This window comes from Gilliamella sp. Pas-s25 (assembly GCF_009795885.1).
Lineage (GTDB): Bacteria > Pseudomonadota > Gammaproteobacteria > Enterobacterales > Orbaceae > Gilliamella.
Window position 1 is genome coordinate 1 of the sequence record NZ_WTEV01000003.1, and the last position, 57671, is coordinate 57671.

The window sequence follows — 57671 nt, forward strand, 5'->3', positions numbered from 1 at the left end:
CGAACTCAGAAGTGAAACGCCGTAGTGCCGATGGTAGTGTGGGTATTACCCATGTGAGAGTAGGGTGCCGCCAGACTTTTAAATTTTTATATATACACACCAAATTCGGTGGAGCGGTAGTTCAGTTGGTTAGAATACCTGCCTGTCACGCAGGGGGTCGCGGGTTCGAGCCCCGTCCGTTCCGCCACCTTTATTTAGGGGCGTAGTTCAATTGGTAGAGCACCGGTCTCCAAAACCGGGTGTTGGGAGTTCGAGACTCTCCGCCCCTGCCAAAAAATAATAACTTGTTCTAATTTTAGTCACTTGATCATTTCCATCTATATAAATAAAAAAATTTTGTTTACAGATTAACTTAGTTAATTATAATTCTCGCCCAAACACTTTTACAATCTAGAGGATAGAACATGGCTGAGAGTTTTGTAAGTCAACAACGCTTTTTTGATAATAAAAATTATCCAAGAGGATTTTCCCGACACGGGGATTTTACTATTAAAGAAGCTTTGATTTTAGAAAAGCATGGTTGTGCTTTTAAAGATCTTGATGCAGAAACCAGAAATCCTACTACTGCGGAAGAAAGATCATTTGTAGCTGTTTGCAAAGGTAAAAAAGAACCATCTACAGATTTTGAAAAAACGTGGCTGAAATATCTTTCTCGTATAAATAAACCAAAAAGGTTTCATACATTATCTGGTGGAAAACCGCAAGTTGATGTGAGTGATGATTTTGTAGATAGTGATGACTAATTCTTTTAACCAATATTTTTGTGTAATTGAATTAGTAATCGATCCATAGAACGATAACTCAATGCTTCTGAAATGTGTTTTCGTTCTATATTTTCTGACAAATCTAAATCAGCAATTGTGCGTGATACTTTCAATATTCGATGCCATGCCCGAGCAGAGAGTCCCAATTTTATCAGTGCCTGCTCTAAATATTCATTATTTTCATTTGATAGCTGACAATAGCATTGAATTTCATTTGTACTTAACTGACTATTTAATTTATTGTTTCTTTTAAACTGAATATTTCTTGCCTGTAAAACTCGTTGTTTTATTGTTTCAGTTGATTCTGAGGGAGTAGTTATTTTACTCAGTGTACCTTTCGGTAGTAAAGGCACCTCAATAGAAATATCAAACCTATCAAGAAAAGGTCCTGAAAGTCGATTTAAATAGCGTATAGTTTGTTGTGGTGTCGTTCTATTATGTGTTCCTTGATAATGCCCTGTTGGACTTGGATTCATAGCTGCTATTAATTGAAACTTAGCAGGAAATTTTATTTTTGCGTTTGCTCTCGAAATGATAATTTCACCCGATTCAATCGGTTCTCTTAAAGCGTCTAATACCTTTCGATTAAATTCAGGTAATTCATCTAAAAATAATACTCCATTATGTGCTAGTGAAATTTCTCCTGGTTTGGGAATTGTTCCACCGCCAACTAGTGCTGCGGTTGATGCACTATGGTGAGGTGATCTAAAAGGTCTTTTCCGCCAGTTTTTAATTGAGCCATTTGGGCTAACTAAACTGGTAATTGCTGCACTTTCAAGTGCCTCGTCATCTGACAGTTGAGGTAATAAGGATGTTAAACGAGTTGCTAACATCGTTTTCCCTGTGCCTGGAGGTCCAATTAATAATAAATTGTGACCTCCTGCTGCCGCAATTTCTAATGCTCTTTTGGCATGTTCCTGTCCTATTACGTCTTGTAGACTAGCTGAGTTATTATCAACATCATGATATTCACGATATTGTACTGTCGGTAAATCAATTTCTTTGTATAAATACTGACATAACTCTAATAAATTATTAGTAATTAATGTATTGTTTTGATGAATCAAAGATATCTCAGATTGGTTTTCAGCAGAAATTATTAAGGTACGATTCTTCTTTTGGGAAGAAATAGCAGCAGGAATCGCCCCTTTTACTGCTCTAATATTTCCTGATAATGCTAATTCACCTAGAAATTCATAATGTAATAAATTTTCTGTTGGAATTTGTTCTGTTGCGGCAAGAATGGCAATCGCTATTGGTAAATCAAAGCGGCTTCCTTCTTTGGGTAGATCTGCTGGAGATAAATTTACCGTTATTTTTTTAGCTGGAAAGGTAAAACCGCTATTAATAATGGCACTTCTAACTCGATCTTTGGCCTCTTTAACTGTTGCTTCAGGTAGACCAACTAAGACAAAGCCTGGCAAGCCATTACTAATGTGAACTTCTACGTTTATTAAGGGGGCTTGTATTCCAATAGATGCTCGCGTATAAATAATTGCTAGTGACATAGTTTCTAATTATTAATATGGTGAATTTGTATTGTAATAATATTAGAAAATATCAAGCAACTCATTAAAGCCATTTTATTAATGGGATGTGACACGCAATAAATAATACGGTTTTGCAATGATTTCAATTCTTTTTATTTAAAATGATTTTTGAAATAAATAATGATATAAAAAATAGACAAGTGTTACTTAATACTATTGAGGGACCTGTTGGCGTGTCGTAAATAAATGAAAACATCAACCCAGTAATAACTGATAACATACCGATTATTATTGCAACTAATGCCATTGTTTCGGGGGTTCTTGAATAATATTTGGCTGTTGCGGCAGGAATAATAAGCAAAGAAGTTATAATCAGGGCTCCGACAAATTTCATCGATAGACCTATTGTTAACGCTAATAATAGCGTCAAAAGTAATTTTGTGATCTGTACATTAATTCCATGGCTAAAAGCTAATTCTTCACTCACAGTAATGAATAAAATGTTATTCCATTGCCAAAATAATAAAGCACCAATAAATGCTACACAAATAATAATTTGATAAAGATCTGAATATGTTACTGATAACAGATCACCAAATAAGTATCCCATTAAATCAATACGAATATTGCTCATTAAACTAATTACTACCAAGCCAAGCGATAATGCACTATGAGCTAAAATACCAAGTAAAGTATCAATGGGAAGTTGTTTTTGAGCTTCTAACCAAATTAATCCTAAGGCGAGTAAAAGAGTTATAAAAATGACAGCATAAAATAAATTGATATTCAGTAAAAATCCAAATGCGATACCAAGTAAAGCAGCATGTGATAACGTATCACCAAAATAGGACATCCTACGCCAAACAACGAAAGTACCTAACGGTCCTGTTATACTAGTTAAGCATAATCCAGCTAATAAAGATGGTAATAGTAACTCAATCATTATTTTTCCTTTCATGGCTAGGTAAAACAATTACCTTATTTTGTTTAATAGGGGATTTGCAACAATCATGTTGGTGATTGTGATGGTGTTTATAGACAGCGATTTGTGATGCCCCATGTTGACCAAAAAGAGAAATAAATTCTGGGTCATTAGAAACAATTGCTGGCGTACCAGAGCAACAGATATGATGATTTAAACAGATTACTTCATCTGTTTTTGCCATCACTAAATGAAGATCATGAGAAACCATTAAGACACCGCAATTAAACTGATTTTTAGCATCTGCGATTAAATCATATAATAGTACCTGACCATTGACATCTACGCCTTGAGTTGGTTCATCAAGAATCAATAATTGAGGTTTCTTTGCTAAGGCTTGAGCTAGTAAAACACGCTGTAATTCACCACCCGATAATTGATGCATCGATGTGTTGATTAAATATTCAGCTTTAACCATAGATAATATGTTAAAAATATCTCCGTTATTTAAATGTTTATTTAAGCTTATAAAACGTTTAACAGTAATAGGTAGAGTTGAATTTAAGTTGATTGATTGTGGCACATAGCCAATTGTTAAATTGGGTGAACGCTTGATTGTTCCTGAAGTGTTCGGAATTAATCCCAAAATGACTTTTACTAAGGTCGATTTACCTGCACCATTAGGACCTAATAATGTAATAATTTGATTCAGATGTATTTTTAATGAAACGTCATATAATATTTTTCGATGCTCAATTTCCACCGAAACATTATCAAGCGAAATTAGTGGTGTCATATTGTCAAAAGCCTTGCCCATAAATATGTTATGTTATATTATAACAATAATTAGTTCTATTCTATCATACTTTATAAATATAGGATAATGGTGTGAAAAAATATATTTTATTAAATTGTAAACGATTAGTCTCTTTTTTAAAAATACTTGTTTCATTAGTATTTATCCAAAGCATTACTAATTATGCTAACGCGAAAATTGTTTCATCTGTAAAACCGATAGGGTTTATCGCGCAAGCCATTGCTTCAGGAGTGACCGATACTGATATTTTACTTCCTGATGGCGCCTCTCCCCATACCTATAATTTAAAGCCATCTGATTTGGCTAAACTAAAGTCAGCTGAACTTGTGATTTGGGTTGGTGAAGATATGGAAGTTTTTATGCCTACAATCCTAAAAAGTATTGATAATCAAAATCAAATTGAATTAATGACAATACCCGAGATTAAAGTGTTACTACGAACTAGTCATGATGATCATGAGCATGAAGAACATCATTCTGCTGATATTACAGCTCAAGATCACCATGGTGAATATGATGAGCATATTTGGCTTTCACCTAACATTGCTAAGATTATTGCGCAGTCAATCCATGATAGGCTTATTACCCTATATCCAGATAAAAGTGTATTGGTTGATGAAAATTTGCGCGAATTCAACATTAAGCTCGCAGAAATAGAACAAAACATTGCAAAAAAACTCATTACCGTACAAAATAGAGGGTATTTTGTGTTTCATGATGCATATGGGTATTTTGAGGCACGGTTTGGATTAAAAAAACTAGGTAGTTTTACTATAAATCCAGCAGTTCAACCCGGTGTTCAAAAGGTTTATGCTATTCAACAAGAGCTCAAAGAACACAAAGCAGTATGCGTATTTCGTGAGCCACAGTTTAGCCCTGCAGTTATTGAAAAATTAGTGGATGGAACAGATGTTCGAATTGGAGAATTAAATCCATTAGGAACAGGTATTGCTCTTTCCAAAGATGCATATTCACAATTTTTATTAAAATTAACACAGCAACTGTTGGATTGTTTAGATAGAAACTAATTTTAATAATAAATAGTTAAGGTTAATTTTGGCAAGACAAATAAAATCTCCTGATATTGAAAAAAATAATTTTAAAACTCCCTATTTTTCAATATTAGGTGTTCTTTTTATTGTTATTTTATTTACTGCTTTGTGGCGTCCACTCAATTTGGATCGAACGGTTTATGTTCCTTTAACTCCTCAAGTTGAAATTACTGTAAATAATAATTCCCACTCTCTTGCTGATGATGGCAGAGTTGAGATGGTAAATGGAAAAACGGCTACAGTTGCTGAATCATCAGATGTTCCTGAAGATGAGATCGTTAAAGATGAATTAGATGATATCGTTGATGATAAAGATAACTCAGTGCAATATACTATTGTGCGCGGCGATACTCTACATGATATTTTAATTCGCTATAATGTTAATCGAAATGATATTTATCAGTTAACGACTAAATTTAAACAACTCGCAAATTTAAGAATAGGCCAACAAATTAGCTGGACGACTGATGATAACCATAATTTGCAAACTTTTAGTTGGACAATATCAAGTAATAATATTCGAATCTATGAAAAATCGGGCGATAAATTTGTAGAAAGTTCTGAAACAGCTGAAGTAGTACCACAAGATATTGTTATAAAAGGTGATATTAAAACTAATTTTGTTGCTGATGCTCGCAAAAGTGGTCTAACCAGTAATGAAATTGGTATTATTACCCGCGCTTTACAATGGCGTTTAGATTTTCGACGATTACAAGTTGGTGACAAATTTTCAGTTGTTTTAACACGAGAAATGCATGGCAAAACTTTATCCAATAGCCAGTTGCTAGGTGTCCGTGTTAAAAATGGAACAAAAGACTATTATGCTATTTTAGCTGATGATGGTAAATATTATGACATCAACGGTAGCAGTTTATCCCAAAGCTTTTTCCGTTATCCTTTAGCAAAAAAAGCGCGTGTTTCATCTGGATTTAATCCGCGTCGTTTGCATCCAGTTACGGGACAAATAGCCCCTCATAATGGTGTTGATTTTGCGGTATCGCGTGGCACACCTGTATTATCCGTTGGTAATGGTGAAGTCGTCATTGCAAAGTATAGCGGTTCAGCAGGTAACTATATTGCTATCCGGCATGGTCGTCAGTATATGACTACTTATATGCACTTGGATAAAATTTTAGTCAAACCAGGGCAACAAGTTAAGCAAGGCGATAAAATTGGACTATCAGGAAACACAGGACGTTCCACGGGGCCTCATTTGCACTTTGAATTACATATTAATAATAAGCCTGTTAATCCGTTAACTGCAAGCTTACCTATTTCGGAAGGATTAACAGGTAAGTCGAAAAAGGCGTTTCTGGCAAAAGTTAAAAGTGTTGGATCCCAGCTCAATTTTTAAATTTATGCATTTGTTTTATACTTAAACACCTACTTACCTGAAACTTTTTTACAAAAAGAAGAGCGAGGTATCCTTAAAAAATTATGTTATCATAAGTTAATTTTATTGAATAATAAATGTTAGGTGCAGTTTGAACACATCAACTAAAACAGCAAAAAAACGATCTTCTAAAAAGCCTAAAAAAAATACAAAGCCTACACTTTGGCGACGATTCTTAACATTATTATTTAAGTTATTTCTTGTATTTGCTGCTGTGGCTATTATTTATGGTGTCTATCTCGATCAACAAATCAAAGAGCGGATTGATGGGAATGTGTGGGAATTGCCCGCTGCCGTTTATGGGCAAATTATTGATCTTGAGCCTGATAGTGAATATAGCTTAAATGATGTGATTACTATGTTAGTTGGTGCACAATATCGTCAGCAAGAGACGAAAGCTACCCGCCCAGGTGAATTTATTGTAAGACATGAGGCGATCGAAGTTTATCGTCGGCCTTTTACTTTTCCTGATGGTGAAGAGCAAGCGTTTAGAGTAAGAATCACTTTTTATGAAAATCGTATCGAACGTATTACTAATCTAGATACAGGACGTGATTTTGGATTGCTTAAGATTGATCCTAAATTAATTACCATGATGCATTCTCCAAATGGCGAACAGCGGTTATTTGTGCCATTAAAAGAATTCCCTGATTCATTGTTACAAACATTGGTAGCAACAGAAGATAAACGTTTTTACCATCATCATGGTGTAAGTTTATATTCTATTGGTCGCGCTATTTTTGTTAATTTAACAACAGGTCGTACTGAAGGTGGCAGTACACTAACTCAGCAAACGGTCAAAAATCTTTTTCTAACTAATGAACGTAGTTTAAGCCGAAAAATACGTGAGGCATATATGGCGTTGATTTTGGATGGTCGTTATAGCAAGGAGCGTATTTTAGAACTTTATTTAAATGAAGTATATTTTGGACAAGCGGGTAGTGAAGAGATCCATGGTTTTCCATTAGCTAGTCTTTACTATTTTGGTCGTCCAGTTAATGAACTTACATTGGATCAGCAAGCAGTGCTGGTTGGTATGGTAAAAGGAGCTTCGCTATATAATCCTTGGACACAGCCAAAGCAAGTTATCGAACGTCGTAATGTGGTTTTAAAACTCGCTCAGCAGCAAGGTATTATTGATGATGAGCTATATACTTTATTAAGTCAGCGCCCACTAACAGTTCTACCTAAAGGTGGTGTGATTTCACCACAACCAGCATTTATGCAAGTTGTGCGCAGCGAACTTCGAAAACAATTAGGTGATAAAGCAGATCATTTGTCTGGTATGAAGATTTTTACTACCTTTGATCCTGTGGCTCAATCCGCTGCAGAGCAAGCGGTCACTAACGAAATTGAGAAACTGCGTACATCAACCAATAAAGAATTACAAACAGCAATGGTGATTGTCAGTCGCGAGACTGGGGAAATTCGCGCAATTATTGGTAGCGCAGAGCCGCGTTATCCGGGTTATAATCGTGCTTGGTTAACTCAGCGAGCAATTGGTTCATTAGCTAAACCGTCAACTTATCTAACTGCACTTGGGCAACCCGAGCATTACCAACTTAATACTTGGCTTAACGATAATCCTTTATCGATTAAGCTTGATGGCGGGGGATATTGGGAACCGAAAAACTATGATCGTAAATTCCGCGATCGTGTTATGTTGGTCGACGCCCTAGCGCTTTCACTCAATGTACCTACTGTTAATTTAGGTATGGCATTGGGGCTTGATGCAACAAAGAATACTTTACAAGCGTTGGGCATACCCGCAGAGCGTATACCTAATTTACCATCAAGGTTACTTGGTGCTTTAGAATTAACACCATTAGAAACTGCACAGATGTTTCAAACGATAGCTAATAATGGTCAACGTTCTCCACTTTCTATTTTAAGATATGTATTGACGGATAAAGGTGAGCTTGTTTATCAACGCTATCCACAACAGCTTCAGGCCGTATCTCAACAATCGGCTTATTTAACTACTTATGCTATGCAACAAGTGGTTAATTCTGGGACATCTCGTTCATTAAAAGCTAAATACGGTTCGTTTAATTTAGCCGCTAAGACAGGTACAAGTAATGATTCTCGTGATAGCTGGTTTACAGGGATTGACGGTAAAAATGTTGCTGTTATTTGGATTGGTTTAGATGATCATTCTCCAATGAAATTGACCGGTGCAACGGGTGCTTTAAAAATTTATAGTGAATATTTACAAAATAATCCACCAAAGAAATTAGTATTACAACAACCTCAAAATATTTTTATGGTACCTATTGATAGCGATGGGCGGTGGCAATGTAATGGAAGTGGCATTCGATCTTTACCTGTATGGACGATTAATCCTCAGAGCTTATGCTCTGGCAATAACCAGTCAGTGCCTGCTCAGCAAGCGCCAACTTGGGTTACAGACCTATTGAATAATTAGGAGAGAAGAATATGCCTGAATTACCGGAAGTTGAAACAAGTCGCCGAGGCATCTTACCGTATTTAAAGGGACAAACTATAGATAAAATTATTGTTCGACAATCTAAATTACGCTGGCCAGTTGATAGGGCTATAAGTAATGCTCATGGACAAGTGATTTTAGATATAAAACGGCGTGCAAAATATTTATTATTACAGTTATCTAATAATTGGATCGTGATTCATCTAGGCATGTCAGGTAGCTTACGTATTTTACAAAATCGCCAAAAAGCAGAAAAACACGATCATATCGATCTTGTCTTAAGTAATGGTGTCATATTACGTTATACCGATCCTAGGCGTTTTGGGTCTTGGCTTTGGGCAAATTCATTAGACGAAATATCTCAATTACAACATTTAGGACCAGAGCCTTTAAGTAATGAATTTTCAGCGGAATATCTATTCGAAAAAGCCCGAAATCGACAAGTTGCCATTAAAAGCTGGATTATGGATAACCATATTGTGGTTGGAGTCGGTAATATTTACGCTTCTGAATCGTTATTTATGGCAAAAATCAATCCCAATCGTAAAGTAAAAGATTTACAATTAAATGAATTTGAAAGGTTGGTTGCTTCCATTAAACAGGTTCTTACCAAATCAATTGAACAAGGCGGAACAACACTAAAGGATTTCCTTCAGTCTGATGGCAAACCTGGATATTTTGCACAAGAGCTACAAGTTTATGGGCGCAAAGATGAACCGTGCATAATTTGTGGAATAGAAATAAAATCACAAAAAATAGGACAGCGTAATACTTTTTATTGTGAAAATTGCCAAAAATAATGGCATCTTTTTAAGCAAAATTATCGCTTTCTTATGGGCACCACCAAAATTGTATATCTTTTGATATATTCGTTCTTTTTCATGTATAAAAATATCTTTTCAAACTCTTTAAACCTTATTTAAATAGGATTAGTATAGACACTTGAAATAGAATAATTTTTTATTATTACTTTGAGTATTTTATATAGTAAAGGCATTATTATTACACAAATCTTTTTATTTTAAAGACTATGGACTTGTTACTTGATATCGGCTATCTTTCTCGCTATAAAATTGTTTATGTTTTGTAAAGTTTAGTATGTGGAGCTAGTTAACGGCAATACATTAATTTTCAAAAAATTTTTCTGTTTTTCGGTTTATGTTTAATTTAACTCAATGTTTCTTGCTTTTATTAAGGAATTTAAGATGATCAAATTCGCTTCTCGCTTTTTGACAACTTGCTTTATTTTATTTTTTACCACGATGGCTAATTCTGAGGTCAGAATTATCATTACCGATGGAGTGAGTTCTGCTAAACCAATCGCTGTTGCTCCATTTAAATGGACTGGTGGTGGAGAGCCGCCACAAATTATTGAAGATATTATTGCTTCTGATTTGCGTAACAGCGGTAAGTTCAATCCTATTGACGTTAATCAAATGCCTCAAAAACCAACCACTGCTTCAGAGGTTACTCCTGCGGTATGGAACAATCTTGGTGTTTCAGCTGTTGTAGTTGGTTCGATTCAACCTGATGCATCTGGAAAATACCTTATAAATTATCAATTAGTTGATACAGTCAACCGTCCTGGTACCGTTCTGGCACAAAACCAATTTTCTATTGAAAAACGCTGGGTTCGTTATGCGGCACATACTGCTAGTGATGAAATCTTTGAATCACTAACGGGTATTAAAGGTGCATTTAGAACGCGAATTGCTTATGTTGTTAAAACAACCAAAGGACCTTTTTCGCATGAATTAAGAGTGTCTGATTATGATGGTTATGATCAAACCACTGTTCATCGCTCTAAAGAGCCGTTAATGTCTCCTACTTGGTCACCTGATGGTAAAAAATTGGCTTATGTGACTTTTGAAGGCGGTCATTCTGCATTGGTTTTAAAAACATTAGAGAGCGGTGCTGTTCAAACAATTGCATCTTTTCCTCAACATAATGGCGCTCCGGCATTTTCTCCTGATGGTAGTAAATTAGCTTTTGCTTTATCTAAAGGGGGAAGCTTAAATTTATATATGATGGATTTAAGTAGCAAAAAAATCACGCAAATTACTTCTAGTCGTAGTAATGATACAGAACCATCTTGGATGCCGGATAATCAAACTATTGTTTACACGTCTGACCAAGCGGGTCGTCCTCAATTATATAGTATCAACATCAATACGGGGGAATCACAGAGAGTAACTTGGGATAATACGCAAAATCAGAATGCTCGAGTGTCACCTGATGGTTCTTTTATTGCTATGATCTCAACTAATAATCGTGAACAACATATTACTCGATATGATATGGATACAAAAACTTATCAACGTCTAACAGATACTTTTTTAGATGAAACGCCAAGTATTGCGCCAAACGGTACTATGATCATTTATAGTTCATCACAAGGATTAGGTACCATTTTGAATCTTGTTTCTACCGATGGTAATTTTAAAGCAAGGTTACCTGCAACCGATGGGCAAGTAAAATTCCCTGCATGGTCACCATATTTATAAGAAGAGCCTAGCATTTATACAATATTGCGATGATTAAAATTGTGTTAAGTATAAGGGCGTTATAATATATACGTCTAATCTTTCAGGTTGGTAACAAGTGTTACTTTGAAGTTGGTTAGATGTATAATATATAAGTAATAATTTATTTAAACAAAAGGAGTTAATACAATGCAATTTTCTAAATTTTTTAAAGTAGCCGCGGTTGCTTTACCATTAATCGCTGTAACTGCATGTTCGTCTAATAGCAGCCACAACGAGAGTGGTAATTTAAACGGTACTTTATCAAAAGAAGCTTTAGAGCAACTTCAAAAATTACAACAAATCAATACGGTATATTTTGATTTTGATAAATACAATGTTAAATCTGAGTATGAAACTTTATTAAATGCGCACGCTGTATTTATTCGTTCAACTAACCTAAAAGTTGTTATCGAAGGTCATGCTGATGAACGTGGTACTCCAGAATATAACATCGCCTTAGGTGAACGTCGTGCTGCAGCAGTTAAGTCATACTTACAAGGTAATGGTGCATCTGCAAGCCAAATGGAAATCGTTTCTTATGGTAAAGAAAAACCAGCTGTATTAGGTCATGATGAAGCGACTTATGCTAAAAACCGTCGCGCTGTAGTAACCTATGCTGGATATTAATTGCATTTTATAACGGCTGATTATTCAGCCGTTTTTTATTTTCTAAGTTCACGACGAGTCAAATAATATGCATAAAAAAATACTGACATTGTTTTTATTTCTTTTATTCACTGGTTACGGTTGTGCTGCGGGTAGCTCTGATATCGATCGAACCATTCAAGCCCAAGGGCAGTTGTTGATTCAAAACCAACAAAAAATTAGCGATTTACAAGCTGATGTAGATACCCTTCGTGGTCAGTTAGAAGAAACAAAATATCAACTTAATCAAATAATTGAACGTCAAAAAATGATTTTTCAGCAAATGGCTAATGGTTCTGGATTTTCATCGAATTCTAATTCTGACTCACAAGAAAATAGTTCAACACCATCTTCTGACTCGACCTCATCAAGATCTTCTTCGTCAGATTTATCAGGGTGGGGGACTTCAGGTGATGATAAAGCCGATTATAATTTTATAATGCAGTTTGTTAATGATGGTAAACAAAATAATGAGGCTATTTCCGCATTTCAAAAGTATTTAAAAACCTACCCAAAGTCTAAGTACCGAGCTAATGTTAATTATTGGCTTGGTCAACTTTCATATAGACAAAACAGAAAAGACGATGCTTCATTTTATTACGCAACCGTCGTAAAAGATTTTCCATCATCTCCGAAAGCTGCTGATAGCCTTTATAAAGTAGGATTGATTTTACTTGATAAAGGGGATGCGAAAAAAGCTAAAACTGTTTTCCAACAAGTGGTAAATAAATACCCAAAAGATAAGAATATAGTTGATCGTGCGAATAAAAAATTAGCATCGCTAAAGTGAAGTGTATAAATAACCAGCTATTGCATGAAAATGACAATAAAAGGGTTGCGTAGCCTTACAATTATAAGTATTATACCAACCCGAAATAGCTTGTAGCTTTAAGTATTAAATGTAAAGTGGTTTTGTCAAATGGGTCGTTAGCTCAGTCGGTAGAGCAGCGGACTTTTAATCCGTTGGTCGAGCGTTCGAATCGCTCACGACCCACCATTTATCTTATAAATCCTCATTACTTCATTTTTGGCTAAATCTTTTCAATGTTTACATTGCCAATAGAATAAATTCTTATATTTATCAGTATGCTCAAAAGGGAGATATCCCCCCCTCTTTTTATATTATTTATCTTTGGCGGCTAATTCGATAATTTTCATCGTTACTTCAAAAGATTTAAGAAATGATGATAATGGTAAAAACTCAAAGCACGAATGAAAGTTATGTGCACCAGTAAAGTAATTGGGTGTGGTAAGACCTCTAGCAGAAAGTGCTGAACCATCCGTTCCCCCCCGCATAGCGATCGTATTTGGCTGAATCTTGAGTTGCTCAAATGATTGATAAATTAAATCAATACTGCGACGATCATTACCCAAATAGTTAGCTATATTGCTATAAATATCGGTAATTTTACACTCAATTTTAGCCCTTGGATATTTTTGGCTAATAAAGCTCACCACTTCTTGGATATAAGCTTTACGTGCTTCATATTTAGCTAAATCAAAGTCACGAATACTCATTTTTAATGTTGTGGTACTTTGATTGCCAACAATATCATTAAACCAAAAATAACCTTCTTTACCTTCGGTATGTTCAGGTGTTTCGAAACTATCAAAACAGTTAATAATATCATTAGCTACACGGATAGGGTTGATTAAAACATTTTTTGCCGACATTGGATGAGCAGATACACCTGTAATCTCAATGGTTGCAGAGCCAGCATTGAAAGTTTCATAAACGACTTCACCTAGTTCACAACAATCGATTGTATAAGCGAAATCGGGTTTAAAGCGATTTAAATCAAGTTTCTTAGCACCATTTAAGCCTACTTCTTCATCAGGTACAAATGCCACATAAATATCGCCATGTGTAAGATTTTGTTGTTGTAATTGATCTAACATGGTCATTACAATGGCAATGGCGGCTTTATTATCAGCCCCAAGAACACTTGTACCATCCGTCACAATCAATTCATCATTAAGATACTTATTCAATTCGGGATGTTCATCAACTTTAAACCAGATATTTTTATTTTTATTCAACAGGATATCTTGACCGGTAAAGGTCACTCTTTGTGGATTAATTTTATCTGATAAGGCAACATCGACCGTATCAAGATGGGCAACATAACCGATTTTCGGTGCATTTGGATTATTGCCTGGTAGTTTAGCGGTTACAATACTATGCTCATCAAGGTGAACATCTTGTAGATTAAGCTTGATCAACTCTTGTTTGAGTAATTTGGCCAATTCTGTTTGCCCTGGGGTTGAGGGCACATGCGCACATCCAATAGCACTTTGACTTGGAATACTGACATAACGTAAAAAACGCTCAACTAATTGTTCGGTAATATTCATTATAGTGTGACTCCTTATGGTGATTAATAATTTACAGGTGGATAGACATAACCACTGTCAAAACCAATTGGTAGACCTAAGAACCAAAAGAGTAATAAGTTTACCGTTAATGCAATAAGTAGTGCGGCGGTATAAGGAATCATCATCGAACTTAATGTGCCTACACCGGTGTTTTTGCAGTATTGCTGGCAATAAGCAATAATCAAAGGATAAAAAGCAAACATAGGTGTACTGACATTGACTGCCGAGCTGATACGGTAAGCGGCTTGCGTTAATTCTGGTGAGATGCCAACTGACATAAGCATGGGTACAAAAATCGGCGCTAATATGGCCCATTTAGACGATGCTGAAGTAATTAACACATTTAACATGCTTGTTAGAATTATCACACCGAAGATTGTGACCACTGAAGGTAGATGCAATGCTTTTAAAAACTCAGCGCCGCCAATCGCAATTAATGTTCCAATTTGTGAGTGAGAAAAGACATATAGAAATTGTGCACAAAAGAACGCAAAAACAATAAATGGAATAAGAGATTTAGTGATGTTCTCCATCGCTTTGACAATATCGCGTGATGATTTAAATGCTCCGGTTATAAAACCGTGTATTAAACCAGGAATGGCGAAAAATACAAACAATAGTGGCACAATAATTTGCATAATTGGTGCTTTATTGCTTGTCATACTTCCATCAGGTGCACGTAATAAAGAGTTTTCTGGTAATAATAATAAAACCAAGCCAATAGCAATTGCTAAAAAGACCATTGAAGCGACTTTAAATGCTCGGTTCTCAACCGGTGTGATAGCTGGCGAATTGGCAATATTATCTAACTTTAAATCATTATTTAAAGGCATGGTTGCATTCAAACGAGGTTCGACGATTTTGTCGGTAACAAACCAGCAAGCTAACAATACAAAAAAGGTACCACCAAAGCTCAAGAAATAGTTACAAAGTACATTGACTTGATAAGAAGGATCGATAATTTGTGCAGCACTTTGGGTAAATCCTTGCATAATTGGATCGATAATTGACGGCGTATAACTTGAGCTAAATCCCCCAGCTAAGCCAGCGAATGAAGCAGCAATACCCGCCAGCGGATGGCGCCCGATTGCATAAAACATCATCGCTGATACAGGCATTAAAATCACATAAGCCGAGTCAGCAGCAATATGGCAAACCATACTGACAAAAATAACCGATGGTGTGACTAATTTTTTAGGGGTGATAGCCAGTAATTTTTTAAGTAGCACATGGATATAACCACTACTTTCAGCAATACCAATACCTAATGTTGCCACAATTGTGATGCCAAGCGGTGGAAAAGAGACAAAATTAGGCACCATCTTGGTAAAAAAAGTGACAAGATGATCGGGGGCCAGCATATTGACAACGACCAGTTTGCCTTGCGTAACAGGATTAATAAAATTAAAGCTCACAAAAGAGAGTAATAAAGAAGCAACAAAACAGATGATTAAAGCATAAAAAAACAGTGTGGTTACATCAGGGATCTTATTTCCAATTCGTTCAATAGTATTTAGAAAGCCGCCCGTTCTTATTGGTGACGGATTAGTTGTTTGATTCATAATAAAATTAGCTAAAATATTGTTCGGAAAAACAATGTAGCATAGATCGATCATGCAGGCAAACATGGCTTTTAGCTATTGTTTTGTTCAGATTGTTACTTAACTTGCAACTTTTTTATATTATTTTTATTTATATGATCACGCAATTTTGAATTTTCTTTAATGTGCATAATATTTAATATTTAGGTAGTATAAAAATTATACTGCCGATTGTGCTTGTTCTACGTAATTTTAATTAATTATCAAAAAGCGCGCTTCATAAAAGATTTTAATACAAGATTGCATAAAAAAATTATTAGTATATTGTAGTGAATATTAATTCACAAAAAAAGAATAAAAATTCATTTTAATTGTAAGTGAAATCTAAAAGGATAATATATGCAATAGGAGCTTAATTATGGTTTTTGATATTGATTTAATTAAACGAATTTACCAAAGTTATCCACAAAAGATTGATCTGATCCGCCAAAAAATTGGAAAACCGTTAACCTTGACGGAAAAAATCCTTTATGCACATCTAGCAGAAGGTGAAGAGATTAAGGCTTATAAACGGGGGGAGGACTATGTTAATTTTTCACCCGATCGCGTTGCTATGCAAGATGCAACTGCTCAAATGGCGCTTTTACAGCTAATGAACTCAGGTCGTAAAAGCGTTGCTGTGCCCTCAACAGTGCATTGTGATCACCTTATTCAAGCCTATAAAAATGCTCATGATGATTTAATTGTTGCAGAAAGTCATAATCAAGAAGTTTATCAATTTCTACGTGATGTATCGAATAAATATGGTATTGGATTTTGGAAGCCCGATGCAGGTATTATTCATCAAGTCGTACTTGAAAATTATGCATTTCCTGGAGGTATGATGATCGGTACTGATTCACATACGCCAAATGCTGGTGGACTTTCAATGCTCGCAATAGGGGTCGGTGGTGCAGATGCTGTTGATGTTATGGCTGGTATGCCTTGGGAATTGAAAATGCCAAAAATCATTGGCGTAAAATTGATTGGTAATCTATCAGGTTGGGTATCACCAAAAGATATTATTTTAAAACTAGCAGGCATTTTAACGGTTAAAGGCGGCACCAATTCAGTGATTGAATATTTTGGTGAAGGAACTTCAACTTTATCAGCAACAGGAAAAGCAACTATCTGTAATATGGGGGCCGAAGTCGGAGCAACAACATCAATATTCCCTTATAGTAAAAAGTCGGCTGATTATTTAACGATGACAGGGCGTCAAGAAGTGGTTGATTTAGCAAATATGTTAACGGACTGTTTCAATCCTGATGAGGCTGTTTTAGTACAACCAGAAACATACTATGATCAAGTAATAGAAATTAATCTATCTGAATTGGAGCCTTATGTTAATGGGCCTTTTACACCTGATTTAGCTTATCCTATTTCACAACTTGCTACTGCTGTCAAAGAGCATAATTACCCAGATAACATGGAGGTAGGCTTGATTGGTTCATGTACGAACTCTTCTTATCAGGACTTGATGCGTGCGGCTTCTGTGATTGATAATGCAAATCAATTAGGACTAAAGGTAAAAGCAAAATTAATCATTAACCCTGGCTCAAAACAAGTGAAATACACCTCAAAGAAAGATGGCATTTTAAGTCGCTTTGAGCAAGCTGGTGCAGCTATTATGGCTAATGCTTGCGGACCTTGTATAGGGCAATGGCGCCGTGATGAAGTAGCTGATGAACATAAAAATTCGATTGTGACATCTTTTAATCGTAACTTTGTTAAACGTAATGATGGTAGTCCAAATACTTATGCATTTATATGCTCTCCTGAAATTGTAGCTGCATTATCGATTGCAGGTAAACTTAGCTTTAATCCACTCACTGATAGTTTAATCAATGATAAAGGCCAGAAAGTAAAACTATCTGAACCAATAGGGGACGAGTTGCCTAAGCAAGGGTTTGTTGTTGATGATGCTGGTTATATAGCACCCATTGCCAATGGCAGTGCGGTTGAAGTTCATATTTCAAGTCACTCAGAGCGGCTACAACAACTTTCACCTTTTTTACCTTGGGATGGAAAAGACATTACTTCGCAACCCTTACTCATTAAAGCAACGGGTAAATGTACTACCGATCATATTTCAATGGCGGGTAAATGGCTAAAATTTCGAGGACATCTAGATAATATTTCTAATAATATGTTAATTGGCGCAGTTAATGCCTTTAATCAAAAAACTAACTCAGTCTTAGATCCGCAAACAGGTAATTATGTTGAAGTACCCATATTAGCTCGTCAGTTAAAAACTCAAGGACTAGGCTCAATTGTTGTAGCTGAAGAAAATTATGGTGAAGGTTCATCACGGGAACATGCCGCAATGGAGCCTCGCTTTTTAAATGTTAAAGCCATTGTGGTTAAATCATTTGCACGAATACATGAAACGAACCTTAAAAAACAAGGAATGTTAGCTTTAACATTTGTTAATAAAGACGATTATGACAAAATTCGTGAGGATGACAAAATTAGCATTATTGGGTTAGTCGATTTTGCACCAGATAAAGAGCTGACAATGATACTTCATCATCAAGATGGAAGCACGGACTCTTTTGCTGTTGCGCACACTTACAACCAATCTCAAATAGAATGGTTTAAAGCAGGTAGTGCTTTAAATAAGTTGAAGGAAGGATTTAACTAACTGAAAAAAGAGGGGGGAAGATACAATATGAATCAGCAAGTTTCAATTGAAAATGGACAATTAATTGTCCCAAATCATCCAACTATTCCTTTTATTGAAGGTGATGGTGTGGGTAAAGAGATTTGGAATGCTGCTCGAACAATTTTTGATAAAGCGATTGAAAAAGCTTATCAAGATAAACGTAGCATTAAATGGCAAGAAGTACTTGCTGGTGAAAAGTCATTCAACTTGAATGGTGAATGGTTACCCAAAGAAACCATGAATGCTTTTAAACAATATCTTATTGGTATCAAAGGCCCTTTAACTACGCCAGTGGGGGATGGGATTCGTTCACTCAATGTTGCTCTTCGCCAAGAGTTAGATCTTTATGTATGTCTGCGTCCTGTTCGTTGGTTCAAAGGGGTGGAATCACCAATAAAACATCCCGAAAAAGTAAGCATGACTATTTTCCGAGAAAATACTGAAGATATTTATGCTGGTATTGAATGGCTACAAGGCACACAGGAAGCTGAAAAATTTTATCAATTTTTATCACAACAAATGGGCGTTAGTAAAGTTCGTTTTCCTAAAACTTCGTCATTTGGTGTCAAACCTGTTTCAATTGAAGGATCAGAACGTTTAATTAGAGCTGCAATTAAATATGCGCTTCACCATAAATTACCCTCTGTTACCTTAGTACATAAAGGTAATATTATGAAGTTTACTGAAGGGGGATTTAAACAGTGGGGATATGCACTAGCAGAGAAAGAATTTGCTGATGCTGTTTTTACTATGAATCAATATGCAAAAATCCAAAAAACGGCTGGCACATCAGCGGCAGAACAAGCATTACAGAACGCTCAATCTTCGTCAAAATTAATTATTAAAGATGTGATTTGTGATGCATTTTTACAAAATACTTTGTTAAAACCAGAAGATTATTCTGTTGTTGCAACATTAAACCTTAATGGTGATTATGTTTCAGATCAACTTGCTGCGATGGTCGGGGGCATTGGTATTGCACCTGGCGCGAATATTAACTATCTGACAGGTCATGCTATTTTTGAAGCAACACATGGCACTGCGCCTGATATTGCAGGACAAAATCAAGCAAATCCATCATCATTATTGCTATCAGGTGTGATGATGTTTGATTATCTTGGTTGGTATGAAGTTGGGCAATTAATTACCCATGCAATGCAAAGCTTATTTCAAGAAGGTAAGGCAACAACCGATTTAGCTCGTTTTATGCAAAATGGACAATCGTTATCTACGACTGAATTTACTCAAGCAGTAATCGATAATTTATAACACAAGAGGAAATAATAAATGAAAGAAAAATTTTTAGTTTATAAATTATCTGAAACGATTAAAAACACTAGTAAAATTGAATCACAATTATTTGAAAATTTTAATGTAAAACGTGGGTTACGTAACGCTGATCACACTGGTGTATTAGTTGGTTTAACCAAAATTGGAGATGTGCTAGGTTATGAACATTTAGAAGGTGGCTCATTAAAACCTATTCCAGGAAAATTATTATATCGAGGCATTGATATTGAAGATCTTGTACATAATGCACAAAAAGAGCAACGAACAGGATTTGAAGAAACGATCTATCTACTATTATCAGGTTCTTTACCCGATAAAGAAGAGTTATACGATTTTTCACGATTACTTTGTGAATCAATGGCTCTGGAAAAGCAAACTAAGATTGCTATCATGGAACTTGAAGGTCATGATGTGATGAATATTTTAGCAAGAACAGTGCTTGAAATGTATACTTATGATTCTAAAGCAGATGATACGTCACGTGATAATTTAATGCGGCAATCCATAGACCTCATTGCAAAGTTTCCGGCCATTATTGCCTATGCTTATAATATGTTAAGTCACAGTGCTAAAGGTAAATCATTACATATCCGTCACCCAAATGAGGATTTTTCTATTGCTGAAAATTTTTTATACATGATGAAAGGAGCAGAAGGATATACTGAACTTGATGTGCGAGTGCTTGATTTGGCTATGATTATCCATGCAGAACACGGCGGCGGAAATAATTCAACATTTACGGTGCGAGTGACTAGTTCTACAGGCACTGATACTTACTCATCAATTGCGGCAGGTATTGGATCGTTAAAAGGTCCATTACATGGTGGTGCTAATTTACAAGTGGGTAAAATGCTTAAACACCTAGCTAAAGAAATTAAAAATTGGAGTGATGTAAATGAAATTGATGCCTATTTACAACGTATTTTAAATAAAGATGTATTTGATAAAAAGGGTCTAATTTATGGTATTGGGCATGCAGTTTATACGGTATCAGATCCAAGAGCTGTGTTGCTCAAAGAAATGGCGTATGAACTAGCCAAAGAAAAAGGGCGAGAAAAAGAGTATAATTTTTTAAATTTGCTTGAAGAACGCGCTATCCATGCTATTTTGAATCGAAAAAATGCCAGAACAAAAAAACAAGTTTGCGCCAATGTCGATTTCTATTCTGGCTTTGTTTATGACATGATTGGTTTACCTCGAGAGGTTTATACGCCATTATTTGCAATGTCACGTATTGTTGGTTGGTGTGCTCATCGAATTGAAGAGCTTAATTTTGATGATCGCCGAATTATTCGCCCTGCTTATAAAAATATTGGTCAATTCATGCCGTTTATTCCATTAAAAGATCGTTAAACTTATCATCCGTCAGTATTATGCTGGCGGCATGAATAAAAACCATTATTTATTGAAAAAAGCGTGGTGATTTAAAGTAATAGTTTGTAGACTATGCTTCCTTATCAGTTTTCAGCTGTATACTTTTTATATAAATTAGATATGAATCTTTTAAAATCTTTAGCCACTGTAAGTTCAATGACGATGGTATCGCGCGTATTGGGTTTTGTTCGTGATGCCGTTATTGCGCGTTTTTTTGGCGCAGGTATGGCAACTGACGCTTTTTTTGTAGCCTTTAAACTCCCTAATTTGCTGCGGCGTATTTTTGCGGAAGGTGCTTTTTCGCAAGCTTTTGTGCCTATTTTAGCAGAATATAAAAATCAGCAAGGGATTGAAGCAACGCGTACCTTTGTTGCTTATATTGCAGGTTTATTAACGCTAGTATTAGCTATTGTTACCTTAATTGGTGTTGTCAGCGCACCTTTTATCATTATGCTAACTGCACCAGGATTTATGCAAGAGTCAACCGAAAAATTTGAACTTGCAACGACCATGTTGCGTATAACCTTTCCTTATATCTTTTTTATATCACTGGCTTCACTTGTTGGCGCTATACTCAACACATGGAATCGTTTCTCGGTTCCCGCTTTTGTGCCAACACTACTTAATGTGAGTATGATTATATTCACGCTATTTTTAACACCTTACTTTAACCCGCCCGTATTAGCGCTTGCCGTATCGGTTGGTGTTGGTGGGATTTTACAATTACTCTATCAGCTACCTTATTTAAAAAAGATTGGCATGCTAGTGTTACCTCGTATAAATTTTAAAGATAGTGGTGTTTGGCGGGTTTTAAAACAGATGGGGCCGGCAATTTTAGGGGTATCTGTTGGGCAAATATCATTAATTATTAATACGATTTTTGCCTCATTTCTCGTTTCTGGCTCAGTTTCGTGGATGTATTATGCGGATCGATTAATGGAATTCCCTGCCGGTGTACTGGGTGTGGCATTAGGCACCATTTTATTGCCTTCGTTAGCTAAAAGCTTTTCTAAAGGCGATCATAAACAATATTCAGAGTTGTTAGATTGGGGATTGCGCCTCTGCTTTTTATTGGCTTTACCAAGCACGATTGCATTAGGTGTTATTTCTCGCCCGCTTATATCAACGTTATTTGAATATGGCCAATTTACCTTAAATGATACATTGATGACACAGCGAGCTTTAGTTGCTTACTCTATCGGTCTACTTGGATTGATTTTAATTAAAGTGTTAGCACCCGCATTTTATTCGCGTCAAGACATTAAAACTCCCGTCAAAATTGCAATTGTCACGTTAATTTTAACACAGCTAATGAATCTCGTTTTTATTGGGCCATTACAGCATGCAGGCCTTTCACTATCCATTGGTTTAGCCGCTTGCTTTAATGCTGGATTATTGTATTGGCAATTGCGTAAAAAACAACTTTATCAACCCCAACCTGGTTGGTATCGGTTTTTGATTAAAGTCATTATTGCTGTAATATTAATGTCTGCTGTGTTATGGTTTGGTTCGCACTTATTACCCGACTGGTCAACCGGCTCAATGTTGGTTCGTATTGGGCGATTATTTGCATTGGTAATTGTTGGAATCGTTGTCTATTTTGCGTCGTTGATTGCTATGGGATTTAAGATCAAACACTTTATTAAACGAATTGATTAACAACACACAATCATTAAAATTTTGTTAAAAATTTAGGTAATAGGAACGTTTAAGTAAAAATTAATAAGGAAATAAGATGAATAAAGCCTCTTTTTTTACTCTCCCCATTATTGGTGGTGTAGTTTATTTTTTATTGAGTTGTTTTCTTCGGTTGTGTTTTGCCTTTTTACGACCCGAATCAAGCATTTCTTTTGAAACACTTGGTTATTTATTCCCTGGTTTTTTATTTTATTTTTTCCGAAATAATCTTGTTGATACATTATGGATTTTTGGTTTGTTGTCGCTTGTTTTTTACTACGCTAATATTCATATTGTCAATAAAACCAATACAGTATTATTGATTGTCATGATGGCCATATTCACGACAGTAGCTGAACTTATTCAACAAAGCATCATTGTTTATTTCTACGAGAGCCCTATTTTGCCAATGATGATAATGATTATCCCATCAGTTGTTTTCTGCTTTTTGTTGTACAGTTTATTAATTTACTATTTAACAAATTTCTTTGAAAAGTTCTTTGTAAAAAGTAACCAACCCTTTGCAATTACAGAAACTAACAGCTCAAATATTCACTTCATTTTATTTTCAACGTTTATCTGTTTCCTCTTGATTAAAGAGTATATGTTAATCGTTATTACTTTTGACTGGAGAGATAGTGATTTTCTAAAGGCTATTTATATTGGTGCTATACTAATTGGGCTGTTTTTGTCTAAAAACTGTTTTAAAAAGCCTTTTAATAAAATTCAATCAGAAAAGCTCATTAAAAGTGTTTTTGTATCTGCCATACTGATTTTTATTTGTCTCATTGTTTATTTTATCTCTTTATACCATATGCCAATAAGGTTTTATATTAACGCCACTACCCTGATTCGTGTAGGTCGTAGCTTGCTCCTGTTGATATTGCTTATTGTGTTAATTTGTTTGATTATTAATAAAGTGACTAAGCATTATTTTCTAAAACAAAAATAATAAAATCACAATGATAAAGATTAATATCCTTTTTAAGAATTGTTACCGTAAAATCAATTGACCTAGATAATTAAGAAAAATAAATGCAAAAACCATCATTCTTCAAATTATCATTTATTTTGATAATATTTTATGTTTTGCTATCTTGCATTATGTCATTATCAAGCCTATGGAACAAGGCGACAACAAGCAGCGCTTAGAATGCAAGGTATCACGTTATCGCGACGGCGAATTGTTATCGGTTTTAGTCCATTAAAAAACTTTTTATATATCTGTCTTCATCCTTCAATTGCACGGACAGGTATTTGAAAATAATCTGTCGTTAAGCCATAACCGTTGTCACTATTTAAATAGTGATTGATGACTTGTGCGTTAAATCGAATGTATATTATGTTGCCATAATGGGTTCTAAAAGTAGATTTAAAAGATCCAACTTTTGGGGGGCAGTTCAAGATTGGTTGTCCCCCTAAAGCTGGTTAACTTAAATTTAAATAGACATTATTCTGTCTGAAGTTCAAGAATTAAACGCTAAAAATTTAAGGATAGACACACATTCCGTACGCAGTTTCGTTAGAATTTCTAGTTTTAACCTGACCTCCAACCGCGGTAACAACAAGCTTTTTACCTTCTACTACATCGCTTGTCCAATATGCATTATCAGAAGGTAAACCTACTAAATCCATGTATTCTGTCATGTAACCCCACTCGCTAAGCAAGCCACCACCAATTCGTCGATGGTAATGGTTTCTAGCCGATGATGGTTTAGCGCTTTGGCAACTGCTGTGTAAACCTGTACAGTTTGCGTTGGTGAAATCTTTTACTTGTATAACCCTATAACCTAATGTCTTACACCAGTTTTCATGTGAAGAGAATAAATTAAATCGGCTTCCGCGATTGACAAACCACTTTTGCAATTCAAATCCATATTTAATCACTGATTTGCCACTGCTATCGTAACCGACTAATTCAAATTTCTGAGGTAAGTCTGGTTTGCTAATTGAGTTTCGATTTCCGTTCACCTTTGGACCGGTTAGTGTGATTCGCACACTGCTACCTGCCGAATTGGGTCGCATTTTGGCGGTTATACCTGCCTGAGTGATAGTTGGCCAAGTCAGTGGACCACTACCTTCTATGTATAAATCAAAGAATATACCATTAATGCCAGTGTTCGGGAAGTTACTAGATGCGATAAAGCCTTTGTCTGGATTCCACATACCTTCTGGACCTGCGAACTGATTTACGTCTAACCTTAGATCGCCCGCCTTAATGTAGCAAACTTTAGGAGTTAAGACTGGAGTGATAAAGTAACTCACTGTACTTTCGCTGAAAGTGCTGCTATTAGGCACGCCATACTGTGTCTTTAACATGCCACCTGTACTACTTAACACCACTTTATAAGGTGCTCCGCAAATATCTAAGACATGACTGCGACTAACTTTTTGGTTATATCTATCTGTGAAGCTAATGCTTAAGCTACCAGTTGCAGTTACACCATTTTCTCCCTGTCCATCACCATCATCATCACCCCAGAAGTTATAGGAGGAATTAATTAGTTCTTTTAATTCTATTGAGTCTTTTGATGCTGGTACAAACATGCCAACATTCGCTAAAGTTTCTTCTGCATTGGGTAAGACTATCGGTTTTTTCGCAGTTGAAGTATTATTTGCCGGCGTAATTGTTGTGCCATCAGATAACGTAATACTTAACAGATCTTCGGTCGTAGTGGCTTTAGTTTTTCCGCCATCAAACGTTAAATAAGGTGCTGAACCTTGAATTATATTTGTTGTAACAGCCGATAACGCCTGTGTATTTAATGAATACGACAATAGCAATGACAAGGTAGATAAACAAGATAGTGGGCGTTTAGTTAATAGTAATCGTTGCTTTAGGGTAAAGCATAGCCACTTGTTAGCTATTAACAAGCATTTACGACAATCTTGTGTGTATCTATTAAGTGAGTTGGGGGTACAAATAATGCCTGAGGAGTATTTAGAAATAGTTAAAGCATAATGTTGCCACATTTGATAAAAAAAATTGTACTGCATAACATCCTATACATCAAGGTTTTTCTTGATAAATCATTTTTTTATAGTCATTTTCCCATAAATTGGGGGTAATTAATTGTAAGGGCAGAAGTATAACGTTAAAAAAAAATTTAGCTACCCTTTTTTGTAAAAATTATTTTAAATAAAATTTAAAATTAAATAACAAATATTCGAAAACACTTTATACCAATTCGATTTATGTTTTTTAATAATCGGGAACAAATAAAAGAAATAATAGAAGAATAGTTAATCACTTATACTACTAACGTATGTTATCAAGCATTAAATAACCTGACGTTAATTGAATATAACACAAAAATATCAGCCTAATTTTCTGATTGGAAAGTTTACTACCGATGGGGATTTATATGGCCTACAAATAGAATAAGAGCATACTAATAAAAAGAACGCACACTGCGCCCTTTTTATTATTGTTTAATTTGTTAAAACTAGAGCGTCTTTAACCACGCTTTAACATCGCTACCTAAGATTTTGTGGCGCATTGCGTATTGAACAAAGGTTTGTACATAACCGAGTTTATTACCACAGTCGTGGCTACAACCTTTGATGCAATAGGCATCAACGCAATCTTCTTCAAGTAACATAGCAATTGCGTCGGTCAATTGTATTTCACCTCCCGCACCTAATGGGGTTTTGGCAAGTAGGGGCCAGATTTTTTCAGATAGAACATAACGTCCAACAACGGATTGGTTTGATGGCGCTTCTTCAACTGATGGTTTTTCAACAACGCTGTACATTTGTGTAACATTACCTGCAGATAGCGCTTCACCACGACAATCAACAATACCGTAAGAAGAAACTAATTCTTTTGGCACTGGCTCAACCATAATTTGGCTATGTTTGGTTTCATGGTAATTTTTGATCATTGCGGCTAAATTATCGCTGGTAAGGTCACTTTGGTATTCATCAATAATCACATCAGGTAAAACAACAGCAAACGGTTCATCGCCAACTAAAGGATAAGCACATAATACCGCATGACCAAGCCCTTTAGCCAAACCTTGGCGGACGCTAGTTATTGTGACATGTTTAGGTAAAATGCCTTGTACTTCTTGCAATAATTGGCGTTTAACACGCGCTTCTAACATGGCTTCTAATTCAAAACTGGTATCGAAATGGTTTTCAATTGAGTTTTTTGATGAGTGGGTTACAAAAATAATCTCAGTTATGCCAGCTGCAATACACTCTTTAACCACATATTGAATAAGTGGTTTGTCAACAATAGGGAGCATCTCTTTAGGAATTGCTTTAGTTGCAGGTAACATGCGCGTTCCCAAACCAGCAACAGGAATAACCGCTTTTTTGACTTTTCTACTTGTTGAACTTTCTAAATTTGGTGTCATTTTATTTCCTTAACACAATTAACTAATAATGGAGCTATAGGCACCGTTACTACGGTGACCATTAACAAATGTATTTTTGACTCGCACTGACTTTTATATATGAGTAATTCAGCCACTCATTTTTGTGCCTGTCTAATAATTGATAAATCGTTAGATTCAATTAGCAAAGGATTATCCCTATCTTTGGCTAAAGAATCAATAGCGATATAAACGATTTGGCAATTGTGTAACACGGCTTGTCTTACTACGAATTTGGCTTTACGGTCTCGCGCTTCTTTTTGAGCTTTACTGATATAAAGGTCATCGTATCCATCATCATATAAAGAAGCCCTTTCGAACAAATTTGGTGTTCGCCAAAATGTTTCTTTGGGATAATCTCGCACCAAAATTTGATCAGTTAATTTACCTTTTATTCCGGCATAATGACTTGGTAAATGTTTGCTTTCTCGGTTTTGGGCAATATAAACATGTTGATAATTTTGTGTATTTGAGGGGAGTTTATTTAATAAAAATTCAAGACCTGATAGGTTTGAATACTGGCAATTTTCCAGCGTTAAAGGTGCAGTTCGATAGTTTAACGAACCGCACCCAATAAGTAAAAACAATGTAACTATAGACAAAATACGTAACATTTTTACTCTAAAAATAGTTAAAAAGCGAAAATATTGCTAGATATATATGACATTAGTTACATTTTATCACTCACTTTTTCGGCAGTATGTGAAATGGCCTTTCCGCCAGATTCAACATCTTGACCAACACCTTTAACGGTGTTACACCCAACAACTAAAGTTGTCATTACTATACCTAATATTAACATTAACACTTTATGGAACATAAAATATACTCCTTTTAGTAACATGTTTATTTTAATGTAGCAAATGCTTCTGCCACACGGTAGATATTATGGTGATTTAAACCCGCTACACACATCCTTCCGCTGCCCACCAAATAAACAGCAAAATTATCTTTCAATTGTGTAACTTGCTCTTTATTAAAACCGGTATAACTGAACATGCCTCGCTGTTTAACCAAATAATCAAAATTACGATCAGGTACAGCTTTTTTTAATAATTCAACCAAAGTTGATCGCATGGTTACAATGCGATTTTTCATTGATTCGACTTCTTTAAACCATTGCGCTTTAAGCTCAGGATGATTTAATACATAACTAACTAACTGAGCACCATAAGCTGATGGACTTGAATAATTCTGGCGAACGGTAGCTTGTAACTGTCCTAATACGCACCCAGCGACTTGACTGTTATCACATAAAACAGATAATCCACCAACACGTTCACCATAGAGTGAAAATGTTTTCGAAAATGAGTTACTGACAAATCCACACAATCCGGTGTCTGCCATTTTGCGAATCGCATAGGCATCATCGTCAATACTTTCGCCAAAACCTTGATAAGCAATATCCATAAATGGAATAAGATCACGAGCCTTTAACACCTCGATCACTTTATCCCACTGCGTATGTGTTAAATCAGCCCCTGTTGGGTTATGGCAGCAAGGATGAAGTAAGACAATGCTTTTAGCCGGTAGTTGATTTAAGGTTTCAAGCATTGCTTCAAATTTTACGCCACAAGTTTGCTCATCAAAATAGGGATATTTGTTTACCTTAAACCCGGCACCGCTAAAAATAGCGATATGATTTTCCCATGTTGGATCGCTGACCCATACTTCAGATTTTGGGAAATAGCGAAATAAAAAATCAGCCCCTATTTTAAGAGCACCTGAACCACCTAGTGTTTGTATCGTTGCGATACGTTTATCTTTATAAGCCGAATGATCTTCACCAAATAATAGAGACTGAATTGATTGACAGTACGTTGGCAAGCCACTCATTGGTAAATACAGTTGTGCACCTTGATTGAGATGATAAATATCATCACGAGCAGTTTTTATACACTGCAATTGGGGAACCACGTTATTTTCATCATAATAATAACCAATACTTAAATTCGTTTTATTATCTCGGCTATCATTCATAAACTCAGCGACTAACGATAAAATGGGATCCCCTGCATACGATTCTACTTTTTCAAACATGTTCACAATCCATTTGGCACAAAAAACAACAATAAATATTTGTAGATTATTACACCAACTTTATTGGCAATCAATCATTAAATAACAGTTTAACAATAAATAATTAATTTGATTTTTGGTTAGAAAGTGGCTGTATTTTTGATAGTAAAAAGTAATAGATGAGATAATTAAAAGTATAATGTGTTTTAACCCACTTTTTTATACTAAAACGTAGGGTTTCCTGAAACTTTTTGACAAAAATTAGCACCTTTCGGTGCTAATCAAGTAAGCAAATTTATTTAGCAGCAATGACTTCAATTTCGACTTTAGCATCTTTAGGAATTCGAGCAACTTGCACGCAAGAGCGAGCAGGAAAAGAGGCATTATTTTCTGTAAAAAATGCTTCGTATACCGCATTTACCGCAGCAAAATCATTCATATCAGCTAAAAAAATCGTTGTTTTTACAATATTACTGACTTGATAACCTGCCGCTGTGACAATCGCTTTAACATTGGCTAAACTTTGTTTGGCTTGTTCTTTCACACAACTTGGCATGTCACCTGTGGCAGGATCGAGTGGGATTTGTCCTGAGGCAAATAACATATTACCTAAATCGATGGCCTGAACATAAGGCCCAATAGCGGCTGGCGCTTTATCAGTACTAATTATTTTTGCCATATTCAATGTTCTCCTTTTTAATCTATGCTGTTTTAATTACCAAAATGGTCAATGTGTGCACTGTCTATCTTTCCTCATTTGAACAGGAACATTAATTAGTGTCAAGTCGGCGCAAAATTATGATCGTGGGACTTATTAAAATTTTCTGATATGATAATTACAATTTTTTATTTATTACGAGAGTTAATATGTTCGAGAATTTAACCGACCGTTTATCACAGACATTCCGCAATATCAGTGGTCGTGGACGACTATCTGAAGACAATATTAAAGATGCGTTGCGCGATGTGCGTATGGCATTACTCGAAGCTGATGTTGCCCTGCCTGTGGTTCGTGAATTTATTAATCAAGTTAAAGAAAAAGCTGTTGGATTAGATGTCAGCAAGAGTCTAACACCAGGTCAAGAATTTATCAAAATAGTTCAAGATGAACTCACCAGTGCAATGGGGGAAGTCAATAGTTCACTCAATTTGGCAACCCAACCACCTGCCGTAATGTTAATGGCAGGGTTACAAGGTGCCGGTAAAACAACCAGTGTTGCTAAACTGGCTAAATTTCTAAAAGAAAAACAGAAAAAGAAAGTGCTAGTAGTGTCTGCCGATGTTTATCGACCTGCTGCAATTAAACAGTTAGAAACACTGGCTAAAGCGATTGATGTTGAGTTTTTTCCATCTGATATTACTGAAAAACCGGTCAGTATTGTAAATAAAGCTATTTCTCATGCAAAATTACAATTCTTTGATGTACTTATTGTCGATACTGCGGGTCGTTTGCATGTTGATAACGACATGATGGATGAAATCAAAGCGCTTCATCAAGCCATTAATCCAATTGAGACATTATTTGTGGTCGACGCCATGACCGGGCAAGATGCAGCCAATACGGCTAAAGCATTCAATGATGCTTTGCCACTTACCGGTGTAATTTTAACCAAAGTTGATGGTGATGCGCGTGGTGGTGCGGCGCTATCCATTCGGCATATTACTGGTAAGCCGATAAAATTCTTAGGGATGGGTGAAAAAACTGACGCTTTAGAGCCGTTTTACCCCGATCGCATTGCTTCGCGCATCTTAGGTATGGGTGATGTGCTCTCTTTGATTGAAGAATTACAGCATAATGTTGATCGCGAAAAAGCAGAGAAAATCGCCAAAAAACTGAAAAAAGGCGATAAATTCGATTTTAATGACTTTCAAGAACAACTCAAGCAGATGCGTAATATGGGCGGAATGGGTGCAATGCTTGCTAAATTACCAGGTATTGGGCAACTTCCTGATCATATCAAAGCGCAGATGGATGATAAAATCACCATCAAAATGGAAGCTATCATTGGCTCAATGACATTAAAAGAACGCGCTAATCCTGAAATCATTAAAGGATCACGCAAACGCCGTATTGCAAAAGGTTCAGGCACTCAAGTGCAAGATGTCAACAAACTCTTAAAACAGTTTGAAGATATGCAAAAGATGATGAAGAAAATGAAAGGCGGTGGCATGATGAAGATGATGCGTCAAATGAAAGGGTTAATGGGTGGCGGTATGGGATTCCCTCCTCGTTAAATCATCACAGCCTGTTTCAACTAAAATAAGTGATAGCAATCTATCACTATCACTTTTCCGCAATATTATCGCGCTTATAAACAGCGCGATAATATTTCCCATTGACAAATTTAATTGCTTGGTTTAATCGATTTAACCTTTGTTGGTCTGCTCATTGTAAGTACTGTACCTATCGATGATATAATAATAAACACAATGGCTAGCCACTGATAGTGGGTTAACTGTTCATGCAAAACAATGAATCCAGAAAGTGCGGCAAAAACAGGTGATAAACTCATTAATGTACTAAATGTCTGCGCCGGTAATTTGGGTAGTGCAATCATATCCAAACCATAAGGAATGGCCGATGCTAATAGCGAAACCACAAAAATCAGTGGTAGTAATTCCAACGAGAACAGGGCACTGCCAGTTTGCCAGATGCCGATAGGAAATAAAAAACACGAAGCAATAACCGATCCAATCGCTACACTTGCTGGACCATAAATAGCACTCGCTTTGCGTCCAAATAAAATATAACATGCCCAACCACTTCCCGCTAATAGCGCAAATAAAATACCCATTGGATCTAAATTACTTGATGCTTGAGTTAGTGGTAAAAGCATAGCTAGCCCTACAATTGCAATACCTAACCAAATAAAATCAAGCACTTTTTGTGAAGCGCACATCGCCACCATAATCGGTCCGGTCAGTTCAATGGCAACAGCAATACCAAGCGGAATTCTAGAGATTGCGTTATAAAACGCTAAATTCATGCAACCAATTGAAATACCATATAAAAATATATATTTCAGGGCTTGTTTTGTCATTGCTTTACGCCACGGTTTGAAGATTAACACTAACATAATTGCCGAAAAAAATAATCGCCACGCTGTCATTCCCTCTGGCCCTAACACCGGAAATAGATATTTGGCTATAGACGCACTGCCTTGAACCGAAATCATCGAAATAAAAATTAACAAAACAGGCCAAGACCTTTTTAGCATAAATAATTACCTTAATTGAAGTTTGAAGTTGTTGTATATAAAACTCATGACAAGAAGTTTCAGGAAACCATGTGTTTGAGTATAAAAAACACATGGTTTTATTGATTTATTGGCTCATTGGTGAATTAGTTTTCTCTTTTTACTGATAATAAGGCAAGATCTTGTAACGCTTGTTTATAAGGTGAATCAGGTAAAATTGCAATAACGTCAAATGCTTTTTGCGCTTCTTTTTGAGCGGTTTGTAACGTAAAATCGAGCGAACCACATTCATCCATAATTTGTAAAATGCGATCTAATAATTGTCGACCATTACCTTGCTCTATGGCTTGACGAATTAATGCTGCATCTTGGGCATTTTTAGTGTGGTGCATAGCATGTAATAGCGGTAAAGTAGGTTTACCTTCATTGAGATCATCTCCTAAATTTTTACCTAATTTTTCATTACTATCGCCACTATAATCAAGCAAATCATCGATGATTTGAAAGGCGGTCCCTAAAAATTTGCCATATTCTTGTAAAGCGAGTTCTTGCTGCGCATTAGCTCCAGCTAGAACCGCAGCCGAATGCGAGGTTGCCTCAAATAAACGTGCTGTTTTGCGATAAATCACCTCTAAATATTGTTCTTTGGTGATATCAGGATCGTTACAATTAATTAACTGTTGTACTTCGCCTTCAGCAATCACATTGGTTGCCGCCGACATAATGGTCAATACTTTAAAAGATTCGGTACGCACCATCATTTGAAAAGAGCGCGTATATATATAATCGCCAACCAGTACGCTTGCGGCATTGCCAAAAAGTGCATTAGCGGTTGATTTGCCACGGCGTAAATCTGATTCATCAACAACATCATCATGCAATAAGGTCGCTGTATGAATAAATTCAATAAAAGCCGCGGTAATAATATGTTTATCACCTTGATAGTTGAGCGCTTTGGCTATTAACAACGCGATTACTGGACGTATGCGCTTTCCACCACTGCTAATGATGTAATTGCCTAACTGATTTATCAAAGCCACATCAGAACTGAGTTCTGCTTGTATTGCTTGATTCACTTTGATTAAATCTTCTTTAACAAGATCGAGTATTTGATTCATTGATGCAGTATTCATCAGCTTAACCATTATAAATAACAGATATTTACTTTCTATTATCTGATAAATATCATGATGCAACAAGGTGTGATCTATCATATTTCAAAAAACACTACAAATGATAAGCATTTTCATTTAGAATACTGACCTTAAGTTAAAAATGATTATTATTATGAAGATTAACTTTGATATAGACATCGATAATACCAAGGTCCCTTTGTGTCCGACGAAAAAACAACCTATAAATGCCTATGCATGTACATCGGTATCTGTACTGTCGCATCTTGTCTTATTTGCACTGCTCTTTAGTTCCGCTCTGTTTGCTAAAAATATTGTTGTCGATGAAGGCGATAATTCAATTAAAGCTATTATGGTCGATATCTCGCAATTGGCTGCACCAAAGCAATCATTAGTAGAAAATACCCCCGAAATTCAAGGCGTGGAAAATAGCGAACGGATCGATAACAAACAAATCGAAGAACCCCCAATTGAACCTGTTATTGAGTCTGAAGTTGTTAAAGAAGAACAGCCTGAACCTATTCCCGAAAAAATGCCCGATAAGCCTACTGTTGAGCCAAAAAAGGAAGTTGTCGTCAAAAAAGAACCAAAACAAAAGAAAAAGCGCCCTCCTGCTCAAAAAGCGTCACGTCAACAAGTGAGACAAGAAGTGGTTAGCGACAACATTGCTAACACTGCTGTAGCTCCGCAGATTTCAGATAGTCGTCAATATTCTGGTAATCCTTCGCCAATTCGGCGCAACCAACCTGAATATCCACGCCGAGCACTGGATATGCGTTTAGAGGGTTATGTAGTTGCGCTATTTGATGTAAACAGTGATGGGCGAGTTGAAAATATTCGAATTATAGAAGCAAATCCTAATAATATTTTTAATCGCTCCGTGATTAATGCCATGAAAACATGGAAATATAAACCAATTGCGGCCAAAGACCTGAAAATAAAAATTATTTTTAACCGCGATAAATCAATTAGTTTGAACTAATAACAAGTGATATAGACAGCAATAAAAGAGCCATAATTTCTGTTGAAGAAATTACGGCAATAGCGTGACTAATGAGTAAGTGTGTTTGTCATCAACTGTTCAATTTGATGCGGATCTTTAGGCACATTACTGGTCAATACATCATTTCCTGTCTCAGTAATTAAAATATTATCTTCAATGCGAATACCAATGCCTTTATATTGTGTTGGTACATCTGCATCTTGATTAATATAGAGTCCGGGTTCAACGGTTAATACCATCCCTGGCGCTAAAATGCGATCGCGACCTCTACCCACATCATGCACATCTATGCCTAGCCAGTGTCCTAAACCATGCATATAAAATGCGGTATAAGCTTTATTGGCAATTAACGTTTCAACATCACCATGCATAATGCCTAATTTAACTAAACCTGCTACCATCGTTCTAACTATATGATTATTCACTTCCATGATTGATGTGCCGGGCTTAAATAATTCAATCGCTTGATATTGCGCTGCTAACACTATGTCATAAATCTCACGTTGAGCTTGGCTAAATTGACCATTAACAGGAAAAGTACGAGTAATATCACCTGCATAGTATTGGTATTCACACCCAGCATCAATTAAAACTAAATCTCCATCCTTTAGCTGCTCACTATTATTTTCATAATGTAAAATACAACCATTATTACCACCGCCAACAATAGTGTTATAAGATGGAAAGCGTGCACCATGCCAAGCAAATTCGTGTAAGATTTCAGCCTCTAGTTGGTATTCAAACATTAATGGTTTGCACTTTTGCATTGCTCTAATATGGGCTTGTGCACTAATTTCACAAGCTTGTCGTAAAATTTTGATTTCAAAATCTGATTTAAACATACGCATTTCATGGACTATTGGTCGCCAATCAATCATGCTGTTGGGGGCAGAAAGATTAATTCGACTACCTTGTCGTAAAATACGCATGGCACGATCAACAATTTTATCGGCATAGGCATACTGTTGATCAGCATGATAAATCGCCGTTTTGCCATTTAATAAATCAGGTAATATTGTATCTATCTCATCAAAGGGATGCGCCTTATCAACCCAAATTGCGCCTAATGCGGCTTGTTGACCTAAACGGTAACCTGTCCATGTTTCTGCAAGCGTATCTTTTTTACGATTAAATAATACATATCTAGGTGTATTATCATTTTGTTTAACAACAGCAAAAACCGCTTCTGGCTCGGCAAAAAGCGTAAAATACCAAAAATCGCTATTTTGCCGATATGGATAATGGGTGTCATTACTACGCGCGGCTTCAGGAGCAGCAAAAAAAAGTGCAATACTATTTGGCACCATTTGAGCTAATAATCTTTCTCGACGTGCCAAAAGTTCTGTTTTGATATCAGTGTTTATCATTGTAATGACCTTGAAAATGTATAATTATTAATGGATTGTTGGGATGATATCTGGCTCATTAAATTCATCAAAACATAGCATAGAAGTGATGCGAACATACTCTTTAATCTCTTCAAAAGCAAAACCAAGCTCTTGTTGATCTTCATTTTCATCATAACCTAGTGTAACAATTTGCCGTAGGTCATAAATCGCTTCACCAACATCACCTTTGATATGATTGATTTTAGGTTGCACAAGGCCAATACCAAGTAAGAAATGATTTACCCAGCCAACTAAATCATCAAGCTGTGAATATAAATCTTTGTCACTAAGCAATAATTGAAAGCTAAAATCTTCATCAAAGAATTGTTGTTTGATATGCGTGTAAAGTTGACTAATTTTCTCATCTAATGATGCAGGCATTTTTTGACCATTATTTAACATATCTTCAACCAATGGACGCCAGCTTTCATCATAATTACCGCCAGCTAATATACCCGACAAAAAACCATGCAGCTCAGCTGCGGTAATACCGATTTTATTTTGGATTAGTTGACGATTAAATTCGTCGTAATTGATAATATTTGACATAAACTTCACCCTAATCTTATTACATCAGGGAAAAATGCACCCTGCACTTTCTCTGATTATTAGTATATAATTCGTATTCACTTGTAAATAATAAACAGGTTACTGTGCTTTATAAAGGAATTATTTTGAACATTGTGGGATTAATCGTGAAATTGCCTTTGCAATTATTATTTCTTGCAGGATTATTATCATTAACCGCCTGTAGCTCATTGTTATCGAATAAAGGCGTCATTATCCTTGATGTGCAAGATAAAATACACACCGATGTAACCAGTCAAAATTTACCTAAAGCTTATAAATTAGGTAATAGTGAACAAGAATTACAGCGATTTGAAACTTTCTGTAGAGAAGAGATCCGCGCATCAAAGCTTGATGGCAGTGAAGAAATCGTTTTTGAAAACATTAAACATGGAATCCATGGACAGGTAGAATTTAAAAAGTGTAGCGATAAAGTCACCCGTATCTACCGATACTGACAAAATATGGCTATCTTTATCAATTAAAGTTAATACGATTGACCTAATATAAAAGATATATGAAATCTTACTAGCCTTTCAGGCGGTTTTTATTTATATTGGTCGCTGAAATAAAAATATTTGGGAGTCAAATAATATGTATAAACAAGATGTAACCATTACTGCATCTAACGGTCTTCATACTCGCCCTGCAGCGCAATTTGTGAAAGAAGCCAAAAACTTTAATGCAGAAATTACTGTCACATCTAATGGAAAAAGTGCAAGCGCTAAAAGCCTATTTAAATTACAAACATTAGGTTTATCACAAGGCACAACCATTACCATTGCTGCCGAAGGTGAAGATGAAAAAGACGCAGTTGATCATTTAGTAAAATTAATTCCTGAATTGGAATAATAACTCCCGATTAGCTATGAAAGGTTTTAAAATTGAATAAGGATTAAATGTTATGGTCTCAGGTATACTTGTTTCCCCTGGTATCGCTTTTGCTAAAGCGCTATTATTAAAAGAAGAACCTATTGTTATTAGCAATAGACAAATTCTTGATAGCAAGATTGACGCTGAAATTGCGCGGTTTAAAGAAGCTCGAGAAAAATCAAGCGAGCAATTACATGCAATTATGGAACGCGCAAAATCCACATTAGGCGAAGATAAAGCCGCTATTTTTGAAGGGCATATTATGCTTCTTGAAGATGAGGATCTTGAACAAGAAGTGATTTTGCGCATCCAAAGTAAACATTCAAGCGCAGATGCCGCTGTTCAATCTGTTTTTGAAACTCAAGCTAAAGAACTAGAAAATTTAGATGATGAATATCTAAAAGAACGTGCTGCAGATATTCGTGATATCGGTAAACGATTACTCAAAAATATTTTAGGTATTGAAATTGTTGACTTGAGTGCTATTAGCCAACCTTGTATTTTAGTTGCAACCGACTTAACGCCGTCTGAAACAGCTCAGCTAAACTTAGAAATGGTATTAGGTTTTATTACTGATGCAGGGGGGCGTACTTCACATACCTCTATCATGGCTCGTTCTTTAGAAATCCCTGCTATTGTTGGAACATCAAATGCTACTCAAGCAATCAAACAAGGTGATTTTGTTATTTTAGATGCGATCAATAATGCTATTTATATCAATCCAGATCACACAACTCAAGAAAAGTTAAAACAAGTTCAAACTAAATATATTAGTGATAAAGAAGAATTGGCTAAATTAAAAGATCTACCGGCTGTAACCCTTGATGGTCACCAAGTAGAAATTTGCGGCAACATTGGTACAGTGCGTGATATTGCAGGTGCTGAACGTAATGGTTACGAAGGTGTTGGTCTATACCGCACTGAATTCTTATTTATGGATCGCGAAGCTTATCCTGATGAAGAAGAGCAATTTAAAGCTTATAAAGAAGTAGCCGAATCAACCAATGGTTTATCGGTAATTGTCCGTACTATGGATATCGGTGGCGATAAAGATGTGCCATATATGCACTTACCAAAAGAAGAAAATCCATTCTTAGGCTGGCGTGCAATTCGTATCAGTTTAGATCGTAAAGAAGTTCTTCATGCACAATTACGCGCAATTTTACGCGCTTCAGCATTTGGTAAATTGCGTATTATGTTCCCAATGATTATTTCTGTGGAAGAAATCCGTATATTAAAATCTGAAATCAATATTCTTAAAGAACAATTAAATACCGAAGGCAAAGCGTTTGATAAAAATATTGAAATTGGTGTAATGATTGAAACGCCAGCAGCGGCTGTGATTGCACATCACTTAGCCAAAGAAGTTGATTTCTTTAGTATCGGAACCAATGACTTAACACAATATACGCTTGCTGTTGATCGTGGTAACGAGCTGATCTCTCACCTTTATAACCCTCTTTCACCTTCAGTATTAACATTGATTAAAAAAGTGATCGATGCCTCTCATAAAGAAGGTAAATGGACAGGGATGTGTGGTGAGCTTGCTGGTGATGAAAGAGCGACAATCTTATTACTTGGTATGGGACTTGATGAATTTAGTATGAGTGCTGTATCTATTCCTAAAATTAAGAAATTAATTCGTAATACGAATTATGAAGAGGCAAAGAAATTTGCTGATGCTGCGCTAGAAAAAGCAACCGCTAAAGAAATTATTGATTTAATTGAAAATTACACTGCTGAAAAGCAAATTTGTTAGGAGACAATGATGGGTCTATTCGATAAAATTAAACAATTTGTATCCGATGATAGTAAAAATAGCATCGAGATTATTGCTCCTTTAAGTGGCGAAATTGTCAAAATCGAAGATGTACCAGATGTGGTTTTTGCTGAAAAAATCGTTGGTGATGGAGTAGCAATTAAACCTTCTGGCAATAAAATTGTTGCACCATTAAGTGGTAAAATCGGCAAAATCTTCGAAACTAATCATGCTTTTGCTTTAGAATCAGATGAAGGCATTGAACTTTTTGTTCATTTTGGTATTGATACTGTGGAACTAAAAGGTGAAGGTTTTACTCGAATTGCCGAAGAAGGCCAACAAGTTAAAGCAGGCGATACCATTATTGAAATTGACCTACCACTACTTGAAAGTAAAGCAAAATCCGTATTAACACCTGTGGTTATTTCTAATATGGAAACAATTGTGGAACTCACCAAACTATCAGGTGCAGTAGAAGCAGGTAAAACGCCAATAATGCGAATTAAAAAGTAATAAATATTGCTTATAAAAAAACCTTCAGCTTAAGCTGAAGGTTTTTGTTTTATACTCACCTATAGGTATTTTCTAAAACATCTTAACGCCATTTTTTGTATTGGTTAATTAAGTTGTTTGTAGATTCATCATGAGAACTCACTGGTTGATCATCTGCTAATTCAGGTAAAATACGTCCAGCTAATTGCTTGCCAAGCTCCACACCCCATTGATCAAAACTAAAGATATTTAAAATAATCCCCTGAGTAAAAATCTTATGTTCATACATGGCAACTAACGCACCAAGGGTATAAGGGGTGATTTTTTTCACTAATATTGAATTAGTTGGCTTATTGCCATCAAAGGCTTTAAATGGTACCACAGACTTCACTTCGTCAAGGTTTTTACCAGCAGCAATAAATTCTTGTTCAACTTGCTCCTTTGTTTTACCAAAAGCTAAAGCTTCGGTTTGTGCAAAAAAGTTAGATAACAATTTAGGATGATGATCGCCAACTGGATTATGACTAATAGCTGGTGCAATAAAATCACAAGGAATAAGTTTAGTACCTTGGTGAATTAATTGATAAAACGCATGTTGACCATTGGTTCCCGGCTCACCCCAAATAATTGGACCGGTAGTATAAGGTGTTTTATTGCCGCTTCTATCCACACTCTTACCATTTGACTCCATATTACCTTGTTGAAAATAAGCCGCAAAACGGTGCATATATTGATCATAAGGTAAAATCGCTTCGGTTTCTGCACCACAAAAATTGTTGTACCAAATACCAATTAACGCAAGTAAAGTTGGGATATTTTTATCAATTGGCGCACTTTGGAAGTGTTTATCCATAGCATGCCCACCGGCTAAAAATTGTTTGAAATTATCAAAACCGATTGATAACACTATTGATAAACCAATTGCTGACCAAGATGAATAACGTCCACCGACCCAATCCCAAAATTCAAACATATTGGCGGTATCAATACCAAACTTTTCAACTTCCTTTGCATTAGTTGATAGTGCAACAAAGTGCAAAGCAACCGCTTTATCGTCTTTTGCCGTATTAAGTAACCATGATCGTGCCGTTTGTGCATTAGTCATGGTTTCTTGTGTAGTAAAGGTTTTAGACGCCACTAAAAATAAAGTGGTTTCAGGATTTAAACCTTTAAGTGCTTCAACAATATGTGTACCATCAACATTAGAAACAAAATGCATATTTAAATGGTTTTTATAAGGACGTAGCGCTTCGGTGATCATATGAGGCCCCAGATCTGAACCGCCAATGCCAATATTAACAACATCAGTAATCGCTTTACCTGTATAACCTTTCCATTCGCCACTAATGATTTTGTTACTGAATGATTCCATCTTAGCTAAGACCGCATTAACATCATCCATCACATTCTTACCATCAACATAAATGGGGGTATTTGATACATTACGCAATGCAACATGTAATACTGCTCGATTTTCTGTACGATTAATTTTTTCACCACTATACATAGCATTAATCGCACCAGTTAAATCACATTCATCAGCAAGTTTATACAGTAATTCTAGGGTTTCTTGTGTTACTCTGTTTTTTGATAAATCAACCAAAAACTCATCGTCAAAAGGAATACTCAGTTTTTTAACTCGGTTAGGCTCCTCTTTTAAAAGTTGAGCAATGGTTTTATCTTTATTTGTTTGGTAACTAGCTTGAAGGGATTTCCAAGAATGGGTAGTAGTTGGATCAATTGACTTTAGCATAATTTATTCCTTAAATAATATTACATTATACCCATAATATAACTATGCCTAGCATGATGCAAGATAAGGATCTTGTCGATAAAAATAAGTTTAATCGAGAATAATAGATATTATTTTCTTTTTTGATGGAATAACATGAATTAAGAGCGTTAAAAATAAGATATCGGATACTTACAGTATCATATTTTAATGTTAGTTATTGATTTAAATATAAAAATTATATTTAAGATTTTAGATATTCAAGACGATTATCAATAATACGCTTATTATTCACTATCTCAAATGACACTAAAATCCCTGCAAAAGTAATGCCAAGGACAATTAATTGTTCATCCACTTCATAATAGTAACGCATATGATCTTCATAGATATGATCTTTAAAAATATAGTTATGATTAAACATATCAGTTAAAACAAACGGACATCCTAATTTAAAATCAAAACCCAGAAAATTTAGAATTTGATTGGCTTTATCGAGTAGGAAAGTATTATCCATAACGTCAGAATCAATGGATAAAACCTCAATCTTATCGTCAATATAAAAAAATATAATGTGATAACCACAAATATTAGCCGTTCCGGGTATCTCAGCATATGAAAAATCTTCTTTGATATAATATTCATTTGGATCTAAAAAATGATTGATATCAAGCGCGCTAAGCTTATTTTTATTATACATATGCAAATCCTAAATTTTGTACATTTGCCCGTTAAAATTTGACGTTGATCTTATCCCCATATTCTATAATAAACTTGTACTTTGTGGGTTTCTATTTAGATTTTGTTTCCATATAAAAGGTTATCTAATCACTTCATCAATGAGTAAAATTGTAGCAAGAAATGCGACCGCGAAAAGATACAACATTATTGAAATAGTTTATTGTTAGGAATGATTTGCATTGCTTACCGTAATTTGGCAAATGGCTGTCTTTTTACTTGTTGGGTTATATTTTTTGTGAAAAATATTCAGGAGTCTATACCGTTTCATGATTATTTGATAATTTGCAGTATCTATTGGTTAAAATGGGTGATAATCATCGTATCAATCAAACATGTACAAAACCTAACTGCCTGCAAATGAATGGGAGCGGAAAGCGATAAGGACTTTAATGAAAATGCGGTGTTCACTCTTTGGATTATATATTTGTAAAAAATATTCAGGAGTCTATACCGTTTCATGATTATTTGGTAATTTGCAGTATCCAATTTGTTAAAATGGGTGTAGGAGGCAAATGTGATTAAGACAATATTCGTTGATGTTGATTTTAACGGTATAATTATTTTTGACTACCCAGGAATACAGATCCCTTTTGGTGGGAAAATAGACAATGGGCAAAATATACTTAAAACATTTACAACAACAGACAAAGGCGACTTTGTGCTTGATAAGGGAATTGCGTTACCTATCATGGGCATTGATGATGGTGGTTATGTTGTTCGTTTGTTTTTAAATGAATCTCCCTGTAACAAGGATAGACGGGTTATATTCAGCGATAAATATTTTTATCTTAATGTTACTGGAAACTTATATATTGCCGACATGTCTGTTTTTTGGGAATGGGAAGAATATACAGGTTGGCATAATGCAAATATTCCTAAGGGAATATATAAAGTCTGTCTGGAAGGCGTAACTTTGAAAAAAAATGGCGATATCTTTTATTGCTATGATTTGATCTTAGAAAAAATAAGCAAACTTGGCAAAAGAGAAATTGAACCACGCTCAGATGCTAGACTTTATTAAACCATTGCGAATAAAGTCTTTTCAAGGATTTATTGCTAATGGATATTGAATATCAGAAAATAGAATTCCATTTTTTTGAATTAATTTCTTTGCTGTGTAAAAGTGTTACCGTCGAAGAATTAGATGAAATTAAAGCGCTTATTGAGTATGGTGAATAGGGAATAGGGAATAGGTTGTTAATAATGAATAAAGAATGGGAACCGATCTTTCAAATAGAGTTAATAGATATTATTAACAGCTTACACATCAAAAAATTGCATGTCGGCTCATCTGATTCTCTTATTGATGAAACGATGGGAGAACCAGAATTACCTGTAGCAAGACTAAACAGAAAATCAAAAATATTTAATCACCTATATGGCAATGTCAGTATTTTATCTGAAAATCACACGGTAATAAGTATAAATATTGACATGCATGGTTTTAGAAAAAAGATGGTCATCCTTGGTAGCATAAATAGCTGGAAACTTGATGATTGGCTAGCGCTGTCTAAAATAAAAGATTGGAATGTAACTCAATTTTGTGATGGAGTTCGACTGGAAGGAAAAGGAATCGTGATCTGTTTATTACCAGATGGAAAAGTTGAAATGGTTACTCTTTCTTAAATTGCTTCTAGCTTTTTTCCAATACAGCAACATGGCTGATTAATCGAGCAGACCAATCTAAACAGCTATACACAACAACTCAATTACGCTTCTCATTAAAACCGAAAAATCCTATAAGAAACCAGCTTACATTACCATACTTTCAGGTATTATGGTAAGGAATGCTTGCACCAAGTAATATCCTAAAAATTAAATCTATGTCTATAACAAAAGTTAACCTTTGTAACTAGGAGAATTATTAATGATTACCATTCATTTTGAATCTGGCAGCACACAAGCATTTGATGTAACAACATTTGATGGTTTCGATTTTAGTAATTCGATATTACATACAGCTATATTTACGGGATATTCATTGCGTGATGTTAATTTTAAATATGCTAATTTACGGAGTGTAAATTTTTCAAATTGTATTTTAGATAATGCTGATTTTGCCAATGCATTATTAATGAATTCAAATTTAATCAATGCATCATTATTAAATGCTCAGATGTCGAACTGCAAGTTAAATGGCGCTTTTTTACTAAATGCTAATTTACAAAGAGCTAATTTATCAGGCGCTGATTTATTTAATGCAAATTTCAATGGAAGTAATTTAAAAAGGGCAAATGTAAATGCAATGAGAATAAATGAAGCAAGTTTTATAGGGGCAATATATGACAAATATACCATTTGGCCAAAATATTTTTCACCGGAGAACAATGGCGCTATTTTGCAATAAATATTATGAATAGCAACTTATTCTATTATAACAAAATTAATATCTGCCAAATGCTTCTGTCTTGTAGTTAACCGTGCTGATTCAATTACTAACAGATGAAATAAAACCAAAATCACAGATCTTAAAAAATCAGATTTGCTATTATTCATGCTCCGTTTAAAGGGTGGTTGGAAATAAATAATGCAATATTAATTCGTTCAAAAAGTATGAATAGTTTTAATGCTAACAAAATAAACTGTTCGGCATTTTCAACGGATTTAGAGGGTAATAATGAAAGACTATATTATTTCATTTAGAGATAAACAGAGATATGCTCTTATCGAATATAACAAAATTGACAAGTTTGATTATTATTATGAAGGCGTGATTATTGAGTCTAATTTTCCGGAAGAAGTAATTTTTTTTATTAATGAATGTCATGCAACTATTAATGATATGGCAATATCACTTTTGGATGAAATTGAGAAAAAATTATATTTGTATGATATTGGTTTGGAAAAAAATTGTTCTAGAATTTTTGATATTCAATTTATCGATAAAAATAAAATTTCTTTTTTTACAAAATATCCATCAAGTCGGGGGTATTTAGACAAATATCCCAGTGATTAACGCTTTACTATAAATTGTAACAAAGGGTTAATTGTTTGCGTCAAACAAAAACTGTGATTGTGAACTGTCTGATTTGGTGCGCCTATATAAAAGGAGGATTAATATGTTAGATAAAGAATTACTTGATATTTTTGGTCAAAAGATTATTAGTTATGTTAGAGATCAAGCCATTTTCGAATTTGAAGCAATGGTTCAGGGTAAAATGAAATCTGAAAATATGGTTAAATTAAATAATGAACTAAAAATATTTGATAGAAATCAAATTGATATTTTAAAAAAAGTTGCTGTTATTGCTATTGATAGTGTTATTTACAATACATTAAATATGCTAGAACAAAATGAAGAAAATATGAGATTATTAATATCTAAAAATGGTAAAAATGAAAAAAACATTGTTAACATTAGTGATGGTTTATCTGGTGAACTTTTAACAGAAAATGGCTGGATAGAAAAATTTAGTCAATACAAATAAAGATTATATATCAGTGATATTTTTTGTTACAGCTATACAAGCTAGGAACAAAGGATAGATTACAGATAAAACAAATAAACTAGCACATAAACTAACAGTGCGCATGTTCTCCCTTGATGGATTATTTTATTAAGGTAATTAATATGAATTTAAAAGAAATAAATCACAAGATTTTATCTCTTCCTACAATAATGGGTATTTCAGCAGAAATATCAATAATAAAAGAATTAATGAACCTTAAAGCTGATGATTTAATCAAAAATAAGGATATTTTTCGATGTATCGTAGAATCATTAGAGCTATCCCATGGAGACTCAGGTTTTATGGAATTAACAAAAAATAATGAAAATATTTTTATTGATTTTTACCATTGGTTGAAACGAATAAATAAACAGTTAAATATAAATATCCACATGAATACTATAGATTGTTTTAGTTTAACAGTTGAGGAAGTCAATAGACTCATGTCACCATATAAATAAAAGAAAATATAAAAATGAACTAAAGTAATAGTTGTAAATACCGTTTAATATTTATTTTGGGCAAGAAACATTGAATCTTTCTATTTGAAATTGCCGTAATCATTGGCAATACACAAAAAGGTAGTTCAAAATTAACCTAACAGACAAATTATTTATCAGCATTCATTTTACCTGAATGCGAGTATGGTCAGCAAAATAAATCCTCTTGTTGCTCTTTCTTGACTAGCGCTTTTGCGTCTATCTAAGTTTTCCAAAGTGTTTTACTATAACAATACATTTCCCTAATATGTTTTTCCTTGTTATAAAATTTAGCTAATTGTGTAATGCTATAATAGTGTATTGCATTTTATGTGAGGTAATTATATGAGTGATATTAACAGTCTTGTTAAGCGCTTAAATGATGAAGCTCAAGACGAAGTATATTGGCTTGGAGCTTGTGATGCATCACAAATTAATATACTCGAAAACAAGCTAAAATTATCGTTACCATATGAATTAAAAGAGTTTATTTTATTAGTAGGTGGCGGAGGTATTGTTGGAGAAGAAATATCAGGCATAGTTGATAATGATGCCTTGGCTGAGTCTGGAGGAGCAATTTATTATGACACTTATCAGTGTCGCAATGAATACGCCTTACCATCAGATATGGCGGTTATTTATTTTAAAAATGACGATGTATGTTGGTGTGTTGATTGTAGAAAAGATACTTATGGGCAAATAGTTAATTATGATCTTTTCTCAAAAAAAATATCAGATATCCTTGCACCGTCATTCAGCATTTTTTTTGAGGAATATGTCAATCTACACACATAACTTATAGCCAAAATATTCTAAAGATGATTTATTTAGGCCTTACATGCTTTATTATAAAAGTGATGCATTTTTAGACTTTGATTGACATGATATAGAGCATTTTTTATTTGGGCTACCTTATTTCAGTTGTTGATTAAATTCAACCTTTGGATGTCACAATTTAGCTTATTGTTTTCTGTTATTGATAATGGCGGGCATTGCAAGCAAAATATAGCTGGTCAACATCATCTTCATGAAACTATTTACCAATAACTTATGAATACCAAGCTGCGACAACAACAATACAAGATTTTGGATTATTATTCAGGCAAGCAAGCAAAATTATATTAAAGATATAAGCGACATAGTTAGTTCTAAATCGATAAACTTATTAAAGATATTCTTAAAGACTACAAAATAAACTTTCTAAAATTAATGAAAACATGGTTAGAACCTTTATGAGACAATCTGTTAATGAACTTATTAAAATGGGACCTTTGCCTTCAGAAACGTGTTCTGATATTGACTTTATTCAGAAATATCAGAATATTTTACATAGCATTCAACCACCCTTATCAAACGAAGAAGCCACTAAACTAATTACACTCTTTGGTAAGGATGAAAGTTATGGGTTAGCGTGGACATTATTACATCTTATTGAATCAAGTGCCGATTTTTCTATAGATAAGCAATTGTTAAAAAACACAAATCCATGGATTGATCTAGTAATAAAGCGAACTACTAATAAATAAAACTAAGATAAATTATAATAAATCATTAAATTAAAATTTATTTGTTGATAACATGTCTAACACTAAGAAAAACGTTCAACATTGAATGAATTAAAATACTAACCTGTAGCAAAGATTAACACAAAGTGAACTTGATGAGTTCAAAAGTATATTATGATTATATAAAGTTTAGAGAGAAAAATGTATTTATTAGAGCATATAAATCCGTCAGGAACCGTGAATCAATTTCATCTTGATATATCTGAAGATGGGTTAATGATTTATGAATCATGTATTAACTATGTCTTAGAAAATTGTAGTGATAAGGAAATTTATAAAATTACTGGTTGCGAAAATAAGGAGGCTTTAAAAGAAATACAAAAAAATATTATAACTATTTTATACTATTACGCTGCAAAGGATTTATTGCTACCCCGATATTTTGATCCTCATAATAGGTATACAGAACCAAATGAATTATCATGGATGGGAATAAATATAAACAGGCAAAATAAATAGATTCGTGTTGAGTTCAAAAAATTGTCTCTAGATCTATGCTGCTTTAACGACAAAATGATAGGAGTGGGCACTGTCTAATATTTTGGGGAGGATCACTCAGTTTTCCAAAATGGGAAAATGCGTTAAATCATGTTTTTAAAAATGAGGTGAACTAAATGGATATTGAAATTGCGAAAAATAGATTAAAAGAATTCATTATTGCTATGAATAATTGGGAAATAGTTTGCTATCCAAAATTGAAAAGTGATTCTTCAGAAGAAGCTTATTTACAAATGACTAAAGATTTGAATTTTATATTTAATAATTTTTGTACAAAAAAAGAGCGGAAATATGGTCGACAAGCTGCATTATCTTGTGGAAACCCACCAGAGTACTCACCAGATGAAGAGATATTAAAAATAGAAGAACTCAAAGGTAATAAAGTAATTATTTACACTCAACAACAAAATCGTGCAAAAAGTCAATTTCGTTATACCTTGCATTACAAAAAACATGAGTGGCGTATTGATAAAAAAGAGGTATATGATAAGTTTGATAATAACTGGGACAAATATCCATTGTAATAAATTGAAACTGCTTATCCTAAAGGAGTCCTATAATGATTAATTTAATAATTAATCCTGATTCTATTCGTGTATCAAAAAATAAAGTATCAACTCAAATATTTTCAGAAATATATTTCCAAATCGGAAATATATTTTTTCCAGAAAAGAAATGGGATGATTTTACTGTCATTATATTAAGTTGGTGGTTAAAGGAAGCTTGTAAAATTAAAAAAAATAATATAGCTAAAGCTCATTTTAGTTTTATGGATGGACCATTCTATTTTGAGGTTCATTTTGTTAGTGAAACTTGTAATATTGAATTTATAGAAGATAGATATGATAAAAAAGAAGTAATATATAGCGGTAAAATAGAATGCCTTCATTTGTTTAACCTATTAAAGAAAAATGCAAATTTATTGATTCGAAATATACCTAGTGAAGCAGAAAACTTAAAAGATGTAATAGAGTTGAAAAAAAATTTAAAATTGATACAAAACCATGTGAAAAATTTTTAGATAGGTAATTGCAAAGAATCATAATATAGAGTAAATAATTTTAGATACCAACAAAATCCTCCTAACTATACAATTGATAGATTTAAAGATGCATATTGTAGCCAAAACATCTGCTCTATAACCAGAAAAGTTAACTGATCAAACATATAGATTGCTAAGGATTTATATATAAGAAAATAACATAAGTTCCAAAATAAGTGCGTCCGTCTGCAACGCAAAAAGACTACCAGCGTACCATTAAGACGCCTTAGGCCGGCGTATCGAAAATCATTAAATAGACCGCAAACCCTAACCGTACCCGCTTCCTGTGGGATGGCTTAAGAATGACTCAGGAAGTCGCCACGAATCACCCTACCAGCCTGTATATATTTATACCGACCAGAACAGCTTACCGATGCAAACGGCGAATTACCATGAGAATGCAGCTTTCAGTTATGGTGTAAGCGGATTCATGAAATCGAACACATCCCCATCCAACAAAAACTCAGATATCAGGGACAATATTTAGACAGAGAAACCGGCTTACATTACAATACTTTCAGGTATTATGATCCAGATATAGGTAGATTTACCCAGCCGGATCCGATTGGAATGCTGGGTGGGCTGAATCTATATCAGTATGCGCCTAATGGGTTGACTTGGGGTGAGCTGTAGTTTTAATAGTAAGTCGAATCGTTGGCGTAATAAGGAAACAGGACGTTTTATCAAATGCCCAACAGCTAACTCATCAAATGACCCAACAGCAAGTATTAAAAATACTACAATGGATAAGAATTACAGAACAGATGGAACATGGGGAGAATTTAAACGTGATAAAAATGCAGCTCATATTCCATTATGATGGATCAGGATATTAATTTATGAACGAGAATATACTGTACAAATTTTTGAAAAATAAACCAACCTATTTAGATTATGATGATGAACTAAAGTTAATGAATATTATGACTAAACTACCTATGAGTTGGCTCATTAAAAATAAAGATGAATTTATTGATGCTTTAATGCATTTATCTGACTCACATACGATAGGTAGTGGATTTTTATTACAAGAGGAATGTGACGATATTATATTTGATAATTTTTGTGATTGGCTAAGAGAAGTAAATAATAAAACCGGCATAGCAACATTAATGTATATTGATGATTTTGATCCGAAAGCACTAGGACTAGATGAATTTAGAAAAAATATTAGAAAAGATGAAAATACAAATAAGTAAGATCTAAACAATAATGGAGAGAATTTAAACGTGATAGAAATGCAGCTCATATTCCATTAGATGGATCAGGATATTAATTTATGAACGAGAATATACTGTACAATTTTTTGAAAAATAAACCAACCTATTTAGATTATGATGATGAACTAAAGCTAATGGATATTATGACTAAACTACCTATGAGTTGGCTCATTAAAAATAAAAAGGAATTTATTGATGCTTTAGAGGAATTAGAGATCTCACATACAGAAACTGGATTTTTATATCAAGAGGAATGTGACGATATTATATTTGATAATTTTTGTGAATGGCTAAAAGAAGTAAATAGTAAAACTGGCATAGCGACATTAATCTATATTAAAGATTTGAGTTCGGAAGGACTAGATGAATTTAGAAAAAGTCTTAGAAAAGATGAAAATACAGATAAGTAAGATCTAAACAATATTAGATCTAAATCTTTATACGTCTTGAATTGGTATTTAGGGGTAAAATTATCATAATTTATTAAGAAAAATGTTTAGTCAATAAATAGTTAACAAAATAAAAGGCTATTCATTAATACTAGAAAGTACCGGAAGAATTAACCGATGCCAACGGCGAAATACTGTGGGAATGCAGCTTTCAGTTATGGGGGAAACGGATTCATGAAATCGAACACGAATCAATACAGCAAAACCTCAGATATCAGGGACAATATTTAGACAGAGAAACCGGCTTACATTACAATACTTTCAGGTATTATGATCCGGATATAGGTAGATTTACTCAGCCAGACCCGATTGGACTGCTGGGTGGCTTTAATCTGTATCAGTATGCGCCTAATGGGTTGACTTGGATTGATCCGTGGGGTTTAGCGGCAACAGGTGATTACGGACAAATGCCAGTTATGCCAGGTTATCAGAAGCATCACAATATTCCTCAATCTATGGCAAATCATCCTGCAATAGTAAACTCTGGGTATGATATTCATAAGAGTCGTAACATCACTCAACTTCCATCATCTAGAGCAGCTATTAAAGCTGATCCAGAAAGAATAGTTCACCGAGGTATGCACAATAAAGTTTATGATGATCTTGTACGAGAACAATTAAATGCTATACATGCAAACAATGCAAGCCCTGAAATAAAGAGAATGCAAATCGATGCATTGTCGGATAATTTAGGGCATAAATTAAGAAACAAGAAAATTAAGTTAAATAATGCTTGTTGAATTTAGGTGGTGAAAAGATGAGCTATATAATTTCAATAGAAGAAAATACATATAATATGCTTGATTATCTCCATGATATATCCATGGATTTCTCACTATTTAATGAAGGGATTAGCCTTAAAGGTCTTGATTGTACTTTAAAATATAAAGCTAAGAATAAATCCTGTTTTAATAAATTAAAAAAGTGTCACATGCTATCTACTACTGGACCTGAGTTAGTTAGCCTGAAGCTCAGGGCTATTCTTGAAAGTGTAGTGCCAACAGAAGTTGAATTTTTTAATGCCGAAATAATATATGGAAATGAAATTTTTGATGGTTTTAGTGTGATAAATCCCATAATAAAGATAGATTGTTGTGATATGAACAAAAGCGAATATCAGTTGACTAATTTCGATCCAAATAATCCTGCTTATATGTTTTTATATACAGTAATATTAGACGATATACCTGATGGTTATAATATTGTTAGATGCAAAGAACAACCAAATTTAATTGTGATCAATAATAAAGTAAAATCGGCTATTTTAAGTGCTGGCTTACAGGGAATTAAATTCTGTAAGGAAATTGATTTGACATATAAAGATCGGACTATATGTGAATCGAGTTGAATATATTTTCAATTAGATTAGTTATAAAAAATTCTAAAATTGTAACTATCCCTTAAAATAGTGGAATGGCAACACATATTCAAACAACAAAATTAAGGAGTGGTTGTTAGTTAAACTCTACCGGTGGCAAATAACATAACGATGAATGCAACCATTTGTGATTGTACCAATAAGCATAGGCTGCAAAAGATTGTCGCAATTCTAAGGAAAAAATAATAATAAAAGGAGAAATGTTTAAAGTTTCAAAAAGTGAACTAATAAATTTTATTCAAAAATCAATAGATATGGGTGATATGCGAGAATTTCTGATTTCACCGATTTCGACCAATAGTAAAAAGGAAGTTCTATATTTAACAGAAGATTCATATTATTTATATGAACCTTAGTTTTATTTAATTATACATATAGAAAGTAAATACATCACGACAACCTAGACAGGATGGTAAGCAAAAAACACAGCAAACACGGCCAAACCGATTACCGCCACGACGAGCACGGCCGAACTGCCAGTAAACAGACCATCGGCGCCACCCAGCACTACCACTACGATGCCGACCACCGCTTGACTGAAGTACGCATCGAACAGCTCAACAAAACCGAACGATACCGCTACCTCTATGATGCCCTTGGCAGACGCATCGAAAAACAGAAGTTAGACCGCGAAGGCAAACCTTACAACCGTACGCGCTTTCTGTGGGACGGCTTAAGAATGATTCAGGAAACCGGCCCGAATCATCCTACCAGCCTGTATATCTACACTGACCAGAATAGCTACGAACCACTGGCACGTATAGACACAGACGGCACAACCAAGAACAACATATCCGCTACTTCCACACCGACCTGAATGGCTGCCCGGAAGAGTTAACCGATGCAAACGGTAAAATACTGTGGGAATGTAGCTTTCAGCTATGGGGTAAACGGATTCATGAAATTGAGCACGAACCCATAGAGCAGAATCTCAGATATCAGGGACAATATTTAGACAGGGAAACCGGCTTACATTACAATACTTTCAGGTATTATGATCCGGATATAGGGCGCTTTACCCAGCCAGACCCGATTGAGTTTCTCGGTAGCTTTAATCTGTATCAGGATGCAATGGGTTAACTTGGGTGGATCCGTGGGAGGGGGGGACCTAAACTTAATCGACGACAGGCTTTAAATTCAGAAGATTTAGGTTCACATGGAAGATATTATGAATATAAAAATGCACAAGGACATAAACTTGTCATTGTAGAACATACAAATGATCCAATAGCCAAAAGTGCTCATACACATGCAGGTCAACCAAAACGTGGCGCCAATTCAATGACCTATGACTTCAAAGAAGAGCGATATCTAAAGATTATTGATCCGTTAACAAATGATCATCACATATATTATGAATAATAAACTCGAAAAAAAATTACTTTATATAAAAGCAAAAGAATATGTTAGCCAATTAAAAGGAATTGAATCATTTACAATTTCATATGTTAATGATGAAGATTTTGTTTGGTATAAAAAACAGCTTAAACTTTTTTTCAAGATTGAGCAAATTGATAGTAGAATGACATTAGATCACCCAATTAGCAAAAAAAAACTGATTGAAATTGTTAATAAGATTTTGAAAAATAATGGCTTTTCAAAATGCATTCAACTAGTTGAAGAAAAAATTGCTATTCACTTAAATATTAATAATCTAGATGATTTTTTAAATAGTATATTTAGATACAATCAAACTTTTGATTTATCATTATTGTTTTTAGAGCCTGAAAGGATACTGGTTATTAATGATGATGAATATGAAGTATATCTTCATTATTGTATAAACAATTAGAAATATGCAGTTTAGGGCACACTAAAAGAGCTAACCAACGAAAACAGCGAAATCGTCTGAGAATGCAGCTATCAGCTCTGGGGTAAGCGCATTTAGGAAATTGAGCATCAATCAATAGAGCAAAATCTCAGATATCAAGGACAATATTTACACAGAAAAACTGGCTTACATTACAATACTTTCAGGTATTATGATCCGGATATAGGGCGCTTTACCCTGCCAGACCCGATTGAGTTGCTGGGTGGGTTTAATTTGTATCAGTATGCGCCTAATGGGTTGATTTGGATTGATCCGTGGAGATGGGCTAAAAACCCGTGGCTAAGAGGAGGTTTGATAATGATGCAACAGTCGATGATATTAATCAGAACATTGAAGCTGTAAAACGAGCTTTACGCAATGGTGGCGGTAAACATGAAAAATTTCCTGTTGTGCTAGCAGCTAAGACTAAATCATTAGGATTTACTGCTCAGGAATTAAAAGCAATGGCCGTATCAACAAAGGATATTTATTTTGTAGATATTGAAAATAAAAAAACTGGGATCCTAATTCAAGGAGATCATCATAATAGCAATGCTAGTAAATATTTTCATGATAATCTAATAAAGAAATTAAGCGGTGTCAAATCGAAAAGAGAGGCTGAAAGAACTATAATGTCAATGCATAATAAGCATATAAGATATAAATCTAAATGTTAGTCAATTAAGGATTAGTTAGCATGAGTAAATTTAATTTTGATAAAGTTACTATTCTGCTATGGATAGGTAATAATTTTTCATCAGATGAAGAATATCAACACTATTTTGAAGAAATTGAAAATTTACAGATTGATTCAGATGAACCAACAAGCTTATTTTGTGCAGATATAGGCGAACTTGTTTACATGCCAGAACGGCTTGTTATGCCTAATAGGCTTTCTTTACCCCAGAACATCAATTGGATTATTGATAAAATAAAAGTAAATGAAAGTGAAAAGAAAAAAATTAATGAAAATTGTACTAAATTAGGTATTACAACTGCCAATGCGGTATTCTGGTACATTAATAATGATCCGTGGTTAAATTTAGAGGTACAAAAACCTTATAAAGAAAATTATAACGGACTTAAATATATAGGTGAATTTAATGCGGATACTAAATACCCATCATATGGGTCTGAAGATCTTTCATCGGATCAATATCTATGGATAGGAACCAATTTTATGGCAGTTGAGGAATATAATAAATATTTTGAGCTGGATTATGTTGCTGAGGAATTAGATGACCCTGACTATAAAGTTTGTGGGTTTTGTAAAGATGTAGGCACCAATTGGTATGATGAGGATTTTATTGGTTATCCTAAACCACTGAAAAAAGAGATTCATGTAGGAAAATTAATTGATAAATTAATCTCTCCCGAATTAGATTGTAGACAAGATATTATCGAAAAATGTCACCAACTAGGCATAACCAAAGCCAATGCATTAGTTTGGTATAAAGCAAGTGAAGTAGCGATTAAAAAACCTTATAAAGAAAATTATAACGGACTTAAATATATAGGCGTATTTAAGTTTTAATATCAACATGCGGATTAATATTGTACGCTATTTGTAAGAATATAACTATTGAAGATGATTTACCAGTATCCTCATCGAACGCAGCTACCAGTACGACAACCTCGACCGGCTGGTAAGCAAAAAACACAGCAACCACAACCTAATTCGCTGTAACCAGCTCCTGCATTTCAGAGTACACCACTAACGCTACGACGAGCACGGCCAAACCCAAACCAAACAAACCATCGGCGCCACCCAGCGCTACCACTACGACACCGAACACCGCCTGAGCGAAGTACGCATTGGACAGCTCAACAAAACCGAACAATACCGCTACGTCTATGACGCCCTTGGCAGACGCATCGAAAAACAGAAGTTAGACCGCGAAGGCAAACCTTACAACCGTACCCGCTTCCTGTGGGACGGCTTAAGAATGATTCAGGAAACCGGCTCGAATCACCCTATCAGACTTTATATCTATACCGACCTGAATGGCTGCCCGGAAGAATTAACCGATGCAAACGGTGAAATACTGTGGGAATGAAGCTTTCAGTTATGGGGAAAACGGATTCATGAAATTGAACACGAATCAATACAGCAAAATCTCAGATATCAGGGACAATATTTAGACAGGGAAACTGGCTTACATTACAATACCTTCAGGTATTATCATCCAGATATTGGTAGATTTACTCTGCCAGGCCTGATTGGGTTGCAGATGACTTGAATCTGTACCAGTATGCAGCTATCCCGCCTTGACTTGGGAGATCCTTGTGGGGAGTTGTTTAAAAATTCATTCGTGAATAAAAGAAAGTAATAAATTTGTTAAAGAAGCCGAGATTACAGGAAAATCGCATTAATCAAGAATCGATCATTTAACAGAACAACTTTTTTAGGTAATAAAAAACTATTAGAAACAAATCTATAGGTCATAGAATTTCTCAAACTAGAGCTTAAAATGAGGATCATTTATTTCATGAGCATAAATGATGGTATGAAATATTAAGTAAATCTAATAAGGCTAATCAGTAATCAGTGATTAATGAAGTTTTAAAAAGTATTTGGTAAAGGAAATTAGGAATTATGAATATTAAAATTTTAAAATATGGTCAAGATGTTAATGTGGTAAATGATAATGTTGATGTTGAAGTTTGTTTAGATAATGGAAAGCGGTATGTTGCAACATTTTTCACTATCGAAAATATAATTTCAATTTTGAGTAGGTATAAAGAGACAAAAGAGTGTTGTAATGGTTTATATTTTTGGGCATCAGATATGATTATTGTTGAAAGTTTGGATAATAATGTAATAAATAAAACAATACAGGATTTGATAAAAAACGAAGAATTTCATCATGCTTTTTCATTATTAACATAATTAATAAATTTAGAAAAGATCGTGCACCTAAATCTGCATTATCAAATAGAGATTATAATGTTAGAATTAAATCATCTTGTTATATAATTATATGAAAATATTTAATTTATTGAATATCAATACCAGTATGACATCATGAACGACTGGTGAGCAAAAAATACAGCAAACAGGGACAAAATGACTACCGCTGCGACCATTTCTGAATGGCGACGGGAAAATCTAATCGATGCAAACAGCAAAATATTATGGGAATGCAGCTATCTACGGTTTTAGTGATTGTTAATCGGCATATAGTGTTCCTATCAAGTTAAAATATGAGGTATTTATGGCTTTGGATTTTATGGCATCAAATAATCAAAAGAAAATAGATGAAAACACACCGATATTTTCACTTGGAAAATCTGATCATGATTTATTATTCAATAATGCGATACCATTAAATCAATACCCAACAATAAAAAAATTTCATAATTATTATGCTGATAATACTGTGTTATATGGAGAAATTCAGCCCTTAATAAAGGAATTAAAAAGGCTTATTAAAACAAAAAAGTTACAGCTTGAATCGATTAGTTCTTTTATTGATTTTTTA

Annotated in this window: 58 protein-coding genes, 3 tRNA genes and 5 pseudogenes (1 of these 66 running past the window's edge); 49 read left to right on the plus strand and 17 right to left on the minus strand. The window is 34.6% G+C overall.

Annotated elements, in window-relative coordinates; genetic code table 11:
• Positions 1 to 110 precede the first annotated feature (110 nt).
• The 3 genes from GQ593_RS02005 to GQ593_RS02015 all read left to right on the plus strand — a co-directional run bounded on the left by GQ593_RS02005 (position 111) and on the right by GQ593_RS02015 (position 743).
• A tRNA-Asp gene (locus tag GQ593_RS02005) sits at positions 111 to 187 on the plus strand.
• Between the two features lie 9 nt (positions 188 to 196).
• Positions 197 to 272, plus strand: a tRNA-Trp gene (locus GQ593_RS02010).
• Between the two features lie 132 nt (positions 273 to 404).
• Positions 405 to 743, plus strand: coding sequence for a DUF413 domain-containing protein (locus GQ593_RS02015; protein WP_160430397.1), 339 nt, complete (start codon positions 405 to 407; stop codon positions 741 to 743).
• Positions 744 to 748: 5 nt separating this feature from the next.
• Here the strand turns inward: GQ593_RS02015 and GQ593_RS02020 are convergent, their stop codons facing one another.
• From GQ593_RS02020 to znuC, 3 genes are all read right to left on the minus strand, one after another.
• Positions 749 to 2272: a YifB family Mg chelatase-like AAA ATPase gene (locus GQ593_RS02020; protein WP_160430398.1), complete on the minus strand. Its 1524-nt coding sequence runs from the start codon at positions 2270 to 2272 to the stop codon at positions 749 to 751.
• Between the two features lie 124 nt (positions 2273 to 2396).
• Entirely contained in the window at positions 2397 to 3197 is an 801-nt protein-coding gene (gene znuB / locus GQ593_RS02025) for a zinc ABC transporter permease subunit ZnuB (RefSeq protein ID WP_160430399.1), read from the minus strand.
• Complete coding sequence (gene znuC / locus GQ593_RS02030; protein ID WP_160430400.1) at positions 3190 to 3972, minus strand: zinc ABC transporter ATP-binding protein ZnuC; 783 nt, start codon at positions 3970 to 3972, stop codon at positions 3190 to 3192. The genes znuB and znuC overlap by 8 nt, the downstream gene beginning before the upstream one ends.
• A gap of 92 nt (positions 3973 to 4064) precedes the next feature.
• Between znuC and znuA the strand changes: the two genes are divergently transcribed.
• The 8 genes from znuA (at position 4065) to GQ593_RS02070 (ending at position 13051) form a co-directional block, all read left to right on the plus strand.
• Positions 4065 to 5021 carry a zinc ABC transporter substrate-binding protein ZnuA gene (znuA, locus tag GQ593_RS02035; protein WP_202115341.1) on the plus strand — a complete coding sequence of 319 codons (957 nt, stop codon included), beginning with the start codon at positions 4065 to 4067 and terminating at the stop codon, positions 5019 to 5021.
• Between the two features lie 28 nt (positions 5022 to 5049).
• The gene (gene mepM, locus GQ593_RS02040; protein WP_160430401.1) at positions 5050 to 6399 is read left to right on the plus strand and encodes a murein DD-endopeptidase MepM; all 1350 of its coding nucleotides are present in this window, start codon (positions 5050 to 5052) and stop codon (positions 6397 to 6399) included.
• Between the two features lie 130 nt (positions 6400 to 6529).
• A complete protein-coding gene (gene mrcB, locus GQ593_RS02045) occupies positions 6530 to 8863 on the plus strand; it encodes a bifunctional glycosyl transferase/transpeptidase (RefSeq protein WP_202115342.1) in 2334 nt (777 codons plus the stop codon).
• Between the two features lie 11 nt (positions 8864 to 8874).
• Complete coding sequence (mutM, locus tag GQ593_RS02050; protein ID WP_160430402.1) at positions 8875 to 9684, plus strand: bifunctional DNA-formamidopyrimidine glycosylase/DNA-(apurinic or apyrimidinic site) lyase; 810 nt, start codon at positions 8875 to 8877, stop codon at positions 9682 to 9684.
• A gap of 408 nt (positions 9685 to 10092) precedes the next feature.
• Positions 10093 to 11388 carry a Tol-Pal system beta propeller repeat protein TolB gene (tolB, locus tag GQ593_RS02055; RefSeq protein ID WP_442903583.1) on the plus strand — a complete coding sequence of 432 codons (1296 nt, stop codon included), beginning with the start codon at positions 10093 to 10095 and terminating at the stop codon, positions 11386 to 11388.
• A gap of 168 nt (positions 11389 to 11556) precedes the next feature.
• Complete coding sequence (gene pal / locus GQ593_RS02060; RefSeq protein WP_065638856.1) at positions 11557 to 12036, plus strand: peptidoglycan-associated lipoprotein Pal; 480 nt, start codon at positions 11557 to 11559, stop codon at positions 12034 to 12036.
• Positions 12037 to 12103: 67 nt separating this feature from the next.
• The gene (ybgF, locus tag GQ593_RS02065) at positions 12104 to 12844 is read left to right on the plus strand and encodes a tol-pal system protein YbgF (RefSeq protein ID WP_160430404.1); all 741 of its coding nucleotides are present in this window, start codon (positions 12104 to 12106) and stop codon (positions 12842 to 12844) included.
• Between the two features lie 131 nt (positions 12845 to 12975).
• Positions 12976 to 13051: transfer RNA gene (locus GQ593_RS02070), tRNA-Lys, on the plus strand.
• Between the two features lie 125 nt (positions 13052 to 13176).
• On the opposite strand, the gene pepT is transcribed toward GQ593_RS02070, so the two are convergent.
• Entirely contained in the window at positions 13177 to 14409 is a 1233-nt protein-coding gene (gene pepT / locus GQ593_RS02075) for a peptidase T (RefSeq protein WP_160430405.1), read from the minus strand.
• Positions 14410 to 14432: 23 nt separating this feature from the next.
• The gene (locus GQ593_RS02080) at positions 14433 to 15992 is read right to left on the minus strand and encodes an AbgT family transporter (protein WP_160430406.1); all 1560 of its coding nucleotides are present in this window, start codon (positions 15990 to 15992) and stop codon (positions 14433 to 14435) included.
• 397 nt (positions 15993 to 16389) lie between these two features.
• On the opposite strand from GQ593_RS02080, the gene GQ593_RS02085 reads away from it, so the two are divergent.
• From GQ593_RS02085 to GQ593_RS02110, 6 genes are all read left to right on the plus strand, one after another.
• Complete coding sequence (locus tag GQ593_RS02085) at positions 16390 to 18654, plus strand: aconitate hydratase (protein ID WP_160430407.1); 2265 nt, start codon at positions 16390 to 16392, stop codon at positions 18652 to 18654.
• 27 nt (positions 18655 to 18681) lie between these two features.
• A complete protein-coding gene (gene icd / locus GQ593_RS02090) occupies positions 18682 to 19944 on the plus strand; it encodes an NADP-dependent isocitrate dehydrogenase (RefSeq protein WP_160430408.1) in 1263 nt (420 codons plus the stop codon).
• A gap of 18 nt (positions 19945 to 19962) precedes the next feature.
• Entirely contained in the window at positions 19963 to 21318 is a 1356-nt protein-coding gene (locus GQ593_RS02095) for a citrate synthase (RefSeq protein WP_160430409.1), read from the plus strand.
• 141 nt (positions 21319 to 21459) lie between these two features.
• Positions 21460 to 22998 carry a murein biosynthesis integral membrane protein MurJ gene (gene murJ, locus GQ593_RS02100; protein WP_160430410.1) on the plus strand — a complete coding sequence of 513 codons (1539 nt, stop codon included), beginning with the start codon at positions 21460 to 21462 and terminating at the stop codon, positions 22996 to 22998.
• A gap of 76 nt (positions 22999 to 23074) precedes the next feature.
• Entirely contained in the window at positions 23075 to 23968 is an 894-nt protein-coding gene (locus GQ593_RS02105; protein WP_160430411.1) for a hypothetical protein, read from the plus strand.
• Between the two features lie 132 nt (positions 23969 to 24100).
• Positions 24101 to 24277: a hypothetical protein gene (locus GQ593_RS02110; RefSeq protein ID WP_160430412.1), complete on the plus strand. Its 177-nt coding sequence runs from the start codon at positions 24101 to 24103 to the stop codon at positions 24275 to 24277.
• A 227-nt stretch (positions 24278 to 24504) separates the two neighbouring features.
• On the opposite strand, the gene GQ593_RS02115 is transcribed toward GQ593_RS02110, so the two are convergent.
• The 6 genes from GQ593_RS02115 to GQ593_RS02140 all read right to left on the minus strand — a co-directional run bounded on the left by GQ593_RS02115 (position 24505) and on the right by GQ593_RS02140 (position 30093).
• Positions 24505 to 26013: a hypothetical protein gene (locus tag GQ593_RS02115; protein WP_160430413.1), complete on the minus strand. Its 1509-nt coding sequence runs from the start codon at positions 26011 to 26013 to the stop codon at positions 24505 to 24507.
• Positions 26014 to 26462: 449 nt separating this feature from the next.
• Positions 26463 to 27377 (minus strand): UTP--glucose-1-phosphate uridylyltransferase GalU, encoded by a 915-nt coding sequence (gene galU / locus GQ593_RS02120; protein ID WP_160430414.1) that lies wholly within the window; start codon positions 27375 to 27377, stop codon positions 26463 to 26465.
• 116 nt (positions 27378 to 27493) lie between these two features.
• On the minus strand, positions 27494 to 28009 hold the full coding sequence (locus GQ593_RS02125) for a hypothetical protein (RefSeq protein ID WP_160430415.1): 516 nt from the start codon (positions 28007 to 28009) through the stop codon (positions 27494 to 27496).
• 56 nt (positions 28010 to 28065) lie between these two features.
• Positions 28066 to 28197: an entericidin A/B family lipoprotein gene (locus GQ593_RS02130; protein ID WP_202115353.1), complete on the minus strand. Its 132-nt coding sequence runs from the start codon at positions 28195 to 28197 to the stop codon at positions 28066 to 28068.
• Between the two features lie 44 nt (positions 28198 to 28241).
• A complete protein-coding gene (locus GQ593_RS02135) occupies positions 28242 to 29435 on the minus strand; it encodes an amino acid aminotransferase (RefSeq protein WP_160430416.1) in 1194 nt (397 codons plus the stop codon).
• A gap of 274 nt (positions 29436 to 29709) precedes the next feature.
• Positions 29710 to 30093: a RidA family protein gene (locus GQ593_RS02140; protein WP_160430417.1), complete on the minus strand. Its 384-nt coding sequence runs from the start codon at positions 30091 to 30093 to the stop codon at positions 29710 to 29712.
• Between the two features lie 188 nt (positions 30094 to 30281).
• On the opposite strand from GQ593_RS02140, the gene ffh reads away from it, so the two are divergent.
• Positions 30282 to 31649: a signal recognition particle protein gene (ffh, locus tag GQ593_RS02145; RefSeq protein ID WP_160430418.1), complete on the plus strand. Its 1368-nt coding sequence runs from the start codon at positions 30282 to 30284 to the stop codon at positions 31647 to 31649.
• Between the two features lie 110 nt (positions 31650 to 31759).
• On the opposite strand, the gene GQ593_RS02150 is transcribed toward ffh, so the two are convergent.
• Both GQ593_RS02150 and ispB read right to left on the minus strand, forming a co-directional pair.
• Complete coding sequence (locus tag GQ593_RS02150; RefSeq protein WP_160430419.1) at positions 31760 to 32632, minus strand: EamA family transporter; 873 nt, start codon at positions 32630 to 32632, stop codon at positions 31760 to 31762.
• Between the two features lie 125 nt (positions 32633 to 32757).
• Positions 32758 to 33744 carry an octaprenyl diphosphate synthase gene (gene ispB, locus GQ593_RS02155; RefSeq protein WP_160430420.1) on the minus strand — a complete coding sequence of 329 codons (987 nt, stop codon included), beginning with the start codon at positions 33742 to 33744 and terminating at the stop codon, positions 32758 to 32760.
• 154 nt (positions 33745 to 33898) lie between these two features.
• On the opposite strand from ispB, the gene GQ593_RS02160 reads away from it, so the two are divergent.
• Positions 33899 to 34726 (plus strand): TonB family protein, encoded by an 828-nt coding sequence (locus tag GQ593_RS02160; RefSeq protein ID WP_160430421.1) that lies wholly within the window; start codon positions 33899 to 33901, stop codon positions 34724 to 34726.
• Positions 34727 to 34794: 68 nt separating this feature from the next.
• Here the strand turns inward: GQ593_RS02160 and pepP are convergent, their stop codons facing one another.
• The gene (gene pepP, locus GQ593_RS02165; RefSeq protein ID WP_442903584.1) at positions 34795 to 36111 is read right to left on the minus strand and encodes a Xaa-Pro aminopeptidase; all 1317 of its coding nucleotides are present in this window, start codon (positions 36109 to 36111) and stop codon (positions 34795 to 34797) included.
• Between the two features lie 30 nt (positions 36112 to 36141).
• Positions 36142 to 36684, minus strand: a complete 543-nt coding sequence (locus tag GQ593_RS02170) for a UPF0149 family protein (RefSeq protein WP_160430423.1) — start codon at positions 36682 to 36684, stop codon at positions 36142 to 36144.
• A gap of 146 nt (positions 36685 to 36830) precedes the next feature.
• On the opposite strand from GQ593_RS02170, the gene GQ593_RS02175 reads away from it, so the two are divergent.
• The 4 genes from GQ593_RS02175 to crr all read left to right on the plus strand — a co-directional run bounded on the left by GQ593_RS02175 (position 36831) and on the right by crr (position 39847).
• The gene (locus GQ593_RS02175) at positions 36831 to 37160 is read left to right on the plus strand and encodes a hypothetical protein (protein WP_160430424.1); all 330 of its coding nucleotides are present in this window, start codon (positions 36831 to 36833) and stop codon (positions 37158 to 37160) included.
• A 136-nt stretch (positions 37161 to 37296) separates the two neighbouring features.
• Entirely contained in the window at positions 37297 to 37554 is a 258-nt protein-coding gene (gene ptsH / locus GQ593_RS02180) for a phosphocarrier protein Hpr (RefSeq protein ID WP_160430425.1), read from the plus strand.
• Between the two features lie 52 nt (positions 37555 to 37606).
• Positions 37607 to 39334: a phosphoenolpyruvate-protein phosphotransferase PtsI gene (gene ptsI / locus GQ593_RS02185; RefSeq protein WP_160430426.1), complete on the plus strand. Its 1728-nt coding sequence runs from the start codon at positions 37607 to 37609 to the stop codon at positions 39332 to 39334.
• A gap of 9 nt (positions 39335 to 39343) precedes the next feature.
• A complete protein-coding gene (gene crr / locus GQ593_RS02190) occupies positions 39344 to 39847 on the plus strand; it encodes a PTS glucose transporter subunit IIA (protein ID WP_065639007.1) in 504 nt (167 codons plus the stop codon).
• 82 nt (positions 39848 to 39929) lie between these two features.
• Here the strand turns inward: crr and pgi are convergent, their stop codons facing one another.
• Positions 39930 to 41579, minus strand: a complete 1650-nt coding sequence (gene pgi, locus GQ593_RS02195) for a glucose-6-phosphate isomerase (RefSeq protein WP_160430427.1) — start codon at positions 41577 to 41579, stop codon at positions 39930 to 39932.
• Positions 41580 to 41802: 223 nt separating this feature from the next.
• Positions 41803 to 42258, minus strand: a complete 456-nt coding sequence (locus tag GQ593_RS02200) for a hypothetical protein (protein WP_160430428.1) — start codon at positions 42256 to 42258, stop codon at positions 41803 to 41805.
• A gap of 555 nt (positions 42259 to 42813) precedes the next feature.
• Between GQ593_RS02200 and GQ593_RS02205 the strand changes: the two genes are divergently transcribed.
• The 26 genes and pseudogenes from GQ593_RS02205 to GQ593_RS02330 all read left to right on the plus strand — a co-directional run.
• On the plus strand, positions 42814 to 43320 hold the full coding sequence (locus GQ593_RS02205) for a hypothetical protein (protein ID WP_160430429.1): 507 nt from the start codon (positions 42814 to 42816) through the stop codon (positions 43318 to 43320).
• A gap of 182 nt (positions 43321 to 43502) precedes the next feature.
• On the plus strand, positions 43503 to 43925 hold the full coding sequence (locus tag GQ593_RS02210) for a hypothetical protein (RefSeq protein ID WP_160430430.1): 423 nt from the start codon (positions 43503 to 43505) through the stop codon (positions 43923 to 43925).
• A 241-nt stretch (positions 43926 to 44166) separates the two neighbouring features.
• Positions 44167 to 44646, plus strand: a complete 480-nt coding sequence (locus GQ593_RS02215) for a pentapeptide repeat-containing protein (protein WP_160430431.1) — start codon at positions 44167 to 44169, stop codon at positions 44644 to 44646.
• Positions 44647 to 44916: 270 nt separating this feature from the next.
• Entirely contained in the window at positions 44917 to 45255 is a 339-nt protein-coding gene (locus tag GQ593_RS02220) for a hypothetical protein (RefSeq protein WP_160430432.1), read from the plus strand.
• 103 nt (positions 45256 to 45358) lie between these two features.
• A complete protein-coding gene (locus tag GQ593_RS02225) occupies positions 45359 to 45727 on the plus strand; it encodes a hypothetical protein (RefSeq protein WP_160430433.1) in 369 nt (122 codons plus the stop codon).
• A gap of 143 nt (positions 45728 to 45870) precedes the next feature.
• Positions 45871 to 46209 carry a hypothetical protein gene (locus tag GQ593_RS02230; protein ID WP_160430434.1) on the plus strand — a complete coding sequence of 113 codons (339 nt, stop codon included), beginning with the start codon at positions 45871 to 45873 and terminating at the stop codon, positions 46207 to 46209.
• A 363-nt stretch (positions 46210 to 46572) separates the two neighbouring features.
• Complete coding sequence (locus GQ593_RS02235) at positions 46573 to 47022, plus strand: SMI1/KNR4 family protein (RefSeq protein ID WP_160430435.1); 450 nt, start codon at positions 46573 to 46575, stop codon at positions 47020 to 47022.
• 437 nt (positions 47023 to 47459) lie between these two features.
• Positions 47460 to 47753 (plus strand): hypothetical protein, encoded by a 294-nt coding sequence (locus tag GQ593_RS02240; RefSeq protein ID WP_160430436.1) that lies wholly within the window; start codon positions 47460 to 47462, stop codon positions 47751 to 47753.
• Between the two features lie 180 nt (positions 47754 to 47933).
• The gene (locus GQ593_RS02245; RefSeq protein WP_160430437.1) at positions 47934 to 48251 is read left to right on the plus strand and encodes a hypothetical protein; all 318 of its coding nucleotides are present in this window, start codon (positions 47934 to 47936) and stop codon (positions 48249 to 48251) included.
• Positions 48252 to 48406: 155 nt separating this feature from the next.
• Entirely contained in the window at positions 48407 to 48814 is a 408-nt protein-coding gene (locus tag GQ593_RS02250) for an NTF2 fold immunity protein (protein WP_160430438.1), read from the plus strand.
• Positions 48815 to 48849: 35 nt separating this feature from the next.
• Complete coding sequence (locus GQ593_RS02255) at positions 48850 to 49311, plus strand: hypothetical protein (protein WP_160430439.1); 462 nt, start codon at positions 48850 to 48852, stop codon at positions 49309 to 49311.
• Between the two features lie 477 nt (positions 49312 to 49788).
• Positions 49789 to 49953, plus strand: a pseudogene (locus tag GQ593_RS14135) (RHS repeat-associated core domain-containing protein); the annotation flags it as partial.
• A gap of 1 nt (position 49954) precedes the next feature.
• Positions 49955 to 50152: a hypothetical protein gene (locus GQ593_RS02265; protein ID WP_160430440.1), complete on the plus strand. Its 198-nt coding sequence runs from the start codon at positions 49955 to 49957 to the stop codon at positions 50150 to 50152.
• Positions 50153 to 50171: 19 nt separating this feature from the next.
• Entirely contained in the window at positions 50172 to 50531 is a 360-nt protein-coding gene (locus GQ593_RS02270) for a hypothetical protein (RefSeq protein WP_160430441.1), read from the plus strand.
• Between the two features lie 80 nt (positions 50532 to 50611).
• On the plus strand, positions 50612 to 50962 hold the full coding sequence (locus GQ593_RS02275; RefSeq protein WP_160430442.1) for a hypothetical protein: 351 nt from the start codon (positions 50612 to 50614) through the stop codon (positions 50960 to 50962).
• A 140-nt stretch (positions 50963 to 51102) separates the two neighbouring features.
• Positions 51103 to 51741: pseudogene (locus tag GQ593_RS14050) on the plus strand (RHS repeat-associated core domain-containing protein); the annotation flags it as partial.
• Between the two features lie 17 nt (positions 51742 to 51758).
• A complete protein-coding gene (locus GQ593_RS02285) occupies positions 51759 to 52349 on the plus strand; it encodes an imm11 family protein (protein WP_202115344.1) in 591 nt (196 codons plus the stop codon).
• 478 nt (positions 52350 to 52827) lie between these two features.
• Positions 52828 to 53450: pseudogene (locus GQ593_RS14140) on the plus strand (RHS repeat domain-containing protein); the annotation flags it as partial.
• Between the two features lie 18 nt (positions 53451 to 53468).
• Positions 53469 to 53741, plus strand: a complete 273-nt coding sequence (locus GQ593_RS14145) for an HNH/endonuclease VII fold putative polymorphic toxin (protein WP_160430517.1) — start codon at positions 53469 to 53471, stop codon at positions 53739 to 53741.
• Positions 53734 to 54171, plus strand: a complete 438-nt coding sequence (locus GQ593_RS02300) for a hypothetical protein (protein ID WP_160430443.1) — start codon at positions 53734 to 53736, stop codon at positions 54169 to 54171. The genes GQ593_RS14145 and GQ593_RS02300 overlap by 8 nt, the downstream gene beginning before the upstream one ends.
• Before the next feature lie 114 nt (positions 54172 to 54285).
• A pseudogene (locus GQ593_RS14150) lies at positions 54286 to 54474 on the plus strand (RHS repeat-associated core domain-containing protein); the annotation flags it as partial.
• 11 nt (positions 54475 to 54485) lie between these two features.
• On the plus strand, positions 54486 to 54866 hold the full coding sequence (locus GQ593_RS02310; RefSeq protein ID WP_160430444.1) for a hypothetical protein: 381 nt from the start codon (positions 54486 to 54488) through the stop codon (positions 54864 to 54866).
• A gap of 20 nt (positions 54867 to 54886) precedes the next feature.
• Positions 54887 to 55723 carry an immunity 22 family protein gene (locus GQ593_RS02315; protein WP_160430445.1) on the plus strand — a complete coding sequence of 279 codons (837 nt, stop codon included), beginning with the start codon at positions 54887 to 54889 and terminating at the stop codon, positions 55721 to 55723.
• Between the two features lie 232 nt (positions 55724 to 55955).
• Positions 55956 to 56455: pseudogene (locus GQ593_RS14155) on the plus strand (RHS repeat domain-containing protein); the annotation flags it as partial.
• Positions 56456 to 56785: 330 nt separating this feature from the next.
• On the plus strand, positions 56786 to 57079 hold the full coding sequence (locus tag GQ593_RS02325) for a hypothetical protein (protein ID WP_160430446.1): 294 nt from the start codon (positions 56786 to 56788) through the stop codon (positions 57077 to 57079).
• Between the two features lie 325 nt (positions 57080 to 57404).
• Positions 57405 to 57671, plus strand: partial view of a hypothetical protein gene (locus tag GQ593_RS02330; RefSeq protein WP_065637501.1) — the 5' portion only. It continues 48 nt past the right edge of the window; the window shows 267 of its 315 coding nt (coding positions 1-267); it begins with the start codon at positions 57405 to 57407; its stop codon lies beyond the right edge, outside the window.

Bases quoted from the DNA above. Each gene is read 5' to 3' on its own strand.
- GQ593_RS02015 (WP_160430397.1), top strand. From the start codon at position 405: ATGGCTGAGAGTTTTGTAAGTCAACAACGCTTTTTTGATAATAAAAAT.
- GQ593_RS02020 (WP_160430398.1), bottom strand. From the start codon at position 2,272: ATGTCACTAGCAATTATTTATACGCGAGCATCTATTGGAATACAAGCC.
- znuB (WP_160430399.1), bottom strand. From the start codon at position 3,197: ATGATTGAGTTACTATTACCATCTTTATTAGCTGGATTATGCTTAACT.
- znuC (WP_160430400.1), bottom strand. From the start codon at position 3,972: ATGACACCACTAATTTCGCTTGATAATGTTTCGGTGGAAATTGAGCAT.
- mutM (WP_160430402.1), top strand. From the start codon at position 8,875: ATGCCTGAATTACCGGAAGTTGAAACAAGTCGCCGAGGCATCTTACCG.
- pal (WP_065638856.1), top strand. From the start codon at position 11,557: ATGCAATTTTCTAAATTTTTTAAAGTAGCCGCGGTTGCTTTACCATTA.
- ybgF (WP_160430404.1), top strand. From the start codon at position 12,104: ATGCATAAAAAAATACTGACATTGTTTTTATTTCTTTTATTCACTGGT.
- pepT (WP_160430405.1), bottom strand. From the start codon at position 14,409: ATGAATATTACCGAACAATTAGTTGAGCGTTTTTTACGTTATGTCAGT.
- GQ593_RS02080 (WP_160430406.1), bottom strand. From the start codon at position 15,992: ATGAATCAAACAACTAATCCGTCACCAATAAGAACGGGCGGCTTTCTA.
- GQ593_RS02085 (WP_160430407.1), top strand. From the start codon at position 16,390: ATGGTTTTTGATATTGATTTAATTAAACGAATTTACCAAAGTTATCCA.
- icd (WP_160430408.1), top strand. From the start codon at position 18,682: ATGAATCAGCAAGTTTCAATTGAAAATGGACAATTAATTGTCCCAAAT.
- GQ593_RS02095 (WP_160430409.1), top strand. From the start codon at position 19,963: ATGAAAGAAAAATTTTTAGTTTATAAATTATCTGAAACGATTAAAAAC.
- murJ (WP_160430410.1), top strand. From the start codon at position 21,460: ATGAATCTTTTAAAATCTTTAGCCACTGTAAGTTCAATGACGATGGTA.
- GQ593_RS02105 (WP_160430411.1), top strand. From the start codon at position 23,075: ATGAATAAAGCCTCTTTTTTTACTCTCCCCATTATTGGTGGTGTAGTT.
- GQ593_RS02110 (WP_160430412.1), top strand. From the start codon at position 24,101: ATGTTTTGCTATCTTGCATTATGTCATTATCAAGCCTATGGAACAAGG.
- GQ593_RS02115 (WP_160430413.1), bottom strand. From the start codon at position 26,013: ATGCAGTACAATTTTTTTTATCAAATGTGGCAACATTATGCTTTAACT.
- galU (WP_160430414.1), bottom strand. From the start codon at position 27,377: ATGACACCAAATTTAGAAAGTTCAACAAGTAGAAAAGTCAAAAAAGCG.
- GQ593_RS02125 (WP_160430415.1), bottom strand. From the start codon at position 28,009: ATGTTACGTATTTTGTCTATAGTTACATTGTTTTTACTTATTGGGTGC.
- GQ593_RS02130 (WP_202115353.1), bottom strand. From the start codon at position 28,197: ATGTTAATATTAGGTATAGTAATGACAACTTTAGTTGTTGGGTGTAAC.
- GQ593_RS02135 (WP_160430416.1), bottom strand. From the start codon at position 29,435: ATGTTTGAAAAAGTAGAATCGTATGCAGGGGATCCCATTTTATCGTTA.
- GQ593_RS02140 (WP_160430417.1), bottom strand. From the start codon at position 30,093: ATGGCAAAAATAATTAGTACTGATAAAGCGCCAGCCGCTATTGGGCCT.
- ffh (WP_160430418.1), top strand. From the start codon at position 30,282: ATGTTCGAGAATTTAACCGACCGTTTATCACAGACATTCCGCAATATC.
- GQ593_RS02150 (WP_160430419.1), bottom strand. From the start codon at position 32,632: ATGCTAAAAAGGTCTTGGCCTGTTTTGTTAATTTTTATTTCGATGATT.
- ispB (WP_160430420.1), bottom strand. From the start codon at position 33,744: ATGAATACTGCATCAATGAATCAAATACTCGATCTTGTTAAAGAAGAT.
- GQ593_RS02160 (WP_160430421.1), top strand. From the start codon at position 33,899: ATGAAGATTAACTTTGATATAGACATCGATAATACCAAGGTCCCTTTG.
- GQ593_RS02170 (WP_160430423.1), bottom strand. From the start codon at position 36,684: ATGTCAAATATTATCAATTACGACGAATTTAATCGTCAACTAATCCAA.
- ptsH (WP_160430425.1), top strand. From the start codon at position 37,297: ATGTATAAACAAGATGTAACCATTACTGCATCTAACGGTCTTCATACT.
- ptsI (WP_160430426.1), top strand. From the start codon at position 37,607: ATGGTCTCAGGTATACTTGTTTCCCCTGGTATCGCTTTTGCTAAAGCG.
- crr (WP_065639007.1), top strand. From the start codon at position 39,344: ATGGGTCTATTCGATAAAATTAAACAATTTGTATCCGATGATAGTAAA.
- pgi (WP_160430427.1), bottom strand. From the start codon at position 41,579: ATGCTAAAGTCAATTGATCCAACTACTACCCATTCTTGGAAATCCCTT.
- GQ593_RS02200 (WP_160430428.1), bottom strand. From the start codon at position 42,258: ATGTATAATAAAAATAAGCTTAGCGCGCTTGATATCAATCATTTTTTA.
- GQ593_RS02210 (WP_160430430.1), top strand. From the start codon at position 43,503: ATGAATAAAGAATGGGAACCGATCTTTCAAATAGAGTTAATAGATATT.
- GQ593_RS02215 (WP_160430431.1), top strand. From the start codon at position 44,167: ATGATTACCATTCATTTTGAATCTGGCAGCACACAAGCATTTGATGTA.
- GQ593_RS02220 (WP_160430432.1), top strand. From the start codon at position 44,917: ATGAAAGACTATATTATTTCATTTAGAGATAAACAGAGATATGCTCTT.
- GQ593_RS02225 (WP_160430433.1), top strand. From the start codon at position 45,359: ATGTTAGATAAAGAATTACTTGATATTTTTGGTCAAAAGATTATTAGT.
- GQ593_RS02230 (WP_160430434.1), top strand. From the start codon at position 45,871: ATGAATTTAAAAGAAATAAATCACAAGATTTTATCTCTTCCTACAATA.
- GQ593_RS02235 (WP_160430435.1), top strand. From the start codon at position 46,573: ATGAGTGATATTAACAGTCTTGTTAAGCGCTTAAATGATGAAGCTCAA.
- GQ593_RS02240 (WP_160430436.1), top strand. From the start codon at position 47,460: ATGAGACAATCTGTTAATGAACTTATTAAAATGGGACCTTTGCCTTCA.
- GQ593_RS02245 (WP_160430437.1), top strand. From the start codon at position 47,934: ATGTATTTATTAGAGCATATAAATCCGTCAGGAACCGTGAATCAATTT.
- GQ593_RS02250 (WP_160430438.1), top strand. From the start codon at position 48,407: ATGGATATTGAAATTGCGAAAAATAGATTAAAAGAATTCATTATTGCT.
- GQ593_RS02255 (WP_160430439.1), top strand. From the start codon at position 48,850: ATGATTAATTTAATAATTAATCCTGATTCTATTCGTGTATCAAAAAAT.
- GQ593_RS02270 (WP_160430441.1), top strand. From the start codon at position 50,172: ATGAACGAGAATATACTGTACAAATTTTTGAAAAATAAACCAACCTAT.
- GQ593_RS02275 (WP_160430442.1), top strand. From the start codon at position 50,612: ATGAACGAGAATATACTGTACAATTTTTTGAAAAATAAACCAACCTAT.
- GQ593_RS02285 (WP_202115344.1), top strand. From the start codon at position 51,759: ATGAGCTATATAATTTCAATAGAAGAAAATACATATAATATGCTTGAT.
- GQ593_RS02300 (WP_160430443.1), top strand. From the start codon at position 53,734: ATGAATAATAAACTCGAAAAAAAATTACTTTATATAAAAGCAAAAGAA.
- GQ593_RS02315 (WP_160430445.1), top strand. From the start codon at position 54,887: ATGAGTAAATTTAATTTTGATAAAGTTACTATTCTGCTATGGATAGGT.
- GQ593_RS02325 (WP_160430446.1), top strand. From the start codon at position 56,786: ATGAATATTAAAATTTTAAAATATGGTCAAGATGTTAATGTGGTAAAT.